Source organism: Methylobacterium sp. Gmos3, assembly GCF_056430985.1.
Genome location: NZ_JBWJYL010000001.1, coordinates 443,529 through 500,544, shown reverse-complemented (window position 1 = coordinate 500,544; position 57,016 = coordinate 443,529). Strand labels below are relative to the sequence as shown.

Below are 57,016 nucleotides of genomic sequence, written 5' to 3'. Positions count from 1 at the left end.
CGCAGCGCGGCAATTCACTTCAGGCCAAGCCATCAAGACTCTGGCGTGATTCGCCCCGATTCGGCGGTTGCGGCGCGAAGAGCCTCGCGGCGGTGCGAGACCTTTCTACGCACTTGACCCCGGCGCGAGGCTCGCGCGTTGTCAGGCCATGCTGCTCCAGTTCTTCACGGCCCTGCGCGACGCGAAGGTGCCCGTCACCCTCAAGGAGTATCTCGTCCTGCTGGGCGCGCTGGACCGCGACCTGCCGGACAAGAGCGTCGAGGAATTCTACTTCCTGTCGCGCACTGCGCTGGTGAAGGACGAGACGCATCTCGACCGGTTCGACCGGGTGTTCGGCACGGTGTTCAAGGGGCTCGCGACCGTCGGCGAGGCGGTGGAGGCGGTGCCGATCCCCGAGGAATGGCTGCGCAAGCTCGCGGAGAAGTACCTCACCGACGAGGAGAAGGCGCAGCTCCAGGCCCTCGGCTGGGACAAGCTGTTCGAGACGCTGAAGCAGCGCCTCGCCGAGCAGAAGGGCCGCCACCAGGGCGGCTCCAAATGGATCGGCACGGGCGGCACCTCCCCCTTCGGCGCCTACGGCTACAACCCGGAGGGAATCCGCATCGGGCAGGACGGGAACCGCAACTTCCGGGCGGTGAAGGTCTGGGACCGCCGCGATTTCCGCGACCTCGACGACGACGCCGAGATCGGCGCCCGCACCATGCGCCTCGCGCTAAGGCGCCTGCGCCGCTTCGCCCGCACCGGCGCGGCGGACGAACTCGACCTCGACGGCACGATCCGGGAGAGCGCCCGCCAGGGTTACATCGACGTGAAGATGCGGCCCGAGCGGCGCAACGCCGTGAAGGTGCTGCTCTTCCTCGATGTCGGCGGCTCGATGGACTGGCACGTGGAGCAGGCGCAGGCGCTGTTCTCCGCCGCGCGGTCGGAGTTCAAGCACCTCGTCCACTTCTACTTCCACAACTGCGTCTACGAGGGCGTGTGGACCGAGAACGCCCGGCGCCACGACGGGCGCACGCCCCTCGCCGACGTGATCCGTACCTATGGCAGCGATTATCGCCTCGTCTTCGTCGGCGACGCCTCCATGAGCCCCTACGAGATCGCCGTGCCGGGGGGCTCGGTGGAGCATTGGAACGAGGAGGCCGGCGCCGTGTGGCTCGGGCGGCTCCTCGATCATTTCCACAAGGCGGCGTGGCTCAACCCCGTGCCGGAGACCCATTGGGCCTACACGCAGTCGATCGGGATGGTGCAGCGCCTGATGGCGGGGCGGATGTTCCCGCTGACCCTCGAGGGGCTCGACGCCGCCGCCCGCGCCCTGGTGCGCTGAGGCGCGGCCTCAGCCCTGCTGGGCGGGGGTCGCGACCTTCAGGCCGTCGAGGTCCGGCGAGATCTTGATCTGGCAGGAGAGGCGGGAATTCTCGCGCACGTCGGTGGCGAAATCGAGCATGTCCTGCTCCATGTCCTGGGCCTTGCCCACGACGGCGATCCAGGCATCGTCGACATAGACGTGGCAGGTGGCGCAGGCGCAGGCGCCGCCGCATTCCGCGTCGATGCCGGGCACGTTGTTGCGCAGAGCCGTCTCCATCACGGTGGCGCCGACGCTGCCCTCGACGGTGCGTTCCGTCCCGGCGTGATCGACGTAGGTGATCTTGGGCATGCTCTCGCTCCTCGTGCGCGCCGGGCCGCGTGGCGGCTCGACGGACGGCGGTGACTGATTGGCGGCTCGCAGGGCGGAAAGCAAGCGGATCGAGGCCTTTGGACGCGACGCCGAGGGGCGACCTTTCGAAGCCTCAGGCTTCCTCGATCTCCGCCACGGCGTCCCGGATCGCCTCCTCCAGGGCCGCGACCGTCCCCTCGGCCCCCGCCGCGCCCGCCCGGAGCCCGGCCTCGGCCTCGCCGGCGAGGCGCTGGACCCGGACGGCGCCGAGCCCCGCCGCCGCGCCGCGCAGGGTGTGGGCGATGTCCGCCCGGCGTCCGGCCGGCAGAGACCGATCGGTGAGGGAGGGCAGCAGGCGGCGGCACTCGCCGGCGAACAGGGCGAGCACCTCGCGGGCGAGGTCGGCATCCCCGCCGGTCTGGGCATCGAGGGCGTCGCGGTCGATCTCTGCCATCGGACACCCCCGCAATCCACATGGTATCGCCCGCGCGGTCACGCCCCGCCTCGCGATTCCGCTCGGTCCCTGGCACGATAGCGGCGCCCACCGGGCCGGTCGCGGTAACCATTCGGTTAATGTTACCTGGGGGCGGTCTCCCGCGCGCCTATCGGAGCAGGGTGCCGAACTTTAGGCTCGGGTGGTAAACGGGAAGTTGCGTCTTCGGCATGCAAGTGCCGGACCCGTGCGTGTGAGGCGTTTCATGGCGACGGAAAAGAAGCTGAAGGATCCGGCCGAGGCCGCTCTGTCAGCCATCGAGCAGGCCCTGAGCCTGGACGCTCTGATGCGCGACGGCGGCGTGCGGTCGGAGCCCCGGCTCCCGGATGTCGGCGACACCGATCCCCTGCTCGAAGGCGGGCGCGACGCTTCCGGCCGCCTGCCCCCGCCCCGGCTCGACATCGAGCGCCCGCCGGGCGGCCCGACCCCGCTGATGCAGGATCCGCTCCTCGCCTCGGACCTGCCCTCCCCCGATTTCGACCGGCCCCGCCGCGAGGGCGGCCTGCTCCCGCCCGACCGCTCGCTGGTGGCCAACGACGACCGGCGCAACATCGGCATCCTGCAGCAGACCCTGCGGGTGCGGCCCTCGCGCAAGCCCTACATCGTCGCGTCCCTCGCCGGCCTCGCCTGGATCGCGGCGCTCGGCGGCGTCGCGTGGTCGCAATCGGGCGGCGACCTCGCGGGCTTCGTGCGCGGCTTGCCGCCGCTCCAGGCCATGGGCGCCGTCGCGGCGCTCTTCGGGCCGGCGATCCTGTTCATCGTCGCGGCGATGCTCGCCCTGCGCGCCCAGGAGATGCGCCTCGTCGCCCGCGCGGTCGGCGAGGTCGCGGTACGCCTCGCGGAGCCGGAGGGCTTCTCGACGGATGCCGTGCTGACCATGTCGCAGACGGTCCGCCGCGAGGTCGCGGCGGTGGGCGACGGCGTCGAGCGCGCCTTGGCCCGGGCGGGCGAACTGGAGACCCTGGTGCGCGGCGAGATCGCCACCCTGGAGCGCGCCTATTCCGACAACGAGATCCGCATCCGCTCGCTGGTCGATGAGCTGGTCGCGCAGCGCGAGGCCATCGTCACCAATGCCGAGCGGGTGCGCGGCGCCATCGCCGGCTCGCACACGAACCTCACCCAGGAACTCGACGGCGCGGCCCAGCGCATCGTCGCGGCCCTCGACGGCGCCGGCGAGCGCGTGACCGGCGCCCTCGACGCGCGCGGCCTCGCCATCACCGCCTCGCTGGGCGAGGTGGGCGAGCGCGTCACCGGCCTGATGAGCGAGCGCGGCGACACGCTGATCGAGCGCCTGTCGCAGACGGGTTCGGGCGTGCGCGAGAGCCTGGAAGGCGTCGGCGCGGAGCTCGTGCGCGGCTTCGAGGAGAAGGCGGTCGCCCTCACCGGCTCGTTCGAGGCGACGGGGCAGGCCCTCACCGGGCGGCTCGCGGAGAGCGCGGGCAAGGTCGGGGAAACCCTGGCCGAGACCGGCGCCGGCGTCGGCGCGGCCATCGAGCGCCAGGGGCAGGCGGTGCGGGAGAGCTTCGAGCGCTCCGCGTCGAACCTGGAAAGTGCCTTCCTGACCCGCGGCACCGAGCTGACCGACCGCTTCGCCGCCACGGGGGCCGAGATCACCGGCCGCTTCTCCGAGGTCGGCGCGGCCTTCGCGCAGGACCTGTCGGGCCGGGGCACGGCGCTGCGCGCCGAGATCGAGACGGCGGGCCGCGACATCGTCGGCGCCATCGCCAAGAGCGGCCAGGCGGCGCAGGACACCCTCGCCCAGGCGGCGGACGGCGCGGCGGCGACCCTCTTCGCCTGCGCCGACACGGCGCGCGACGACATCGTCGCCGCCGCCGAGCGGATCGGCGAGGCCGTCACCGGACGCGGCGGCGATCTGGCCGGGCGGATGGAGGGCATCGTCGGCCGCCTGCACGAGACCATCGCCGTCGAGGGGTCCGGCCTCGAGAGCCGCCTCGACGCGGCGGCCGAGCGGGCGAGCGGGCTCGTGTCGAGCCGGGCACGGGAAGCCGCCGAGACCCTGGAAGCCGCGTTCTCCACCCTGGGCCGGGGCTTCGAGAGCGGCGCGGGCGATGCCGTGCGCAGCCTGCGCACCAGCGTCGAGTACCTGTCCGGTGAGATCGACGGTCGCGCCACCGAGGCGGCCGAGGCCATCCGCGCGGCGGCCGCCGATGCGGGTGCCGTGGCGCAGACCCGCGTCGCCGAGGCCGCCACGCGCCTCACCGAGAGCCTGGGCACGCTGCGCACCGCGTCGGCCGAGGTCACGGGGGCCGTCGAGGCGGAATCCGCCATCCTGCTCACCCGCTTCCGCGAGGCCGCCGAGCGGGCGACCGAGGAACTGAGCACGCGTGGCGGGGCCGCCGTCAAGGAAGTCCGCAGCGCCCTGGAAGGGCTCGACCGGGAGCTCGCCGCCCGCACCAGCGCCACGACCGGCGCCCTGGAGCGCGCCGCCGCGCAGGTGGCGTCCGACCTGTCGACCCGCCTCGGCGAGATCGAGTCCTCCTTCGGCGCCCATGGGCGCGACGTGGCCGAGCTGCTCTCCACCCACGCGGAGGAGACCCACGCCCGCATCGCCGGCACCGGCCGCGACATCGTGCTGGCCGTGGCGAGCCAGGGCGCGCGTATCGCCGACAGCCTCGGCCGCAGCGGCGACACCTTCGCCGAAACCGCCGACGGGCGGGTCAAGGTCATCGAGGAGGTGCTGGGCAGCCGCCTCGCCGCCCTGCAGGAGACCATCGCCCGGGGCGACATCCTCGCCGACCGGATCGGCCGCGACACCGCCGCCCTCGGCGAGACCGTCGGCAACCAGCTGGACGAGGTCACGCGCCTGCTCTCCGACCGGGGCCAGGCCGTGGCCGAGACCATCGCGGGCCACGCCCGCGAGGCCGGCAGCCTGATCGAGACCCATCTCGGCTCCCTGGAGGAGCGGTCGGCCCGGCACACGGCCGAGGTCGCCAAGCGTACCGCCGAGTTGGCCGAGACCATGGCCACCCTCGTCGGCCAGCTCGACGGGCAGATCGGCCACCGCACCACCGCCCTCACCGAAACCCTGACGGCCCGCACGGCCGCGCTCACGGAGGCGCTCACCGCCCAGGCCGCCACGCTGGACGGCACCCTCGCGAAGCGCGCCGCCGCCCTGGACGAGGCCCTGTCCGCCCGCACGGGCGAGATGGCCCGGATCGTCGAGGACGGCGGTCGCGGCCTCGTGGAATCCGTCGATTCCCACCTCGCCGCCGCCGCCCGCGACTTCGAGGCCCGCTCCGCCGGTTTCGGCGCCGAGGTCGAGCGCCGCACCGGCGAGATCGCCCGCGCCCTGGATACCGGCGCCGAGCGGTTCGACGGCACCGTCCTGCGCCGCCTGGAGGAGATCGGCGCGACTCTGGAAGAGCGCGCCCGCCTCGTGGACGAGAGCTTCGGCTCGCAGGCCTTCGAGGCGATCCGCCTGATCGAGGCGCGCACCCGCGCCGTCGACGCGGAGCTGACCCAGCGCACCCGCGATCTCGTGGAGGCGATCGAGACCCGCACGGGCGGGCTCGACGCGGCCATGGCCGAGCGCATCGCCGCCCTGACCGGCGCCGTCGAGGAGCGCACCCGCGCCCTCGACACCTCGCTCGCGGCCCGCGCGGAGGAGATCGCGGCCCTCGTGGACGAGCGCGCCACCGCCGCCGACACCGCCCTGTCGGCCCGCACCGACGCGGTGCGCGCCGCCTTCGCCGAACGCTCCGACCTGCTCGGTCGCCTCATCGACGAGCGCACCGAGGCGATGTCGAAGGAGCTGGACGAGAAGGGCCGGACGGTGTTCGGCGTCATCGGCAACCGCATCACCGAACTCGCCCGCCTGTTCGACAGCGGCAGCAGCTCGCTCGCCGAACTCATCGACAACCGGGGCGAGGGCGTCCTCGCCAAGCTCCAGCAGACCATCGCTGACGCCGAGCGGATGCTCGAGGAGGGCGAGGGCCGCCTCGGCCACACCCTGGCGAGCCGCACGGGCGACATCAGCGGCCTGCTGGACGAGGGCGTGCGCACCGTCCACGGCCTGCTCGACGACCGCACCAACCAGATCCGCACCATGCTGGACGGGCACGCCCGCACCCTGGTCGAGACGCTCGACGGGCGCACGGGTCCCCTCAGCGAGGCCCTGGACGGCCGTGGCCGCGAACTCGTCACGGCCCTGGAAGGCGCCCTCACGGGAGCGGCCGGAGCGCTGGAGAGCCGGACCGAGGCCCTGGGCAACCTGTTCGACGCCCGCCTCGGGCGGTTGGAGGATCTGGTCGAGGGCCGGGGCACCCGCCTCGCCGAGACGCTGGATGCCCGCGCCGAGGGCCTTCGCGCCCTGTTCGAGGAGGCCCAGGCCACCCTCGACGCGGCCGTCGAGGGCGGCAGCGGACGCTTCGCCGCCTCCGTCGACGAGCGCCTTCAGACCCTGCGCAGCCTGCTGGAGGAAGCGCCCGCCGCTGTGGCGGCGCTGGTCGAGACCCGCGAGCGCCAGCTCGCCGCGACCCTCGACAGCCGCACCCAGCGCCTTCGCGCCCTGTTCGAGGAGGCCCAGGACGGTCTGCGCGACCTCGTGGAGACCCGCGGCGGCGACATCGCCCAGGCGATCGCCACCCAGACCGACGAGCTGCGCACGATGCTCAACGCGGCGCCCGGCGGCATGGCCGACCTGTTCGATGCCCGCCTCACGGCCCTGCAGACCACCTTCGACGAGGCCCGCGCGGCCATCGACGGGCTCCTCGACAGCCGCAGCCGCGGCCTGATCGAGGCCGCCGATGATCGGGTCGGCGCCCTCACCGAGGTGTTCGAGACCCGTCTGCGCGACCTCGACGGGGTCGTGGAGGGCCGCACGCAGGACCTCACCCGCGAGGTCGATGCCCGCGCGGATGCCTTCACCCAGCGGATCGACACCCGCATCCAGCGCTTCGCGCATCTCGTCGGCCAGCGCGCCGACGCCCTCGCCACGGCGTTCGACGAGCGCCACGACGCCTTCGCCGGCCTCATGGACGAGCGCACCGCCGGCCTGGGCGCCGCCCTGGACGAGCGGGCGCGGATCCACGCGGAGCAGGTCGAGGCCCACACGGCGGCTCTCGCCGCGACCCTGGCCGCTCGCGAGGCGTCGCTGGCCGCCCTCATCGACCAGCGTGCCGAGGCGATGGGCATGGGCTTCGAGCGCCGCGCCAACGCCCTCGGCTCCCTGGTGGACGCCCGTGGCGAGGCCCTGGCCCGCCGCCTCGCCGAGAGCGCCGAGACCCTGGTCCGGGCCATCGAGGAACGGGGCGGCGCCCTGCTCGACAGCCTCAACGCCAGCGGCCACGCTGTCGGCACCGACCTCGAAAGCTATGTCGCGCGGTTCAGCGCGGCGGTGGACGGCCCGATGCGCGACCTCGCCGATGCCCTGTCCGAACGGGCCGGGACCATCGAGCGGGTGCTGGAGGAGACCGGCCTGCCGCTGGCCGAGGCCCTGCGCACCAGCACGGAGCGCCTCGCCGTCCAGACCCGCGCCTCGGCCGACATCCTCCGCGCGGCGGTGGACGAGGGGGCGGCCCGGACGCTGGCCGACCTCGCCGAGACCAACGACCGGCTCACCCGCGAACTCGGCGGCGTGATCGTGCGCGTCGAGAGCGCCAACGCGGCCCTGTCCGGCCTCGTGGCGGGGGCCGACTCGAACCTCGGCTCCATCGAGCGCAACCTGTCTGGCCGTCTGACTCAGATCCGCGCCGAACTGGAGCGCGTCGCCGCCGAGACCGACCGGGCCGGGGCCGACGTCTCGACCCAGGTCGCGGCGCTGCGCGAGGCTTCGGAAGGCGCCCTGCGCGAGGCGAACGGCCTCGCCCGCAGCCTCGACGGTGCGGCGACCTCCCTCGACGCGGTCGAGACCCGTCTCGCCGCCGCGCTCACCGAGCGGGAGCGGGCGCTCGCCACCGCCATGGCCGAGTTCGAGGCCCGGGCCGAGACCCTGGAATCGCGCGGTTCGGCCTTCGCCGGCCAGATCGACAAGATCCTGCGCGAGGCCGAGACCCGGGCGCGGTCGCTCACCGACACCCTCGCCCGCTCCGCCGAGAGCGCGGGCGCGCAGGTGACGGGGGCCTTCGCCGGCCTCAAGGACGAGGCCGGGGCCGAGGCCGAGAAGGCCGCCGCCGGGGTGCGCGAAGCCCTCGACGCGGCCTCCCGCGAGATGCGGGAGGGCCTGGAGGAGGCGCAGACCAGGTTCGGGGAATCGGTGACGAGCCTGCGCGAGATGGCGTCGTCCATCCGCAGCGAGCTCGAATCCACCCGCGCCGACCTCGCGCGCGGCGTCCTCGAACTGCCGCGCGAGACGCAGGACGCGGCCGGCGAGATGCGCCGGGTCGTGTCGGACCAGATCAAGGCCCTCAACGAGCTGTCGGCCCTGGTCACCCGCACCGGCCGCGCGGTGGATGTCGCGCAGCCCATCGCCCAGTCGCAGCGGCGCGTGGCGGAGGGCGGAAGCCGCTCGCTCGCGGCGCCCGCCGCGTCTCCGGCAGCCCCCGCCGCGCCGGCTCCCACCGCCGCCGCGCCGAGCGCGGCTCCGGTTCAGGCTCCGGCTCCCGCCTCGACGCCCCGCCCGACCTCGGTGCGCAGCGAGACGCGCCCCGTCGCGCCGCGCCCGGTCAACCCGGCCCCCGCCTCGGGAGCGGGCAACAACAAGAAGGGCTGGCTCTCCGACCTCCTCACCCGCGCCTCGCTGGATGACGACGAGGAGAACCCGGCCGCGACCGCTCCGGCCACCCCGGCCCGCGCCGCGCCGGCTCCGACCCCGGCACCGGCCGCCTCCCCAGCCCCGCGCAACGGGAAGCCCGCCGCCGAGACCGGCCGGATCGCCCTCGACACGATCTCCACCGACATCGCGCGGATGATCGAGCACCGCACCGCCGTCGATCTGTGGGAGCGGTACCGCCGGGGCGAGCCGAACCTGTTCACGCCGCGCATCTACACGGCGCAGGGACAGACGACCTTCACCGAGATCCAGCGGCGCTACCGCTCGGATCAGGAGTTCCGGCGCAGCGTCGACCGCTACGTGAGCGAGTTCGAGCGCCTGCTCGGCGACGTGGTGAAGAACGACCCCGACGCGAAGCGGACCGACGCCTACCTCACCTCCGAGACGGGCAAGGTCTACACGATGCTGGCCCATGCCAGCGGGCGCTTCGAGGGGGCGTGAGCGAGACGGGACCGCGCGCCCCAAGGCGCGCGGTCCTCGTGCATCGATCCGGACGAAGGCGTCAGCCGTGTCTGGGAAAATTGATGCAAAAACAAGGGGCTAGGGGAGAGACGCAGGAACGGAGTGAGTGCGTCGCTGCCCTAGAGAAGGCCGAGGGCGGCCAGTTCCCGCCTGAGCTTTTCCGGCATCTCGCCGACGTCGCCGTCGAGCCCCGCGCCGAGATCGGCCGGGGCGTCGCCCGGCGCGAGGTAGCGCCAGCCCTGGAACGGGCGGCAGGGCCGGGGCACCACCGGCACCAGGGGCGGCGCGAGCACGATCCGGCAGCGGGGAATCCCGTCCTCGCCGGTCAACGGCTCGAGGGCGACGATGGCTTGGCGGCAGCACAGGCTTCCCCGGATCACCCAGAAGATCGAGCCCTTGCCCGCAATCTCCTTGTGCCGCTTGGGCAGGGTCCGCGTGACATGGACCGGGTTGGCGGGTTGGCTCGCCTGTCGCGCGGCGAGATCGGCGATGGAGGCCGGGCCGACACTGAGCTTGATGAGGTGCAGGGCCACTTGATCGAGGGGGCTGACGCGGCTGGGCGCCCCCTATACCGGCTCCGACCGGCTCAGGCGAAGAGGGCGAGGCGCTTCTCGGCGGGTTCGGCGTCGAGCCCGTCCAGGCTCATCGGCACCGGCTCGGTGAGGGCGAAGGTGAACAGGGCGTCGCCGGGCTCCTCCACCCAATGCACCTGAGCGGGATCGAGCTCCGGCTCCGGCTCCGGCTCCGGCGCAGCCTCCGCGACGGGCGGCGCCGGCTGCGGCGGGGTCGACACGGGGACGAACACGATGTCCTCGTGCAGGGCCGGGCTCCCCGGCTGCGCGACGATGGCCGCCGCCGTCATGGCCGGCACGGACATGGCGATGTAGCGGTCCACGTCGATCTGGCAGAGATCCTCGTCGATGGGCTTGGCGCCCTCGGCCGTCTCCGGCGGCGGGGGCACCCGCGCGATCTCGTCGCCCCAGATCGCGATCATCGAGGCGATCCGGTCCTCCAGGTAGCGGAGGGTGTAGATGATCCGCGCGGTGCGCTGCGCGGTGAGATCCTGGAACGAGCAGGCCGTGTAGATCGCGGTCGCGTGGCGGTCGAGGGCCTCGCAGGTCTCCGGCTCGACGTTGCGCTCGCGCAGGGTCCAGGCCGCCTCCTGCACCGCCTCGGCGGCGCCGAGGATGTCCGAGGTCGCCTGCTCGGTCGCCCGCACGATGGCGTCGAGCGCCTGCGAGGCGGAGGTGAGGCGGGTCTGGTCGCCGCCGGGGCCGCTGATCGCCGAGATTTCCGACTTGGTCCGGCTGATCGCCTCGGCCATCTCCATCAGGTCGCCGCGGAGGTTCCCTACCGCGTCGACGGCGCGCTCGGCCGTGACGCTGCGCTCCAGCCGCTCGATGGCGGTGAGAACCGTCGTCAACTCCTCGGCGCGGGCGCGGCGGGCGTGCTCGGCGAGGAAGTGCTGGCCGCGCTCGCTGGCGCCGATCGTCGCCTCGATCGCCGCGTATTCGGCGGCATCGATCGCGTGGGCGCTGGGCAGACCGGACATCGACGGCGCTTCCGACAGGGGCGCCCGGCGGGGCGACGACCCCGCGCTCGGCGCATCCCGAACCGCGCGACATTGACAGACGTGGTTTAACGGGCGCTTACGAGGGTCCCTTCCTACAACTTCTTGTCCCGTGCCCGCTTCCCCCGGCGCGCTGCGCCTGTCGCTGCTCTACGCCGTCGTCTTCACCGAGATCGGCATCGCCATGCCGTTCATGCCGGTCTGGCTCGCCGCGCTCGGTCTCGACGCGGGGGTGATCGGGCTGCTGCTGGCGCTGCCCATCGCCACGCGGATCGTCGCCACGGCGCCGTTGATGGGGCTGATCGACCGGGGGCTGGGCGCGCGGCGGCTGATCGTGGCCGGCAGCTTCGGCGTCGCGGCAACCTATGCCGCCATGGCGCCCGCTTCCGGGTTCGGCTGGCCCGCGCTCGCGGTGCTGACCGTGCTGAACGCGGTCGCCGCCGCGCCGCTCGTGCCCTCCATCGATTACCTGACACTGGCCGCCGCGCGGCGGGATTCCCGCCTCGCCTATTCGCGGATCCGCATGGCAGGCTCGGTCGCCTTCCTCCTCGCGAACCTCGCGGGCGGGGCGCTGCTCGCGGCGCTGGGCGGCAAGCTCGCCGTGCCGGTGCTGCTCACCGGCCTCGCCCTGATCGCCGGCTTCACCGCCCTCCGCGACCGCACGCCGTCCGAGGCGCCCCGCCGGGCGGCGGACGGGAAAGGCCCGCCCCTGCCCCGGCGGCTATGGCTGTGCATCGGCGCCGCCGCCGCGATCCAGGCGGGGCACGCGGCGGTCTACGGCTTCGGCAGCATCTTCTGGACCGCGCGCGGCCTCTCCGCGACGCAGGTCGGCGCCCTGTGGGCGACGGGCGTGCTGGCCGAGATCGTCCTGTTCGCGGCGGCCCCTCGCCTGCCCGCCTCCTGGCGCGGGCCGGTGCCGCTCCTCGTCCTCGGCGGGGCGGCGGGCATCCTGCGGGCGGTGGGGCTCTATCTGGTGGGCGACCGGATGGAGACGCTGGTGCCGTTGCAGGTCCTGCACGGGCTCACCTTCGGCGCGACGCAGCTCGGGGCGATGGAGGCGGTGTCGTCCCTGTCGCCGGAGGGGTCGCGGGGCCGGGCGCAGGGCACCCTCTCGGCGGTGAATGCGGGCATCGCCGTCACCGCGACGCTGGCGAGCGGGCTCGTCTACCGCGAGGCGGGACCGCTGGCCTTCCTCGCCATGGCGCCGCTCTCGGCCTGCGGCGTCGCCCTGGCGCTCGCGGCGGCACGGGAGAGAAAGCGTCAACCGTAATGTCGTCATAACCGTGGCGCAGCATGGCGTTTCACGACGGCGTGTCCTCCCGCACGGACGGGGCGGGGCAAGCCAGGCCTTACGGTGCGCTCCCGGCGCAGGAGCGGCATCGATCGTTGAGGGACGCGCCGGTGAAGGAGTTCCACGTTTGCTGACCGAAGGGCTCGCGCCCGGCACGGCATCGCTGACGGAGGCGGCTGACGGGCGGTTGCGGCTCGGCGGTCGCTGGACCGCCGATCAGGCGCCGGCCGTGGAGGCCGCGGCCGCCCGGATCGCGGCGGGCGCTTCCTCGCGCCTCGTGGTCGACCTCGGCGAGGTCGAGCGGCTCGACACCCTCGGCGCCTGGGTGCTGGAGCGGACCCGCGCGGAGATCGAAGCCTCGGGCGGCACCCTCGCCTATCTCGGCACGCGGCCCGAGCACCGGACGCTCCTCGGCGAGGTGGTGATCCGGGGCGAGCCGCCGGCCTCCGCCCCGCGCCTGCGCTTTCCCCTCTCGCTCCTCGACGGGCTCGGCCGGCAGGTCGTGCGCGGGGCCAAGGAATTCGGCACCGGCATCGCCTTCCTCGGAGAGGTCGTGGCGGCCTGCGCCCGCGTCGCCCTGCGCCCGGGCAGCTTCCGGGGCACCGCGCTCGTCAACCAAGTCCAGCAGATGGCGCTGAACGGCACGCCGATCATCGTGCTGATCTCGTTCCTCGTCGGCGGCATCGTGGCGCAGCAGGGCATCTTCCAGCTCCAGCGGTTCGGGGCGCAGACCTTCGTTGTGAACCTGATCGGCCTGCTGATCCTGCGCGAACTCGGGGTGCTCCTCACCGCGATCATGGTGGCGGGCCGCTCCGGCTCGGCCATCACCGCCGAGATCGGCTCGATGCGGATGCGCGAGGAGGTCGATGCCCTGCGGGTCATGGGTCTCGACACCACCGAGATCCTGATCGTGCCCCGCGTCCTGGCGCTGATGATCAGCCTGCCGATGCTGACCCTGCTCGGCGACCTCGCGGCGCTGGCCGGCGGCGGCCTGACCGCGATGCTCTACGGCGGGTTGACCCTCGACCAGTTCCTCGCGCGGCTGCAGGCGGCGGTGGGCGTGCACCACGTCGTGGTCGGCCTCGTCAAGGCGCCGTTCATGGCGCTCACCATCGGGCTCATCGCCACCATCGAGGGATTCGCCGTCGAGGGCTCGGCCGAGTCCCTCGGACGCCGCGTCACCGCCTCGGTGGTGAAATCCATCTTCATGGTCATCGTCCTCGATGGCCTGTTCGCGGTGTTCTTCGCCGCCGTCGACTTCTGAGACCCATGCGGCTGATCTCATCCACCCCGTCATCGCGAGCGCAGCGAACCGCCCCACGGCGGCGGGCCGTCTCAGGGCGTGGCGCTGCCCTGGGTCGCTTCGCTGCGCTCGCAAGGACGGGGGCCGGGCGATGACCGACAGCCAGGACACCATCATCCGCGTGCGCGACCTCGTGGTCGGGTTCCGCGACAAGACGATCCTGAAGGGGCTCAACCTCGACATCCGCCGGGGGGAGATCCTGGGCTTCGTCGGGCCGTCCGGGCAGGGCAAGTCGGTGCTCACGCGCACGATCCTCGGCCTCGTGCCGAAGCGCTCGGGCACGATCGAGGTGTTCGGCCAGGACGTGGACGGCCTCACTTATGCCGAGCGGCGGCGGATGGAGACCCGCTGGGGCGTGCTGTTCCAGCAGGGCGCCCTGTTCTCCGCCCTCACGGTGAAGCAGAACATCCAGGTGCCGATGCGCGAGCACCTGAAGCTCTCCGACCGGCTCCTCGACGAGTTCGCCCGGCTCAAGATCGAGATGGTCGGCCTGAAGCCCGACGCCGCCGACAAGCTCCCCTCCGAACTCTCGGGCGGCATGATCAAGCGGGCGGCGCTGGCGCGCTCCCTGGCGCTCGACCCGGAGATCCTGTTCCTCGACGAGCCGACCTCGGGCCTCGATCCGATCGGCGCGGGCGAGTTCGACGACCTCGTCTCCACCCTCAAGGAGACGCTGGGCCTGACCGTGTTCATGGTCACGCACGACCTCGACAGCCTCTACACCGCCTGCGACCGCATCGCGGCGCTGGGCGACGGCCAGATCATCGCCGCCGGGACGGTGGAGGAGATGCTGGAAAACCCCCATCCCTGGTTGCGCTCGTATTTCCACGGCAAGCGCGCCCGCGCCGTCGCGGGCGGGCCCTCGGCCGCGCGCGCGCCGCACCAGGATTCCCTCGCCGCAGCGACCGGAGGCTGACCTCATGGAAACCCGCGCGAACTACGCCCTGATCGGGGCCTTCACCCTCGCCGTCATCCTGGCGGGCTTCGGCTTCACCCTGTGGATCGCGGGCGGCTCGTCCCGGCAGGTGAGCGAGCAGGTGCGCATCGTCTTCTCCGGCTCGGTCGGCGGCCTGTCGCGCGGATCGAGCGTGACCTTCAACGGCATCAAGGTCGGCGAGGTCACGGACATCCACCTCGCCCCGCAGGACCCGCGCCGGGTGCTCGCCATGGTCAAGGTCGAGCCCTCGACGCCGCTCAAGTCCGACACCCGCGCCCGACTCGATTCGGCGATGCTGACCGGCGTCTCGGTCATCGCGCTGACCGGCGGCGACGCCGACGCGCCGCCCCTGAAGCCCGGCGCCAACGGCGAGCCGGCGACGATCTTCGCCCAGACCTCCGACATGCAGGACATGATGGCGCTCGCCCGGCAGGTGGCGCAGCGGGCGGACGACATGCTCTCGCACCTCGACCGGCTGGTCGCGGGCAACGAGGGGGCGATCTCCCGGACGCTGGCCAACGTCGAGACCTTCTCGAAGACCCTGGCCGACGCGGCGCCGGCCATGTCGTCGCTGGTGAAGGCGGTGGACGGCAACCGCGTCGTCCGGGTGATCGACAACGCCGACAAGTTCTCCGCGGCGCTGGCGAATTCCGCCCCCGACATCCAGGCCGGCCTCCACGACGCCCGCTCGCTCGCGGCCAAGCTCGACGCCTCGGCCGACCGGATCGACGCGGTGCTGAAGGGTGCCGAGGGCTTCCTCGGCTCGGCCTCCGGCAAGGAGGGGACGAGCACCTTCGTGGAGATTCGCGAGGCGGCGATCTCCGTCCGCGACGCGGGACGCGCCTTCCGCACCATGTCGGAGAATCTCGACAAGCGCACCGCCAGCATGTCCACGAGTTTCGGCCGGCTCTCCGGCACCGGACGGCGCGAGGTCGAGGCCCTCTCCGGCGACGGGCAGCGGACGCTGGGCGCCCTCAATCGCACCGTGCGCAGCCTGGAAAAGGACCCCTCGCAGGTCATTTTCGGCGGCAAGCCGTCGTTGCCTGAATACAACGGTGGTCGTTGACTTAGGCCCCAAGGCCACGTTTGTGCTGAGTCGCACTGCAGCCTTTGGATGACGGCGTAGTTTTGGCTGCAAAGCTTTGGTGACCTGCCGGCTCGCGTCGGCAGGCTCGATTAGGTTGTATGCATGATCCGTTCGGTCCTTCCGGCCGCGAGCCTGCTGGCGACCGCCCTGCTGGGCGGCTGCGCCGGCGGCGCAGCGCCCCTGACCTTCGACCTCGCCGCCCTGCCGGCGGGCGGTCGGCCCGTGGCGTCGGGGCGGGCGATCGTGGTGTCGGAACCCGTGGGGATCCAGCCCTTCGAGGCGGACCGGATCATCGTGCGCGAGGGCGGCGGCTCCTTGTCCTTCCTCGGTGGCGGCCAATGGGCCGACCGTCTGCCGCGCCTGATCCAGACGCGGATCATCCAGAGCCTGGAGAATGCCGGGCGGCTGCGCTCGGTGAGCCGTCCGGGCGACAAGGTGACGGCCGATTACCAGTTGATCAGCGAGATCCGCGCCTTCGACATCCAGACCGCCACGGGCGAGGCGGTGGTGGACCTGTCGCTCAAGCTGGTGGCGGACGGCACGGGCCGCGTCGCGGCGGCGCGGATCTTCACGGCGCGCGTGCCCGTGGCCTCGGTCGATGCCGGCTCCGGCGCCCGCGCCCTCGACCAAGCCCTCGTCTCCGTGCTGGCCGACATCGTGCGCTGGGTGAACACCGGGCGGTAAGTCACCGGCACCACACGTCTTTGCGAGCGTAGCGAAGCAACCCAGGGAAGCGCCTTGTCCGGAAGCGGCCCGCCGCCCCTGGATTGCTTCGCTGCGCTCGCAATGACGGGGCGGGTGGGAGGAGGGTTATCCCTCACTCCATCACGGCGGCCTTCATGATCACGACCATGGTGGCCCGCCCCGGGCCCTCGGCGCAGCGCACGAGATGCGGCCGGTCGCAGCGGTAGCGCAGGGTCTCGCCGGGCCGCGCCCGCTGGAGCGCGCCGCCGACCTCGACCTCGAACACGCCCTCCGTCACCGACAGCGATTCCACCGAGCCGCGCTGATGCGGGTCGGAATCGAGCACGCCGCCGGGATCGGCGCTGACCTCGTACCATTGCAGCCATTCGACGGTTTTGATCCAGCCGACGATGGCGAGCCGCACCTTGCCGTCCTCGGAGAGGAGGATCGGCGTGTCGGCGCGGGAGGTCTTCTCGATGAAGGGCTCCTCGTCGCCCGCCGCCAGGACCCGCTCGATGGACACATCCAGGGCCTGGGAGAGGCGCCAGATGGTGGCGAGCGTCGGGTTGGTCTCGTTGCGCTCGATCTGGCTGATGATCGACTTGGCGACGCCGGATTGTTCCGCGAGATCCGAAAGGGACAGGTTGTAGGCCTTGCGCAGGCGCTGGATCGTCTTGCCGAGCTGCCCCGACAGGACCTGCGCCCCCGTCAGCAGGTCGCGCGTCCTGCCGACCTTCTCAACTCGGTCCCCTTGTCGGTCCGCCTGCCGTTCCGCCTGATCCCGCATGGCCCTTCGATCCGCCCGGCCGTTCCGTTCATCGAACGATCGTACGCTTCTTCAAACGCAAACGGATGACGGGCGCAAGGTTTCGGCGGCGGCGATGCACATCAGCCGCGCTCGCCCCACCAGGCGTGGAAGTGGTGGACCGGCCCGTGGCCGCCGCCGATCGCCAGCTGGTCGGCGGCCTGGATCGCGGCGGTGAGATAGTCCTTCGCCGCCGCGACGGCCTCGGGCAGGGGCAGGCCCCGTGCCAGCAAGGCGGCGATGGCCGCCGAGAGGGTGCAGCCGGTGCCATGGGTGTTGCGGGTCTCGACGCGCGGCGCGGCGAAGCGGCGCTCGAAGCCATCGGCGGCGGCGAGGAAATCCACGCTCTCCGGGCCGGTCCCGTGACCGCCCTTCACCAGCACCGCCCTCGCCCCGAGCGCGACCAAGCGCTGCGCCAGGACGGCGCCGTCCATCTCGCTGTCGTCGCCGAGGAGCACGGCGGCTTCGGGGAGGTTGGGCGTCACGAGGTCGACCTGCGGCAGCAGGCGCTCGCGCAGGACGGCCACCGCCTCGTCGGCGATCAGCCGGTCGCCGCTGGTGGCGACCATCACCGGATCGAGCACCACCGGAATGCCGCCCGCGTGCCGGGCGAGCCCCTCGGCCACGGCGGCGATCACCTCCGGCCGGGACAGCATCCCGATCTTCACCGCGCCGACCGTCAGGTCGGAGAACACGCTGTCGATCTGCCGCGTGACGAACGCCGCCGGCACCTCGTGGATGGCCTGGACGCCGCGCGTGTTCTGCGCGGTGAGGGCGGTGACGACGCTGGCGCCGTAGACGCCGAGCGCGGAGAAGGTCTTGAGATCGGCCTGGATGCCGGCGCCGCCGCCGGAATCCGAGCCCGCCACCGTGACCGCGATGGCCGTCATCGGGGGGCTCCGCGCTCCGCGAGGGCGTCGTCGATCAGCCCGCGCAGGTGGCGGGCGTTCTGGCGCACAGGCTCGGCGCCAAACAGGGACGAGATGACGGCGACCCCGTCCGCCCCCGCCGCGATCACCTGCGCCGCGTTCCCGGCGTCGATGCCGGCGATGGCCCCGACCGGCAGGCCCGGCCCCCGCGCCAGCCGCGCCCGGAACAGGATCCGTGACAGGCCGTCGAGGCCGACCGGCGGGTCCGGGTTGTCCTTGCTCGTCGTGGCGAAGACCCCGCCGATGCAGGCGTAATCCACCGGGAGCCGGTAGAGTTCGTCCGCATGGGCGGCCGTCTTCACGGTGATGCCGATGATCGCCTGCGGCCCCAGCAGCCGCCGCGCATCGGCCGGGTGCAGGTCCGATTGGCCGAGATGCACCCCGTCCGCCCCCGCCGCCAGGGCGAGGTCGACGCGGTCGTTCACGAGGAGCGGAACCCGCCCGCCGAGCGCCGCGCGGATCGCCCGCAGGCGCTCGACGGTGGCGCGGGCGTCGGCGATGTCCTTCTCGCGGTATTGGAGCAGGGTGCAGCCGCCCGCCACCGCCTCGGCGCCGAGGCGGCCCAATGCCGCGCCGTCGCTGCCGCTCACGCCGGTATCCAGGAGCCCGTAGAGCCGCAGGTCCACATTCCGCGCTCCGGCCTGTGCCCTGCCCGTCATCCCGCCCGGCTCCATCCCCGCCTCCACCCGCGAAGGCGCCCGCCCCGCGCGGACGCCCTGCGACTTGATGGTGTTTGGGTGCCGGAAGCTGGCTTGGCAAGGTGCCTCGGCAAGCTGCCGTTGCAGCCCGCCTTATCAAGGTCGATTGCGCGCGACCGAATGCGCCCTATCATAGGTTGCGCGCTGCCAATCCGGCGGCCGCCCCGCACGCCATGCGGGCCACGACAGGAGGAAGCATGGACACGCATGCGACCGGGGATCCGGGAGGCGGCGGCGCCTTCGGTCCCCACAACACGGTGACGGTGGTCGATCCGTCGCCGGTGAACTGGCTCTCCATCACCTGGAACACGATGGAGGAGGCCAACCGGGTCGATCACGACGGGATCGGCCAGCCGAGCCTCGCCGAATCCTGGCGCTGGCTCGACGGGGAGACCCTCGAACTCACGATGCGCGAGGCCGTCTACCAGGATGGCGAGCGCTTCGATGCCGGCATGTTCAAGCTCGGCTTCGACAAGGTGCAGGAATGGACCAACCCGCATCCGCCGGGGGCCTTCCTGAACTTCGCCCGCGACGTGACCTGCGAGGCGGTGGACGACCGCACGATCCGCATGCGCTTCCCCGGCGGCGATTCCGCCGCTTTGATGAAGCTGCGGGGCATGCACCTGCCCTCGACGCGGTTCTGGAACGAGTGGGGCTTCATCGACCCGAAGACGGGATCGGCCGAAGGCCATTGGTGAGTGATCGACGCGCCCGGTCCGTGGGGGACTGGCCCGTTCGTGCTCACCGAGGGTGTCTCGCTGATCGATTCCCGCTCCGACCGTGTCGTGATGGAGCCCAACCCGACCTACTGGAACCCGGCCCGCAGGCCGAGCGTCCGCATCGTCTACGACAACGTCATCGGCAAGGCGGAGGGTATCAAGTCGGTGGCGGCCGGTGACGGCCGGGTCGACGTGGTGTTCGACCTGACACCGGACGAGGCGAAGGCCTTCCCGGCGAGCGACAAGGGGAAGATCCAGACCAAGAAGGCCAAGACGATCCTGACGGGCGTCTTCAACGAGAACCGGCCGGATTCGCCCTGGCGCGACCCGGCGGTACGCCGGGCGCTCAACCTCGCCATCGACCGGCAGGCGGTGCTCGACCAGGGGGCGCACGGCTACGGCACGGTGATCCCGGCCTTCATCCAGCCCGGCCGCTACGGCGCGGATCCCGGCCTGAAACCGTTCCCGCACGATCCCCAGGCCGCGAAGGCGGTGCTGGAGAAGGCGGGGCTCGGGGGCCGGGCGCTCGTGTTCGTCGCGTCCCCCGCCTGGACGGGCGTGGTCGAGGCGATCGGCCGGAACCTCGCGGAGATCGGCCTCTCGGCCCGGTTCGTCAGCGATCGGGGCGACCTGCCGGAGGATTTCGACATCAAGCTCGAATGGTATTTCGACTGGACGCCGCAATATCCGGTCGCCTGCGTCCACCGGGAGTTCTTCGGCAAGGACGCGACCCTGCGCCAGGGCCCGGAGGATCCCGCCTTCGACGCCCTCTACGACAAGCTCCTGCACACCGCAGAGCCGGAGGCGCAGGAGGGCGTGGTGCGGGAGGTGGAGCGCTATCTGCAGGACGAGGCCAAGGCCCTGTTCCTGTACTCGCCCTTCACCCTCTTCGCGGTGTCGGACAGGGTGGCGTTCACGCCCTACGACACCTGCATGTCGGAACTGGCCGAGACCCGGATCAAGGGCTGACACGAGGCGGCGCGGAGTGGATCCGCGCCGCCCCTCCCATCCACGACGCGAAGTCTAAAAAAGAATGATCGTCGCGACGGCGGGGCATATCGACCACGGCAAAACGGCGCTGGTGAAGGCGCTGACCGGAATCGATGCCGACCGGCTGCCGGAGGAGAAGGCCCGGGGCATCACCCTCGATCTCGGCTTCGCCTATGCCCGGCGGGGCGCCCTCTCCCTCGGCTTCGTGGACGTGCCCGGCCACGAGCGGCTGGTGCGCACCATGGTGGCGGGGGCGACGGGGGTCGATTGCGCCCTCCTCGTGGTGGCCGCCGACGACGGCGTGATGCCCCAGACCCGCGAGCACGCCGCCATCCTCGACCTGCTGGGCCTCTCGCGCGGGATCGTCGCCCTCACCAAGGCCGACCGGGCCGGGCCGGAGCGGATCGCCGCCGTCACCGAGGACGTGCGCGCCCTCCTCGCCGGCACCGGCCTCGCCGGGGCGCCGATCCTGCCCTGCTCCGCCCTCACCGGCGCCGGCATCCCGGAGGTGCTGGCCCGGCTCGAGGAGACCGGCGACGGGGCGGCCCCGCGCCGGGCCGAATCCGAGCGGGGCTTCCGCCTCGCCATCGACCGCTGCTTCACCCTGCCGGGCGCAGGCCTCGTGGTGACGGGGGCCGTCCATGCCGGCACGGTGCGAGTCGGCGACCGGGTGCTGGTGTCGGCAAAGGGCATCGAGGCGCGGGTCCGCGGCATCCATGCCCAGGGCGAGGTCGCGGCGGAGAGCCGGGCCGGCGAGCGCTGCGCCCTCAACCTCACCGGCCCGCGCCTGTCGCGCGACGACATCCACCGGGGCGAATGGGTGCTCGCCCCCGCCCTCTCCGGCACGGCGACGCGCCTCGACGTGCGGATCCGCCTGCTGCCGGGGGAGGCCCGGCCCCTGCGCCACCGGGCGGCGGTGCAGGTCCATTGCGGCGCGGCCGGCGTGACTGGCCGGGTGCTCCTCGCCCCCGAGGCGCCCGCGATCCCGCCGGGGGGCGAGGCCTTCGCGCGGATCGCCCTCGACGCGCCCTTGCATGCCCTCAACGGCGACCGCCTCGTCCTGCGCGACGCCGCCGCCTCACGAACGATCGGCGGCGGCCGGGTGATCGACGCCGACGGGCCGCGCCGGGGGGCGTGGCTTCCCGCCCGCCGGGCCGTCCTCGCCGCCCTGGCCGAGCCCGAGGACGGAGCCGCCCTCGCCGCGCTGCTCGACGCGGAGCCGGCGGGGCTCGATGTCGGGCGCTTCGCCCGCCTGCGCAACCTCCCGCCGCCGGCCCTCGACCGGCTGCTCTCGGAGCACGCCGCGCAAGTCGTGGAGACGGAGGCGGGGCGCCTCGCCTTCCCCGCCGCGCGGGTGGCGGACCTGGAGGCGCGGCTCGTCGCCCTGTTCGAGGCGCGCCACGCCGCCGAGCCGGACAATCCCGGCCTCTCGGCGGACGAGGTCGCAACCGACCTGTCCCCCGCCGACCGGCCCCTCGCCCGCCTCGTCCTCGACGGGCTCACCCGCGCCGGGGCGCTCGCCCGGCGGGGCGCCCTGCACCACCGGCCCGGCCACGAGGCGCGCCTCGCCCCCGCCGACGCGGCGCTCTACGCCGAGATCCGCGCGGTGGTGGAGGCGGCCGGGCGCGACCAGCCGCGCCTGCATCTGCTGGCCGAACGCCTTGGACGGGAGCCGGAGGCCGTGCGCCCCCTCCTCGACAAGGTGGGGCGCATCGGCTGGCTGCGGCGGGTCTCGAAGGCCTATTACCTCCCGCCGCCGCTGCTCGCCGACCTCGCCCGGATCGCCGAGGCGGTGGCGGGTGAGCATCCCGAGGGGTTGCTCACCGTGGGGCGGTTTCGCGAGGCGGCCGGAATCGGCCGCAACATGACGATGCCGGTGCTCGAACATTTCGACGCCATCGGCTTCACCGCGCGGATCGCGGACGGGCGGCGCCTACGGACGGGCTGGCGCGACCTGTTCGGCGCGGATGCGCCCTGACGCGCACTGGATACCGCCGGCCGGCAGGCGTATCTCACGGGGTATCCTTGTGAACGGAAAGGTTTGGGACTCATGTCCGGCACCACCCGTACGAGCGCCGACCTCGACCCCCGCCGCCGCCGCACCCTGTTCCGGGCGTGGCACCGGGGCATCCGCGAGATGGACCTGATCATGGGCCGCTTCGCCGACGCGGAGATCGGCGACCTGTCCGAGAGCGAACTCGACCAGTTCGAGGCGCTGATCGAGGTGCCCGACCGCGACCTGTTCAAGTGGCTGACCGGCGAGGCCGAGACGCCCTCGAACTACGACACGGCGGTATGGCGGCGCCTGCGCGACTTCCACCGCCACGACGCGCCGATCCACTCGTAAGGGAACCCGCGATGAGCGACGAGACCACCGTGCCGCAGGCCCCCTACGACCACCCGGCCCGCTCCATCGCCACCGAGCTGGTGGTGGGCGTGATGCTGGAGATGCTGGAGCGCACCGACCCGAACCTCCGCGCCGAGATCCTGCGCCAAGCCGGCTCCCGCGCCGCCGCGATGACGGAGGGCATGCCCAACGCGGAGTTCTTCCGCGGCCGGGTGGAGACGGCGTTGCGGGAGATCGTCGGGCGGAAGGAGGCCTAAGCGGCCCGCCGGCGCATCCGGAACCCTGGATCGGCGCGGCGCGATGGGCTAACGCCCGCCTGACCCGTGGACGCCGCCCCGGCGGACGAACATCCCGCGAACGAGCCCCGATGGCCAAGCCTCAACCGAAGCCGCAGCCGGCTGCCCCCAAAATTCAGGCCGCGCGCTTCGCCCTGCCGAAATCCTCCGCCCTGGCCAAGGCCATGGACGCGCTCAAGCGCGGCGACAGCCCGACACTGGCGGGCGTGCCGGAGGGGTTCGATGCCGTCGTCGCCGCCGACCTCGCCCGCGCCCTCGCGCCGGAGGCCAAGGGGCCGGCGGTGCTGGTCCACGTGGCGCGTGATTCGGGGCGCTCGGCCGCGTTCCAGGCGGCGCTCGGCTTCGCCGCCCCCGAACTCGACATCATGTCCCTGCCGGCCTGGGACTGCCAGCCCTACGACCGGACCTCGCCGACGACAGGCGTCGCCGCTCAAAGGGTGACGGCGCTGGCGCGGCTCGCGCGGACGCGCTCCTCCGAGGAGCGCCCGCGCATCCTCTGCACCACGATCAACGCCCTGGTGCAGCGGGTGCCGCCCCAGGCCCACATCGCCCGCGAGACCTTCTCGGCGGCCATCGGCAACGTCGTGAAGATGGACGACATCGTCGCCTGGGTGGAGGCGAACGGCTTCCTGCGCACCGGCACCGTGCGCGATACCGGCGAATACGCGGTGCGCGGCGGCATCCTCGACCTGTCGCCGCCGGGCCTGCCCGCCCCGATCCGCCTCGACTTCTTCGGCGACACCCTCGAATCGATCCGCGCCTTCGATCCCGAGACCCAGCGCACCACCGGGCAGCTCCGCTCCCTCGACCTCGTGCCGATGAGCGAGGTGCAGCTCACCACCGAGACGATCCGGCGCTTCCGGCAGAACTACATCCAGAGCTTCGGCGCGGCGACCCGCGACGACCGGCTCTACGAGACCGTGAGCGAGGGCCGCCGCTATGCCGGCCTCGAACACTGGATGCCGCTGTTCTATTCCGGCCTCGACACCCTGTTCGACTACCTCGCCGGGGTGCCGCTCCTCCTCGATCCGCAGGTGGAGGAGGCGGCGGCCGAGCGCATCGCCCTGGTGCAGGATTACTTCCAGGCCCGCGAGACCGCGCTCAAGAACCCGCAGGCGGGCGTGGCGCCCTACAAGCCGCTGCCGCCGCGCGCCCTCTACCTGATGCAGAACGAGCTGAAGGAGCGTCTCGCCACCGCCACGGTCGCGCGGATGACGCCCTTCGACCAGCCGGATTCTCCCGAGCGCGCCGTCATCGATTGCGGCGCCAAAGTCGGACGAAACTTCGCCCCCGAGCGGGCGGACGAGCATGCCGCCGTCTTCGATGCGGCGGTCGCCCATATCCGCGATCTCCAGGGATCCGGTCATCACGTGATCCTGGGATCCTGGTCCGACGGCTCCCGCGACCGGCTCTGCGGCGTGCTCGCCGACCACGGCCTGAAGAAGCCCGTGGCGATCACCCGGCTCGCGGACGTCTACGCCCTCAAGCGCGGCACCGACACGGCGGTGGCGGTGTGGGGGCTGGAAGCCGGCTTCACCGTCGGCGAACTCGCCGTGGTGTCCGAGGGCGACATCCTCGGCGACCGGCTGGTGCGCCAGAAGCGCAAGGCCAAGCGGCCGCAGGACGTGATCCTGGAAGTCCAGGCCCTGCAACCCGGGGACCTCGTGGTCCATGCCGATCACGGCATCGGCCGGTTCATCGGCCTCAAGACGATCCACGCGGCGGGCGCCCCGCACGATTGCCTCGAACTGCAATATACCGGCGGCCAGCTGTTGCTGCCGGTGGAGAACATCGAGCTCCTGACCCGCTACGGCTCAGAGGACTCGGAAGTCGCCCTGGACCGGCTGGGCGGCGGCGCGTGGCAGGCGCGCAAGGCCAAGATGAAGCGCCGCATCCTCGAGATGGCGGGCGAACTCATCAAGGTCGCAGCGCAGCGCTTCGTGAAGAAGGCTCCGACTCTCAAGGCGCCGGAGGGCCTCTACGAGGAATTCGCCGCCCGGTTCCCCTTCGAGGAGACCGAGGATCAGGCCAACGCCATCGACGCGGTGCTCGACGACCTCAACGCCGGCCGCCCGATGGACCGGCTGGTCTGCGGCGATGTCGGTTTCGGCAAGACCGAGGTGGCCCTGCGCGGCGCCTTCGCGGCTGCCATCGCCGGCAAGCAGGTGGCGGTGATCGTGCCGACGACGCTGCTGGCCCGCCAGCATTACCGGACCTTCGCCGAGCGGTTCAAAGGCCTGCCGGTGCAGGTGGCGCAGCTCTCGCGCTTCGTCTCGGCCGCCGACATGAAGCAGACCCGCGCCGGGCTCGCGGCGGGCACGGTCGACATCGTGGTGGGCACGCACGCGCTGCTCGCGAAGAACATCGCCTTCAAGGATCTCGGCCTGCTGATCGTGGACGAGGAGCAGCATTTCGGCGTCTCCCACAAGGAGCGGCTGAAGGCCCTCCAGGCCGATGTCCACGTGCTGACCCTCTCGGCGACGCCGATCCCGCGCACCCTGCAACTCGCCATGACCGGCGTGCGGGAACTGTCGATCATCGCGACCCCGCCGGTGGACCGGCTGGTGGTGCGCACCTTCATCACGCCGTTCGATCCGCTCTCGATCCGCGAGGCGCTGCTGCGCGAGCGCTATCGCGGCGGGCAATCGTTCTACGTCGTCCCCCGGATCGAGGATCTGGCGGAAGTGAAAAAGTTCCTCGACGCGGAGATGCCGGAGATCAAGGTCGCGGTGGCCCACGGCCAGATGGCGGCGGGGCAGCTCGAAGACGTCATGACCGCCTTCTACGAGGGCAAGTTCGACGTGCTGCTCTCGACGACGATCGTGGAATCGGGCCTCGACATCCCCACCGCCAACACGCTCATCGTCCACCGCGCGGACATGTTCGGCCTTGCCCAGCTTTACCAGCTGCGCGGGCGCGTCGGGCGCTCGAAGGCGCGGGCCTACGCCCTGTTCACGACGCCCGCCGGGCGGCAATTGACCCCGCAGGCCGAGCAGCGGCTGAAGGTGCTCTCCAGCCTCGACACCCTGGGCGCGGGCTTCCAACTGGCGAGCCACGATCTCGACATCCGCGGCGCCGGCAACCTGCTCGGCGACGCGCAGTCCGGCCACATCAAGGAAGTCGGCTACGAGCTCTATCAGCAGATGCTGGAGGACGCGGTCACGGCCCTCAAGGCCGGCATCGAGGACGTGCCGGAGGAGGCGTGGTCCCCGACCATCGCGCTCGGCGCCCCGGTCACGATCCCGGAGGATTACGTCGAGGACCTGTCGGTGCGCCTCGGCCTCTACCGCCGGCTCGCCACCATGCAGGACGATGCCGAGATGGAGGCCTTCGGCGCCGAGATGATCGACCGGTTCGGGCCGCTGCCGCCGGAGGTGGAGCAGCTGCTCAAGATCGGCACGATCAAGATCCTGTGCCTCAAGGCCAACGTGGAGAAGGTCGAGGCGGGGCCGAAGGGCGTGGTCGTCCACTTCCGCGACCGGTCCTACGCGAACCCGACCGGTCTCGTGGCCTTCGTCGCGGAACAGGCCTCCTTCGCGAAGGTGCGGCCGGACATGAGCGTGGTGTTCGTCCGCGAGTTGCCGTCGATCCCGTCGCGGCTGAAGATCGCCACCGACGTGCTGCGCAACCTCGTGAAGATCGCCGAGCGGGGGAAGAAGGCGGCGTAGGGGGCTTCGCGCCGACCTGCCTGCTCATCCCCTCTCCCCGCAGGCGGGGAGAGGGCCGCGACGACCCCGGACCTCGGGCCTGCCCGAGATCCGACTTGTGTTGCCCAAGTCGGGCAGGCCCGACTTGGGATGTCGGCGCGGCGAGGCGGCAGCCGGGGGTGAGGGGGCGAGCCGAACGAGACTCCTCCGGCAACCCCCCTCACCGCCGCTGCGGCTTCGCCTCCGCTCCCCGTTTGCACGACGAGGTGCAAACGGGCCTCTCCCCGCACGACGGGGAGAGGGGGAGGACCCGCCCCCTTCTTTTCTCCCCCGGCGCACCGAACCTTCCCCGATCCGCGAGGTTCAACCCTTGAGACCGGCGGATACTCCCCCTGAGTACCGTCCGGGTCCGCTGCGCATTCGCAGGGAGGAACCTCCATGTTCTACTTCGACAAGCGCCTTCAGTATCCCGTGAAGGTCGAGAACCCCGATCCGATCTACGCGCGCATGCTCCAGCAGGCGATCGGCGGCATCGAGGGTGAGATCCGGGTCTGCATGCAGTACTTCTTCCAGGGCTGGGGTGCCCGGGGGCCGTCGACCAAGTACCGCGACATGCTCCTCAACACCGCCACCGAGGAGATGGGCCATATCGAGATGCTGGCGACCGCCGTCGCCCTGAACCTCGAGAACGCCCCGACCGCCCTGCAGGAAGAGGGCGCGGCGGACGGCGTCGTCGGCGCCGTCATGGGCGGGGGCAACGCCCGCCACACCATCGAAGGCATGCTGCACCGGCACGTCCTCTCGACGGGCATGGCCGCCTTCCCCGCCAATTGCGAGGGCGTGCCCTTCGACATGAGCCACATCTACGCCAGCGGAAACCTCGCGGCGGACATGTACTGCAACGTCGCCGCTGAGAGCACCGGCCGCGTCCTGGCGGTGCGGCTCTACAACGCCGCCCACGATGCCGGCATGAAGGACATGCTGCATTACATGATCGCCCGGGACACCATGCACCAGCAGCAATGGCTCGCGGTGATCGAGGAACTCGGCGGCCATCAGGGCGCCCTGCCGATCCCGAACTCCTTCCCGCAGGAGAAGGAGGACAGCGAGAACGCCTACAATTTCTACGTCAGTTCCGTCGACGGCACGACGCCGGAGGGGCGCTGGACGCAGGGCCCGTCGCTGGACGGCAAGGGCACCTACACCGTGTTCAAGAACAAGCCCCTGGGCGAGGAGCCCGTCCTCGGCCCGGCCCGGCCCGACAGCGGCGCCCAGACCGAGCAGATGTAAGCCCCACCCCGCCGCCCGGTGCGTGCCGGGCGGCGGCTCCGCGTCTTGTTCCAACCTATGATACGGAGGTTCGAACTTTCCGAACGGGGCGGGGATGTCGCGCGAGACCGTAGACGAGACTGTAAACGAGACCGGGGACGACATCCGGGGCGATGTGGTCGGCGACCGGATCCTGCTGAAGCGAGGCGAGGCGGCCAAGCGTCCCCTCATCCAGCGGTTGAACCGGGTCGAGGGCCAGGTCCGGGGCCTGCGCAAGATGATCGAGGAGGACCGCTATTGCCTCGATGAAGTGCAGCAGATCAACGCCATGACGGCGGCGCTGCGCGAGGTCGCCATGGCGATCATCGCCCAGCATGTCACGGCGGGCGTGCGAATCGCGGCCGGCGCCGAGACGGACGAGGACGTGGCGCTCGCCGACGTCACCCGCGTCCTGCGGGCGGCGATGCGGCTCGACACCTGAGCGTCACCGTTGCAACCGGCCGCCGAGTCTGGCTCTGTCCGCCCGGCGGAGACCGATGCGATGGCGGATACGATGCGGGCCGGGACGGCGCCGGCGGACAAGCCGGGCCTGTTCGCGCCGCTCTTCACCGATATCCGCGTGGCGGCGGTGCTCGGCCTCGGCTTCGCGCAGGGGATGCCGTTCCTCCTCGTCTACGCGACGCAATCGGCGTGGCTCAGCGAGGCGAAGGTGCCCCTGGCGACCATCGGCCTGATGAGCGAACTGACCATCGCCTACAAGTTCAAGTTCCTCTGGGCCCCCTTCCTCGACCGCTACGACCCGCCCCTCCTCGGGCGCCTCCTCGGACGGCGGCGGGGCTGGATCGTCGCCGCGCAGATCGCCGTGGCGGCGGCGCTCGCGGGCGTCGCCTTCGGGGACCCTGCGCACTGGCTCGCCTGGACGGTGGCCTTCTCCCTGGCGCTGGGCGTCGCGGGGGCGACGCAGGACATCGTGGTCGATGGCTGGCGCATCGCCGTGGCGCCTTTGGAGCGGCAGGCGCTGATGTCGTCCTGGGCCGAGATCGGCTTCCGCTGCGGCAACCTCGCGGCGGGCGCCGGGGCGCTCTACCTCGCCGATGCCTATGGCTGGCGCGCCGCCTATCTCTGCATGGCCGCGCTGATGGCGCCCGGCACCATCGCCGCGCTCCTCGCGCCCGAACCGTCCACGGAGGGACAGCCCACCCGCGCCGGCCTCGTGGAGACGATCTGGGCGCCGATCCGTGATCTCCTGGCCCGGCTCGGGCCGCTCGCCGTGCCGGTCCTGCTGCTGGTGGCCGGGTTCCGGATGCCCGGCTACGTCTCGAACGCCATGGCGATCCCGCTGTTCAAGCAGCTCGGCTACTCGAACACCGACATCGCCACCGTGACGAAGCTGTTCGGCTTCTGGATCGCGCTGGCCGGCACCTTCCTCGCCAGCGCGATCATCCAGCGGGTCGGCATGATGGCGAGCCTGCTGATCGGGACGGTCGCGGCCTCGGCCTCGCATCTCGCGCTGGCCTATCTCGCGTGGCACGGCGGCCATGGCGGCGCGGCTTTCTGGACCTTCGCGATGAGCGTCGGCATCGACGGGTTCGCCTACGCCTTCGCCTCCATCGTGCTCATCACCTACATGTCGCGCCTGTCGGATTCGCAGCACGCGGCGAGCCAATACGCCCTGCTCACCTCGCTCTGCGCCCTGCCCGGCAGCGTGCTCGCCGGCTTCTCGGGCTTCGTCATCGAGGAGACCGGCTTCCCGCTGTTCTTCGCGGGCACCTCGCTCATCGGCCTGCCTGTCGCCGCGCTCTGCGTGTACGTGGCACGCCAACACGGGCCGATGGAGGCCTGAGCGGATTTCGATCCGGCCTTAGCCGGAGATTAACCCTGATCCCCGCTTAATCGCCACGGTTGAGTTTTCCCGAAGGGTGTTCCGGCCAGCCCGGCCGACGCGCGCGGATTCGTTCCGCGGCGACGGACGGCGGCTGCCCGACGGGGCGAGCAGGGCCCAGTCACGTCATGTCCAGCATCGCGTATGCCCGCCGCCCGCGTCATCGGCGCTCGAAGCTGCCGGCGCTCGCCTGCCTCGCCGCCGTCGCGGCGGCGGGCTGGACGGTCCTGAACCGCTCGGAGGGCGAGACCCGCATCACCGTTCCGGCGCAGGAGGAAGCCCAGGCCCAGGCGCCCACGCCCGCCCCGGCGCTGAGGCTCCGGTCGGACCTCGCCTGGGTCTTCGCCCCGGCGCCGATCCTCGGGGCAGAGGCCGCCGCCGGCTTCGTCCGCGACCTGCCGGTCCTGGCCCTGAACACGAGTGCCCCGGCGAGCCTGCGCCCGTCCCTCGTCGCCGAGGCCGCGCCCGCCCGCGTCCCGACTCCTGCCGCCGTAACGCCGATCCGCCGGGTCGCCTCGGCCGATCCGACCCTGGTGCCCCTGCCCGTCCGCCGACCCGCCGACCTGCCCGGCCCGGTGCAGGCTCAAGCGCAGGTTGCTGTTCCCACCGCCGCCCAGGCCCCGGTGCGGATCGCCGCGCGGCGCGCCCTGCCCCGCACCCGCGACGTGTTCCGGGCGGCCATCGCCGAGGAGCCCTCGTTCCTCGAACGCCTGTTTGGCGGGAATTCCGGCTCCTCCGGCCAGGGCGCGACCCAGGCGCTCGCCTACGCCAACCCCGATGCGGTCGCCACGCCGCGCGGGCGCCTCGTCCCCAGCCCCTCGGTCGGCACCTCGGAGGGCACGGCGGTCTACGACATCAGCGCCAGCACAGTGACGCTGCCGAGCGGCGAGGTGCTGGAAGCCCATTCCGGCTACGGCAACCTGATGGACGACCCGCGCTACGTGCATGTGCGGATGCGCGGCGCCACCCCGCCCGGCACCTACGAGATGCGGGAGCGCGAGACCCCGTTCCACGGCGTCCGGGCGATCCGCCTGACCCCCTTGGGCGGCAGCGGCGCGATCCACGGCCGCGACGGCATCCTCGCCCACACCTACATGCTGCGCGCGCAGCCCGGCGCCTCCAACGGCTGCGTCGTGTTCCGCGATTACGACCGCTTCCTGCGCGCCTACCTGCGCGGCGAGGTCCGCCGCCTCATCGTCGTGGCCGGCAATCGCTCGCCGCGAATCGATCTCGCCGATCGCGGGCGTTAAGCATCGCGGCCACCGGATGCTTAATTTTCCTGGACGATGATTTATAAAAATTCATTATGTGCTGTGGATCCGGTTGATTTCTGTGTTCGTGCCGCGGCGTGAGTGGAAAAGGTCTGGCCAATTCTGCCGACACGTTGCAGGAATGTTTCCGACGAATGCCGGAACTGGCCGTGAAGAAGATCCTCCTCGCCACCGCCCTCATCTCCATCTCCATCGCCGCCGCCGGGGCCTTTGCCGAGGCGCGGATCGACGAGGGTGGCCGCCCCCGGACGAGCACGGCCATCCGCCCGCAGGCGGCCCTGTTCCAGCCGTCGCCGATTCCGGCAAAATGGGTCGTGGCCGGCAATCCGGTGGCCGAGGCGGCGGAGGTCTCGCGCACCGAGGATAACGGCGCGCAGGTCTTCCTGTGGCGCGTCAGCGCCGGCACCTTCAACTGGACGCACATGTCCGACGAGATCGTCACGATCCTCCAGGGCGAGGTCTTCGTGACCGACGCGGACGGGACCCGCCACCACCTGACCGTGGGCGACGTGGCGCATTTCCCGCAGGGCGCGGTGCAGACCTGGGAGGTGCCGAAGGAATTGCTGAAATCGGCGATCCTCAAGCATCGCAGCCCCTCGACGGTCGAGGCGCCCATGCGCTGGCTGCGGCAGGTCCGCGCGCTGATCCCCGGCTGAGGCCGCCGCCCTCTCCTGCGACGTGACCATTCGTAACGGCCGCGAGCCTCCGCGAGGAGATTCGTGGCCGTTTCCGCGCATGCGGGGGCTCTTGCCGTTGCTTTCGGGAGGTCGCTGGCTATAGTCCGCGCGCTTTTCGCCGGGCCTCTCCCCTGCTCAGACGACCCCAGACGCGGGGGCGGGCCGGCCTTCCAGTACGCAGGAGATGCACGTTGATCACCCCCGCCTTCGCGCAAGGGGCCGGCGCGACCGCCGCCGGTGGAGCGGAGATCGCCTTCCAGGTGATCCCCTTCGTCTTGATCTTCGTGATCATGTACTTCCTGATCCTCCGGCCGCAGCAGAAGCGGGTCAAGGATCATCAGGCGCTGATCCGCGCCGTCCGCCGGGACGACACCGTCGTCACCAATGGCGGCCTCGTCGGGCGCGTGGTGAAGGCGCAGGACGACCAGCCCGAGATCGAGGTCGAGATCGCCCCGAACGTCCGCGTGCGGGTCGTGCGCTCAATGATCTCCGAGGTCCGCGCCAAGGGCGGCCCCGCCAAGGCTGCGTGAGGATGACTGCGTGAGGATGGCTGCCTGACGCAGCCGATCCGTTCGGGCATCACATGAGGAGGCCGGCGCAAGACGCCGGCCATTCAAGAGAAACGATCCGCCGATGTTGCGCTTCTCCCGTGCGAAGATCGCCGCGACCCTCGCGATCATCCTGCTGGGGCTGGCGCTCGCCATACCGAGCTTCTTCTCGCCGGAGCAGCGGAAGGGCTTCCTTGCGAGCTTGCCGCCGTGGTTCCCGCACTGGATCGTCCCGACCCGGGCCATCGTGCTCGGCCTCGACCTTCAGGGCGGCTCGCAGCTGCTGCTGGAGGTCGACCAGAACGACCTGATCGCGGCGCAGGCCAAGTCCCTGCGCGACGACGTGCGCCGCATCCTGCAACAGGAGAGCGTCCGCGCCGACGGCGGCATCCAGCTCCTCCAGCGCGGCGTGCAGGTGAAGGTCGCCGACGACGCGGCGCGGGCCAAGGTGCTGCCGAAACTGCGCGAATTGTCCGCGCCCATCGCCACTTCCATCGGCCAGACCGGGGCCCGCACCCTCGACGTGACCGAGCAGCCGGGCGGCCTCGTGCGCCTGACGATGACCGATGCCGGCATCGTCGACCGCACCCGCCGGGCGGTGAGCCAGGGGATCGAGGTCATCCGCCGCCGCCTCGACTCGACGGGCACCCTCGAACCCTCGATCCAGCAGCAGGGCGCCGACCGCATCCTGATCCAGGTGCCGGGCGAGCAGAATCCCGAGCGGCTGGAGAAGCTCCTCGGCTCCACCGCCAAGCTCGAATTCCGCATGCTCGCCGACAGCCCTTCGGGCGACGTCGACATGCTGCCCTCCAAGGACGGCAAGGGCGCCAAGGTGCCGGTGGAGCGCCGGGTGATGGCCGACGGCAGCGAGCTGACCGACGCGCAGCCCGCCTTCGACCAGCAGAGCCACGAGCCGATGGTGAGCTTCAAGTTCAACCTGCGCGGCGCCCAGCGCTTCGGGCAGGCGACGAGCGAGAACATCGGCCGCCCGATGGCCATCGTCCTCGACAACGAGGTGGTCTCGGCCCCCGTCATCCGCTCCGCGATCACCGGCGGCTCGGGCCAGATCACCGGCAATTTCACCGTGCAGCAGGCCAACGACCTCGCCGTCCTGCTCCGGGCCGGCGCGCTGCCCGCCAAGTTCACCGTGGTGGAGCGCCGCGTCGTCGGGCCGGGGCTGGGCCGCGACTCGATCGAGGCGGGCAAGCTCGCGACGCTGGTCGCCGCCGGCCTCGTCGTCTGCTTCATGTTCGCGACCTACGGGACCTTCGGCTTCATCGCCAACATCGCCCTGATGGTCCACGTCGGGCTGATCCTCGGCCTGATGTCGGTGCTGGAGGCCACGATGACCCTGCCGGGCATCGCGGGCATCGTGCTCACCATCGGCACGGCGGTCGATTCGAACGTGCTGATCTACGAGCGCATGCGCGAGGAATCCCGCGCCGGCCGCTCGCTGATCTCGGCGCTCCAGGCCGGCTTCGACCGCGCCTTCGCGACGATCATCGATTCGAACTCGACCATGGCCATCGCGGCTCTGATCCTGTTCTTCATGGGCTCCGGGCCGGTGAAGGGCTTCGCCGTGGTGTTCATCCTCGGCATCCTCACCACCGTCATCACCGCCGTGACCCTCACGCGGATGATGATCGCCGTGTGGTACAAGTCCTTCAGGCCGAAGGCCCTGCCGTTCTGATCAAAAGAGACCCTGTCGAAGAGGTACGCGACCCACCTTCCGTTCGAACCCGGATCGAAGCGCAGACCCCGTCATCCCGGGGCTGCGCAGCAGAACCCGGGATCCAGACACGCCGACGGTGCCGGATCCGGCATGGTCGAGGGTCTGGCTTCCGGGCTCGCCCTCCGGGCGCCCCGGAATGACGGCGATCGGTCGAAAGGCCCGTCGCGCACCCAGGAACCGAGACTGACCATGCGCCTGCTTCGCCTCTGGCCCGACCAATCGCATTTCGACTTCATGCGATTCCGGCGCTTCACCTTCCCGCTCTCGGCGCTGCTCTCGCTGGCGACCGTGGTGCTGTTCCTGACCGTCGGGCTGAACTTCGGCATCGACTTCAAGGGCGGCACCCTGGTCGAGCTGCAGGCGAAATCGGGCAAGGCGGATGTCGCCGGCATCCGCCACACCGCCTCGGCCTTCGGCTACGGCGAGCCCGAGGTGCAGGAACTGGGCAACCAGGGCACCGTGCTGGTGCGCCTGCCGCTGCAGAGCGGCGAGCAGGGCCAGACGGCGGTGATGAACAAGGCGCACGCCGCCTTCGACCAGGATTACGATTTCCGCCGCACCGAGACCGTCGGCCCCCGCGTCTCGGGCGAGCTCGTCCAGTCGGGCACCATCGGCGTCGTGCTCTCGGTCATCGCGGTGCTGCTCTACCTGTGGTTCCGGTTCGAGCGGGAACTGGCGCTGGGCGCCATCGTCGGCACCCTGCACGACATCGTGCTGACGGTCGGCGTGTTCATCATCACCCGGATCGAGTTCAACATGACCTCGATCGCCGCGATCCTCACCATCGTCGGCTACTCCCTGAACGAGACCGTGGTGGTGTTCGACCGGACCCGCGAGCTGATGCGGCGCTACAAGACCATCCCCACCGTCGAACTGCTCAACCTGTCGATCAACTCGACCATGTCGCGCACGGTGATGACCTCGATCTCCTCGGCCCTGTCGCTGCTGGCGCTGGTGCTGTTCGGCGGCGAGGCGATCAACGGCTTCGCCGTGGTGATGCTCTGCGGCGTTCTGATCTGCACCTACTCGGCGATCTTCGTCTCGACTCCGGTGTTGATCTATCTCGGGCTGATGCTCTCGGGCGCGCGTGCGGCCGCCGAGCGGTCCGGCCTCCCGCAACCGGCGGAGTAGTCTTTTCCTCATATGGCCGAGCAGGAGATCCCGAAGAACTTCGACTCCGGCTTCGTGCCGGGGCGGCACATCATCGACACCTACGGCAATGGCGGTTTCCGCTTCGCCGGGATGTCGCATCGCGGCTCGATCCTGCTCCTGCCCTCCGGCGTGCGGGCCTGGCCCGTCGAGGCGCCCCGCGCAATCGACCGGACTTCGCTCCGTCCGGTCCAGGCCGAGGCGGGAGACATCGAGTTGCTGCTCATCGGCACGGGGCTCGACATCGCGGCCATCGACCCCGCCCTGCGCGGCTGGCTGAAGGACGCGGGCGTCGGCCTCGACGTGATGCAGACGGGGGCCGCGGCGCGGACCTACAACATCCTGGTGGCCGAGAACCGCAAGGTCGCCGCCGCGCTGATCGCGGTCGCCTGATGGCGGAGGCGGCGCGGGATCAGGCAGCGGCGGCCGAGACCGGACTTCCCTTCGCGCAGAGCCATTGCGAGGCGCTGGTGCGCGAGGGCGACCCCGACCGCTACCTCGCCACACTCTTCGCGCCCGCCGCCGCCCGGCCGCATCTCTTCGCCCTCTACGCCTTCAGCCTCACCGTCGCGCGGGTGCGCGAGGCCGCCTCGAACCCGATGGCGGGGGAGATCCGCCTGCAATGGTGGCGCGACGCCCTGCAGGGCGAGGCGCGCGGCGACGTGAAGGCCAACCCCGTCGCGGCGGCATTGGAGGAGGCGATCAAGGCCAACCGCCTGAGCCGCCAGCCCTTCGTCGACCTGATCGACGCCCGCGTCTTCGACCTCTACGAGGATCCGATGCCCCGGGTGAACGATCTGGAGGGCTATTGCGGCGAGACCGCTTCGGCCCTGTTCCGCATCGCGAGCCTGATCATCGGCGGCGGCGCCGAGCCCGGCGGCGCGGCGGCGGCCGGGCATGCCGGCGTCGCCTACGGCATCACCGGCCTGCTACGCGCCCTGCCCTGGCATTCCCGCGCCGGGCAGGTCTACCTCCCCGCCGACATCCTCGGCCGCCACGGCGTGACCCGCGAGGACATCGTGACCGGACGCGGCGGCCCCGGCCTGCGCGGCGCCTGCGCCGATCTGCGCGACCTCGCCCGCCGCCACCTCGCCGCCTACGAGGCCGGCCGCCCGACCATCGCCCCCGCCGCCCGCACGGCGTTCCTGCCGGTGGCGCTGGTGGAGCCCTACCTCGCGGTGATGGACCGGACCTCCTACGACCCGCTCAACACGGCCGTGGACCTCCCGCGCTGGCGCCGGGTGTGGCGCCTGTGGCGGGCCTCGCGGGCGATTCGGTAAGGGGCAGCAGGGCGTTGCCCTGCACCCGCCAAAGGGCGCGGCCCTTTGCGAACCCTGGACTTTCAGAGCACCCGCGCCAGCCCCGGCACCAGGGCGGCGAGGCGGATCGGCGGGCCGGTCTCTCGCGTGCCGTCCGCCGCGACGGAGGCGAGGCGGCAGAGACCGTCCACGGTCAGGCCGGTCACGAGGCGTCCGCCCGGTTCCAGGGCCGCGAGCCAGTGCTCCGGCACCGCCTCGACGCAGCCGTTCACGAGGATGCGGTCGAACCCGCCATCCGGCAGGGCGGGCGCCAGGGCGTCGGCCTGGACGACATGGACCTCGGGCAGGCCGGCGAGGCGCGCGGCGGCGTCCTCCGCGAGGGTGCGGTAGCGCTCCAGGCTCAGCACCGCGCCCGCGCCCAGGCGGTCGAGGAGGGCCGTGACGTAGCCGGAGCCCGCGCCGATCTCCATCACCCGCTGGCCCGGTTCGAGCTTGAGCCGCGTCAGCATCGCCGCCACCGACGAGGGGGCCGTCATGGTGGCGCCGCAGGGCAGCGGCAGGGCGATGTCCCACCGCGCCTGCTCCCGGTGCGCCGCCGGGGCGAAGGTCCCGCGCGGCACCCGCTCCATCGCCCGCAGCACGGCGATGTCCCGGAGGCCCTTCTCGCGCAGCGCGAGGACGAAGGCGGCGTCGCCGATGGAGCCCGCCTCGTCCCGCGCGGTGGTCATTCCGCGAAGGCCTGGGCGAAGCGGGTGAGCGTCGGCTCGTCGGTGAGGTCGAGGCGCAGCGGCGTCACCGAGATGCGCTTCTCCGCGATGGCCTTCAGGTCCGAGCCGTGGCCCGGCTCGAACCGCGCTTTGGCGAAGGCGAGCCAGAAATACGGGTTGCCGCGCCCGTCGACGCGGGCGTCGATGGAGAGCAGCGCCTGATTGCGGAAGCCCTGCGCGGCCACGGCGATGCCCTGCACCTCGTCCGGCTCGCAATCGGGGAAGTTCACGTTGACGAGGATGCCGGGCTCGATCCCCGTATCGAGGATCTTGCGCACCACCTTCGCCCCGTGGCTCCTGGCGCAATCCCATTTCAGGGCCTGCCGCCCGCCCGCGCCGTAGGCCTGGCTTAGGGCGATGGAGCGCACGCCGAGGATGGTGCCCTCCATCGCCGCCGCGATGGTGCCGGAATAGGTCACGTCCTCGGCGACGTTCTGGCCGCGGTTCACGCCCGAGAGCACGAGGTCCGGCCCCTTCTCCGCCAGGATGTGGCGGATGCCGAGGATCACGCAATCGGAGGGCGTGCCCTTCACCGCGAAGCGCTTCTCCCCCGCCTGCCGCAGGCGGAGCGGGTCGTTCAGCGAGAGCGAGTGCGAGACGCCGGATTGGTCGCTCTCCGGCGCCACCACCCAGACGTCGTCCGAAAGCTCGCGGGCGATCTCCTCCAGGGTGGCGAGCCCCGGGGCGTGGATGCCGTCGTCGTTGGTGACGAGGATGCGCATCAGCGGGGTCCTTCGATCCGGTGGAGGCCGCCCATATAGGGCGCGAGCACGGACGGGACCGTGACGCTCCCGTCGGGGTTCTGGTAGTTTTCGAGGACGGCGATGAGCGCGCGGCCGACCGCCACGCCCGAGCCGTTGAGGGTGTGCACGAAGGCGGGCTTGCCGTCCTTGCCCCGGTAGCGGGCGTTCATCCGCCGCGCCTGGAAATCGCCGCAGACCGAGCAGGACGAGATCTCCCGGTAGGTCCGCTGTCCCGGCACCCACACCTCGATGTCGTAGGTCTTCTGCGACGCGAAGCCCATGTCGCCGGTGCAGAGGGTCATCACCCGGTACGGCAGGTCGAGCTTCTTCAGCACCGCCTCGGCGGAGGTGAGCATCCGCTCGTGCTCGTCGGCGGAGTTTTCGGGGGTCGTGATCGAGACCAGCTCGACCTTGTTGAACTGGTGCTGGCGCAGCATCCCGCGCGTGTCCCGCCCCGCCGCCCCGGCCTCGGCCCGGAAACACGGGGTGAGCGCGGTGAAGCGGAGCGGCAACTCCTCCTCGCGCAGGATCGACTCGCGGACGAGGTTCGTCAGCGGCACTTCCGCCGTGGGGACGAGCCAGCGGCGGGGCTGCTCGCCCGAAGCGGCCCCGCGCAGGGCCTCGCCATCGAGCACCGCGAACTGGTCGTCCTCGAACTTCGGCAGTTGCGCCGTGCCGAACATCGCCTCGTCGCGGACCATGATCGGCGGGGCGACCTCGGTGTAGCCGTGCTCCTGCGTGTGCAGGTCGAGCATGAACTGGCCGAGCGCCCGCTCCAGCCGGGCGAGCTGGCCCTTGAGCACCACGAAGCGCGAGCCGGAGAGCTTGGCGGCGGTCTCGAAATCCATGAGGCCCATGGCCTCGCCGAGTTCGAAATGCTCCTTGCCCTCACCGAGCCGTTCCCGGATTGAGGCGTGGCTGCGGTAGAGGACGTTGCCGTGCTCGTCGGCGCCCTCCGGCACGTCCGCCTTGGGGCGGTTGGGAATCGCGGCGAGGCGCGCGTCCAGCGCCTTGGCGGTCTCGCCCTGCGCGGCCTCCAGGCCCGGCCCGGCCTCCTTGAGGGCGGCGACCTCTTCCATGAGGGCGGCGGCGCGGGCTTCGTCCTTGGCCTTCTTGGCGGCGCCGATCTCCTTGGCCAGCGCGTTGCGCCGTTCCTGGTTCGCCTGGGCGGCCGAGACGGCGCCCTTGCGCGCCTCGTCGAGGGCGATCAGCTCGGCCGAGAGCGGGGCGAGGCCCCGGCGGGCGAGGTCGCGGTCGAAGGCGTCCGGGTTCTCCCGGATGGCGCGGATGTCGTGCATCGGATCGGCTCGGGTCGGGCCACGGGGTCGTGGCGCGGGCTGGCCCCGCTTTGCCGCATCGCGCCGGGCGGGACAAGCGGGCGTGCCTTTCGCGGCTCGCCGCCTTATGGAGGCGGGACCTCCGCACGATCCCGACCGACACCATGACAAGCCTCATCCCCCTCGACGCCCTGATGCCCCTGTTGGAGCGCATCGCCACCGCCCTGGAGCGCGCGGCGCCCCCCGCCCCGCCCCCGTTCGACCCGCATGCGGCCGATGCCTTTCTCTGGGGGCCGGAGCGGCGGCTGGTGCCGGTGCCGCAGGTGGCGCATGTCGACATGGCGCTGCTCACCGGCATCGACCGGGCGCGGGAGATCCTGGTCGAGAACACCGAGCGCTTCGCCCGCGGCCTGCCGGCCAACAACGCCCTGCTCTGGGGCGCGCGCGGCATGGGCAAGTCCTCCCTGGTGAAGGCGGCGCACGCCGACATCAACGCCCGCCGCCCGGCCGGCGCGCGGCCGATGAAGCTCGTGGAGATCCACCGCGAGGACATCGAGGCCCTTCCGGACCTGATGGCCCTGCTCCGGCCGGACCCGCACCGCTGGCTGGTCTATTGCGACGACCTGTCGTTCGATGCCGACGACACGTCCTACAAGTCCCTGAAGACGGCGCTCGACGGCGGCATCGAGGGCCGCCCCGCCAACGTGCTGTTCTACGCCACTTCGAACCGCCGCCATCTGCTGGCGCGGGACATGATGGAGAACGAGCGCTCCACGGCGATCAACCCCGGCGAGGCGGTGGAGGAGAAGGTCTCCCTCTCCGACCGGTTCGGCCTCTGGCTCGGCTTCCACAAGTGCAGCCAGGACGAGTACCTCGCGATGATCGACGCCTATGTCGCCCGCTACGGCCTGGAGGTCGCCCCCGAGCGCCTGCGCGCCGAGGCGCTGGAATGGGCCACCACCCGGGGCCACCGCTCCGGCCGGACGGCGTTCCAGTACATCCAGGATCTGGCGGGGCGCCTCGGCCGGACGCTGGACTGACGGGGCCTCGACCTCTCAATAATCCAGCGACGCCGAGAGCCAGAGCGTGCGCGGCGCACCGAGGATCAGGGCGCCGTTCGGGTTGGCGATCCAGTGGCGGCTGGCGGTGGCGTTCGTCACCGTCGCCCGGAGCGTGACCGGCTTGTCCTGCACCCGCGTCGTGTAGCGCAGTCCGAGATCCACACTCGTCCAGTCGGGGATCTTCGAGAAGGCCAGCTTCGTGAAGGACGTGCCGGCATAGGACGAGCCCGTGTACACAACCGTGGCGAGGGCGGTGAGGCCGGGCAGGAACGGCGTGTCCCACTCGAAGCCGGCCGTGGCCTGGACGCGCGGCGCCCCGGTGGCCGGGTTACCGTCGTAGAGGCCGCCCCGCGTCCGCTCCCAGCGGGCGTCGAGGAGCGTCGCCCCCGCGATGACCCGCAGTTCCGGCGCCAGCTCGCCGAAGATTGTCGCCTCGAAGCCCCGGTTCCGCTGGACGCCGCCCACGCCGTAGACGTTGCCTATCGGATCGACGTTGCCCGCCGGGTTCGAGATCTGGAAGGCTGCCAGCGTCACACCGAAGGTCTTGAAGTCGAGCTTCGTGCCGACCTCGTATTGCCGTGATCGGGCCGGAGCGAAGGTCTGCCCGGCATTCGCCGCCGAGCCCGGCGCCCGCAGGGCGGTGAGGCCCTGGACGGTGTTGGCGTAGAGCGAGAGGGCTTCCGTCGGCCGCAGGACGAGGCCGAGGGCGGGGGTCGTCGCGGACCGGTCGTAGGCGCTGTTCACGAGGCCGGTGACTGGCGTGTAGTTTCCCGTATCGATCTCCTGCCGCCGCAGCCCGACCAGCACTTCCACCAGCCCATCGGCGAAGGTCATCGTGTCGGAGACGCCGTAGCTCGTCATCCGGTTGTAGCTGGACCGTCCGCGCGGGTAGGTGCCCGCGCGCAGGGGCAGCCCCGGCGAGGCGAGGCGGACCGGCGCGTAGAGGTTCGAGAGGTAGTTCGCATAGGTGGTTTGGCCGAGGGTCAGGTCCTGGTCGAGGCGCGTGGCCGTGAAGGCCATCTCGTGCCGGATCCCGCCCGTGGCGAAGCGCCCCCGCACCCCTGCCTCGCCCGAGAGCGTCGCGGTCGCGCCGGTCTGGAACACGGAGTTCACCCGCGTGGTGCCGCGCGTATCGAGGAGGGTGAAGGCGGGGTTCTCCTGCTTGTCGTAGGCGAAGCGGTTGGCGCCCAGCGCGCCGAACACGGTGATGTCCGGGGTGAGGTCGTACTCGGCGCGGGCGAGGCCCGTGAGGCTGTCGGCGCGGGAGAAATCGAAGGCCTGGGACATGTTCCGGCGCGGATCGGGCGCGCGGGGGATGCGCAGGCCCGGCACCGGGTTCCCGCCCCGGGTCTGGATGTCGTAGGCGTCGTGCTGGTAAATCACGTCGGCGAAGAGGCGCAGCCGGTCGCCGTCGTAATCGAGGCCGAGGGACCCGACGCCGTTGCGCTGGCCGGTCCGGTCGATGGGCGTGTCGCCGCCGAACCCGCCGCCGTTGATGCGCACGCCCACCTGGTTCCCGTCGCCGTAGCGCCGGGCCACGTCGACCTGCGCTCCGCCGGCGCCGGGCGAGGCGTAATCGACCGTCACCCGGTTCAAGGGCGTCTCCCCCGCCCGCTTGGTGACGACGTTCACCGTGCCCGCGACGCTGCCGTAGATCGACGCGCCGAACAGGAAGGCCGCCGGGCCCTTCAGCACCTCGATCCGCTCGAGGGGCGCCGGGTTGATCCGGTAATCCGGCACGAGGCCGTAGAGGCCGTTCAGCGCGAACTCACGGTTGTCCACCCGGAAGCCGCGAATCGTCAGCGCGTCGTAGCGGTTGCCGCTGCCGATGGCGGTCCGCACCGAGGGGTCCGTCCGTGTCAGGAACTCGCCGACGCTCACCGCCTGCGTGTCGCGGATCGCCTTGTCGGTGTAGCTCGTGGCGCTGAACGGCGTCTCCATCGTGTCCCGGTTGCCGAGGAGGCCGAGCCGGCTGCCCCGCGCGACCTGCCCGCCCGCGAAGGCCGGCGGAAGGCCCCCCGCCTCCCCCTTCCCGGCGCCCCGCGCCTCCACCGACAGCGCGTCGAGGGTGATGGCGCTCTCGCCCGGCTCCCGCTGCGGCGCGGCCTGGGCGGGGACGACAGTGACGAGCGGCGCCGTCATGAGCAAAGCAACGACAGATTTTCGGTTTATTGTTTGCGCAAGTTGACGATGATTGATCCCAATGTGATGTATTGATTTTTGGTAATTCGAATATTTTTCGGTATTCATCAGCTCAACCTGCGACGTAATGTCCCTATCGAGTCGCCGGGTAGCATGAGAGAAACGATTCAGAAACCACAATGTTTCAGAATTGATATACGAATATTTCTAAACACGGGATTGGTCGCGGTAAATCATCCGGCATCTAGCGCGTTTTCGGGACAACCCGGATCATGCTGCGTCTCCCGTCTTTGCGAGCGAAGCGAAGCAATCCAGGGATCCGCCACATCCGTTCAGGTCCCGCTGCCCTAGATTGCTTCGCTGTCGCTCGCAAAGACGGTGAAGCAGGTGATCCAGATCAAACCGAAACCGCTTTAGGCGATTCGTCTGGTTCGATTCTTCCGCCGTCATCGCGCGTGAAGCGTGGCCTGGAGATCGCCCCCGAGCGCCTGCGCGCCGAGTCGCCGGAGTGGGCTACCGCCCATAGCCACCGCTCCTGCCGAACGGCTTCCAGTGAATCCAGGTTCTGGCAGGACGCTTCGGCCGGAAGCAGAACGGTGCCCGTACCTGCTAATTTTCCTAGATTTATTTACCTCGTGTTGCCCGATGCGCGGAGACAACTGTAAATTTTGCGATGTGTCATCTAAACCTTTGATTGTGATGACAATGCGCGGCCCGTGCGCCTGTCAACGCAATCCACTGTGAGCACATCAAAAGTGACGTATCGAGCCTTGACTGGGATGGAATGCCTGCCATACGCTGGCGTTCAGTCCGGTTATAGGAACTCGTTCTATATCCCGGACGCGCGGATAGGTGTCCACGCTTTGGGGGATGGGATGTCGAGGTTGGGTTATTCGTCGGTGGTTCCCGGTGGCTCGCCGAGAGGCCATCTCGATGACGGTTCCGAGCTCGATTGGCCGAGCTCCTGGCCCTTCCCAATGGCAGCAGGGGATGCGCGGCCCGCCGATGTCTCGTTCGGCTCTTACGGGGGCACGCAGATATTGTCTGCGAGCCTCTTTGGCCCGAGCTGGCGGCGGCCCACGGCGCCAAACAATCCGAACGAGCAATGGAACATCACCAAGCTGTTCGGCGCCGCCGCGACCGCCAAGGCGATGCTCGCCAAGTATAACGGTGCTGGCGTTCATGTCGGCGTCTACGACGACGGGATCGACAAGTCGGTCTCGGCTCTGATGACCCATTACGACGCCTCGCGCGAATTGGTCATCAATTACAGAAAGGCGGATCCGGGTATTCTCACCGGCGCCGGCCAGGGTGTTCACGGCACGGCGACGAGCGGCATTATCGCGGCCGACCCCATGAAGACCGGCGGTCAGGTCACCGGCATCGCCTATGGCGCCTCCCTGACGGACGTCAACATCTTCTCCGGCATTGCGGGCGCCAACCTGTCGGAGGCAATCCGGCAGATGTCAAAGTTCGACGTCACGAGCAATTCGTGGGGCTGGACCGACAAATGGTTCGACTTGGGCTACCAAGCGTTCATCGACAACTTCGACTATGCTGCTTCGGTTGGCAGGGGCAAGCTCGGAACGGTGATCGTCAAGGCGGCGGGCAACGATTGGTATACCGATCACCGTGACGCGGCGACTCAGGAACTCAACGTCGATCGGCATATCGTCACCGTGGGTGCGATCGATAGCAACAACACCGTATCTTTTTATTCACAGCGTGGTGCATCGCTCCTCACCGCAGCGCCCAGCAACGGCGCGGATCTGGGCATCACCACCACCGACAAGTCCGGTGCGGCCGGCTATGCCCCCGGAAACGTCACGAATACGTTCGGCGGCACCTCGGCCGCCACGCCCGAGGTCGCCGCGGTGGTCGCGGACATGCTGGGCGCGAATGGCCGGCTCGGCGCGCGGGACGTGCAGATCATCCTCGCCCTCGCCTCGCACGACAACGAGTCGAGCCAGTTCACCACCGCGGCCACCGGTAACATGGCCTATGGCTGGACTGTGAACCACGCCGCCGGCGGGTTCAACGGCGGCGGCTACCACTTCTCGAACGACGAGGGGTTCGGAGAGCTGAACGCCCACGATGCCATCCGCGAGGCGGCGGTATGGAGCTACATGAACCCGACCGCGCAGACCTTCAACAACGAGGTTCACCTCTCCGCGACGGTTCGCGGCGCGGCCGTTCCGGCGACGTATGCCGGTACGAGCTTCGCGTTCAAGATCAGCGGCTCCGAGACGGTGGAGAATGCCGATCTGACGCTCAACATCAAGTCGGCCAACCTCGATGATCTGGCCGTGCTGCTCACCTCGCCCAATGGAACGACGTCGATCATCCTCGATGCTTCGGCGACGAGCTCAAGCGAAACCGGCAACAACGTATCGGATGGCGCCACCCTTACCCTCGGATCCCACGCCTTCCTCGGTGAGGCCGCTCAGGGGACCTGGACGGCGCGGGTGATCGATCCCATCAGCGGCGATGCCGTCGTGGTGAAGTCCGCCACGCTGGACCTCTACGGCTCGACGCCGAGCCGATCTCACCAGTTCCACTACACGGACGAGGCGTCCAAGATGGACGCCTTCGATTCCAGCCGCATCACCCTGCACGATCCCTCCGGCGTCGGTTCCTGGATCGACACCGCCATGATGACCGGTACCGAGGCGATCGACCTGCGAACCGGCAAGACTTCGACCGAGAACGGCGTCGCGTTCCTGACGATCGGGAGGGACGCGGCAATCAACAAGCTCACCCTCGGCGACGGCTCTTGCTCCGTCGTCTGCAACGACAACGGCGACACAGTGGTGGGCGGCAACGGCACGTCAACGGTGTTGGGCGGTCGTGGCAGCGACACCTTCATCGCCGGGTCCGGCAGCGAGACGGTGGCCAGCGGTAGCGGGGCGGACATGTTCGTCTTCGATCACGTGGGGTTCGGATCGATGATGATCACGGACTTCACCCGGGGCGTCGATCACCTCGTTCTGCGGGGCATGGGCGCGGACTTCAACCATCTCCAGATCGCGGATAGCGGCTCGACGATCACGATCTCCAACATTGATGCGATGGGTGACACGATTCAGCTGACCAATACCCAGCATCAGCACCTGAGCGCGTCCGACTTCCTGTTCGCGTAAGCGCGCCGGCCGTCAACGCCCGCTCGATCCGAACCCGCCCGCGCCCCGGCCGGAGCCCGGCCCTGCCTGCCCATCCAGGATGGTCAGCGCCGGCCGGGCGATGCGGGTGAAGACCAGTTGCGCGATGCGCTCGCCGGGCTCGATCCGCACCGGTACGCTCGCGCGATTCCAGGCCGAGATCATCAGCGGGCCCTCGTAATCGGCGTCGATCACGCCGGTGCCGTTGCCGAGGATCAGCCCGTCGCGGTGGCCCCGGCCGGAGCGGGGAAAGACGAGCCCGCACCAGGACGGATCGCGGATCAGCACGGCGAAGCCCGCCGGGATCAGGGCGGCGGGGGCGCCGGAATCGAGGGTGAGCGGCGTCTCAAGGCAGGCGTGCAGGTCAAGGCCGGCGGCGCTCGCCGAACCCCAGCGGGGAAAGCCCCAGCCGGGCAGCCTGTCGTCGAGGAGGCGAATGCCGACGGAGGGCAGGTCGCCCGGTAGATCGCCCATCGGTTCAGGCGCCGAGCCGTTCGATGGCCTCGGCCATGGCGATGAGCCGCCGCGCCGCCTCGACATGCAGCCGCTCCACCATCCGCCCGTCGACGGCGACGACGCCGAGACCGTGGTTCTCGGGAGCATCGAACACGGTAGCGATGCGCCGGGCCTGGGCCAGCTCCTCCGGATAGGGCGCGAAGGCGGCGTTGGCCGGGCCGAGCTGGCTGGGGTGAATCAGCATCTTGCCGTCGAAGCCCAGCTCCCGGCCCTGGCGGCACTCGGCCGCGAAGCCGGCCTCGTCCTTGAAGTTCGAGAAAACGCCGTCGATCGCCTCGATCTCGTAGGCGCGGGCGGCGGCGAGCACCTGCATCAGCCACGGCACCAGGGCGGCGCGGCCGGGCGGCGGAATGCGGCCGGCCTTGAGGAGATCGTTCGGCCCGATGACCAAAGCCGAGAGCCGCGCATCGACATCGCGGGCGGCGCTGGCGATCTCGGCGGCGTTCACCACCGCCATCGGCGTTTCGATCATCGCCCAGACGCGGGTCGAAGCCGGCGCCCCGAGCCGGCGCAGGCGCGAGCCCACCGCGATCAGCGCGTCGGAGGTCTTCACCTTGGGCACCAGCACCGCGTCGGGCGCGGCCTCCGCCAGTGCGGCGAGGTCGGCTTCGCCGTCCTCGGTCTCGGGCGGGTTGATCCGCACCACGACCTCGCGGGCGCCGAAACCCCGCGCGGCGACAGCCGCCGCCACCGCCATGCGCGCGTCAGCCTTGGCCTCCGGGGCGGTGCCGTCCTCCAGATCGATCAGCACCACGTCGGCGGGCAGCGAGCGGGCCTTCTCCAGCGCCCGCGCGTTGGCGCCGGGCATGGCGAGGACGCTGCGACGCGGACGGATCTCGCTCATCATGGATCTCCCCCGACGGACGGTCCCGCCCAACCGGGCGCATAGCGGGCGCGTCCGCTTCGAGCAAGGCGGGGGCTGATGCCTGTTTGCACCAGTCGCCGATCAAAGGGCATTCGCGCGTGAAGATGTTTGGGATTTCATGAGGGCCGCTGCATGCGAAAGCCAAGCTCATCTATGGTGCGTCTGCCTGATTCTCCTGAACTTCACCGATACGATTCAATATGACAAAGTTGATTGGAATTCCGGCGGATATTCATGAGAACTTTGATTCGATTATGCAATTGATAGAAAGGCGAAAGGCCTACAACGGCGGCGTCTTGCATCAATCGACCGGTGGAATCATCCAGCATGGCGTGTTGAAGGGCTACGCTCTCCATGCTGCCGCGACGTGGCTGAGCAACGATATCGGCAGCCAGCTGCTGGGTCTGTACGAGCAGGAGGTCTGCGCGCTGCTCTGGCATCTCCGCGAAAAGCGGGATCTGCTGATCGACTTGGGTGCGGCGGACGGATTCTACGGGCTCGGCCTGATCGCCGTGGGTGCCTACGCCCGATCGCTCTGCTTCGAGATCGACCCGGAGAGCCGCGCTGCGCTGGGCCGCCGCCGGGACCGCCTCGGGCTCGCCGAAAGGGTCGAGATCCTCGGTGATGCCGTTGGCGATCTGCCGGCCGTGATTCGCAGCAACGCCGTCGATCTGAGCCGGGCCGTGATTCTCTGCGACATCGAGGGCGCCGAGTTCGATCTCTTCACCGACGAATTGCTGGAACACCTCGCCCCGGCCTGCCTCATCATCGAGAACCACGATTTCAACCGCGCCGATGGATTCCCTCTCGCGACGGACCTCGTCCGCCGCGCGGGCCGGCACTTCCACGTGACCGAGATTCATCCCGGGCCGCGCACCCTTCACCGCATCCCCCTGGTCGAGACGTGGAACGACAACGATAGAGCCCTTCTCCTCTCGGAAGGGCGGCTCGCCCTCGCCTCCTGGCTCGTCCTGTCTCCCCTCTCCGCCGAACCCCTCACGCGCGAGGCCCTGTCGCGGATCCAAGCGGATTACGTGCGCGCTCACTGGGACTGACGGAGCCCATGGCATCGGCGAAAGCCATCGACCCGGCATCCCTTTCAGGGCGACGTGCGCTAGATCGGCACGCATGAGCCTGCCCATCCGCCACATCGCCCGCGCCATCGTCCTCGATCCCGCCGACAGGGTGCTGCTGATCGAATACGTCTCCGTTCACGCCAAGGGTCCGGACGGGGAGCCCCTGCATTTCTGGTTCATGCCCGGCGGCGGGCTGGAGCCGGGGGAAGACCACGTGACCGCCTGCGCCCGCGAACTCGGCGAGGAGATCGGCCGGGACGACGTGACGATCGGGCCGCAGGTCGCCTCCTGCGACGGGCCGTTCCACCTGTTCAAGCAGGCCCGCGATGCGCGGGAGCGCTACTTCGTCGTCCGCCTGCCCGACGACCGGGTCGATACCAGCCGGCTGGCCGAGACCGAGGACAACCCCCTGGTCGGCACCCGCTGGTGGACACTCGCCGAGCTTGAGGCGACAGACCAGCGGATCGAACCGGCGGGCCTCGCGGGTGTCGTCGCACACCTCATTGCTGGGACTACGCCGATGGTTTCGCGCGTTCTGAACTGGCACAACCGCTAATTTCGCAGTCGCAGCAAATCGACCCATCAAGAAAGGAGAGCCGATGTTCCCCTCAGCCCTCACCGACGGTTACCGCTCCTTCCTGTCGGGCCGCTTCCCGGAGGAGCGCCGCCGCTTCAAGGAACTCGCCACCAGCCAGGCCCCCGAGGTGCTGGTGATCAGCTGCTGCGACAGCCGTGTCGCGCCGGAGGCGATCTTCGATGCCGGGCCGGGCGAATTGTTCGTCATCCGCAACGTGGCCAACATCGTGCCCGTCTACGAGACCGGCGGCGATTACCACGGCACCTCGGCGGCCATAGAGTTCGCGGTGATGGGGCTGAAGGTGAAGCACATCGTCGTGCTGGGCCACGCCACCTGCGGTGGCATCAAGGCCTACGCCACGAAGGCGGAGCCGCTGTCGAAGGGCAACTTCATCGGCAAGTGGACCTCCCTCGTCGCCCCGGCGGAAGCCAAGGCCGGCGATTCCAGCGCGCCCGATTACCTCACCCGTCTGGAGCACGCGATGGTGAGCCAGAGCATCGAGAACCTGCTCACCTTCCCCTTCGTGAAGGAGGCGGTGGAGACCGGCGACCTGACACTCCACGGGGCGCATTTCGGCATCGCCAACGGCATGCTGCTGGTGCGCGATCCCGAGACCGGCGATTTCGGCCCGGCGACCGACGGGATGGGCCGGACGCTGCGCCCCTCCGACACCATCGCCTGCAACTGAGGAGTTGGGCAGTTTCATCTGCCCCTTCCTTCAGGCGTGAGGCCAAAGAAAAGGGCGGTGGGTCTTTCGACCCACCGCCCTTTCTCATTCAGCCCTGGGGCTGGATTACATGGCGCCCGGCATCCGCTGCAGCATGCTGTAATGCTCCTGCAGCGAGGGCAGCACCTGCTGGGCGTAGGTGCGGAGCGCCGGGTTCGGGCCGCTCTGCGCGTAGGCCTGGGTCATGCCGATCGCCATCTGGTGCGACTGGACCTGCTGGCTGACGTAGAGGCGGTCGAAGCGCGGGCCGGCCGGGGTGGCCGAGAGTTCCGCGAGCATCGCCTGCTGCTGCTGGTTCGGGGGGACCATCGTGCCCGCGCCGGTGTTCTCCATCATCGCACCGCCGCCGAGGCGGCTGCCCGCCGCAGCGCCCTGCGCCGCGCCATTGCCCACGCCCTGGAGGCCGCCGACCGGGCCGCCCGACAGGGTACCGCCCACGGCGCCCGTCGCGGCGCCGAGGCCCGCGCCGACCGCACCGCCGGCCACGGCGAGCGGAGCGCCGATCAGGCCACCGATCGGGCCGCCATCGGCCATCGCACCCATGGAGCCGGTCGCGCCGCCGGACAGCGCCACGTTGGCGGCGCGGTGGTCACGGAGGGCATCCTTGGCGTAGGTACGGATCCGCGCGTTGCGGGTCTTCTGCAGGGCGATCTGCGCCGACTGCACCTCGAAGGCATTCGACTGCATCGACTCCATGCGGAAGTCGTTCATCTGGGCGAAGGCGGGGGTGGCCAGGGCCAGGACCATCGCGGAGGCGACAACGGTATTCTTCAGCATCTAGGAACCTCGTAGCAAGAGAACACTGACGCACGGCGACGCCACCCGCACCGGACCCTCACGGATCCAACGGTACTTGGCGGCCCATCGTGCGCCGATTCAGTGGGTCAACCGAGACTTTCGGAGATTGTTCCTGATGTCGTTGCCTGGAATCGGGGCAGTGAACAGGCGCCGCGCGGGCTTTCCGTGGGAAAGACTGCTCTGATGCTGGTCTTTGTCCAAGTCCTGAGGGCTGTCGCGGCGACGATGGTGGTCTGGCATCATGCGCGGCACGAGGCCGGGCTGATGGCGGCGCGCGGTGCCGGGGCTATCCTCGCGCCGGGAACGCTCTTGCCGTGGTGGGCCGGCGTCGACCTGTTCTTCGTGATCTCGGGGCTCGTCATCGTCCAGGCGAGCTGCGGCCTCGCCGGGGCGCCCGGCGGGCGGGGGCGCTTCCTCGCCCACCGGATCGCGCGGGTGGTGCCGCTCTACTGGCTCACCACCGCGCTCTACCTCGCCCTGGCGCTGGCCGCGCCGGGCCTGCTCGGGGAGGCCGGCGCGCTGGCCCGCGATCCGGCCTTCGTCGCCGGCTCCTTCCTGTTCTGGCCGATGGCCCGTCCGGACGGGAGCCTCCAGCCCCTCTACGGGCTCGGATGGACCCTCAATTACGAGATGGCCTTCTACGCCCTCTTCGCCCTCGGGCTCGGCTTCGGCCTGCGGGGGGCGGTGGCGTGGCTCGGCGCGGTGCTCGTCGCCCTGGTGGCCCTCGGCGCCCTCCTCGCGCCGCCCCCGCCGCTGGCCTTCTGGGCGGACCCGATCGTCCTCGAATTCGCCCTCGGCGCGGGGCTCGGCCTCGCCCGCGTCGCCGGCCTGCGCCTGCCCTCCGCGATGCGGATCGCCCTCGCGATCCTCGGGCTCGCGGGAATGCTCGGCGCAGCGTGGCATCTCGGCGGCGCGGGCGAGGTGCCGGGCTTCGCGCGGCCCCTCCTCGTCGGGCTGCCGGCGGGGCTCCTCGTGGCGGGCGCCGCCCTCGGTCCCAGCCTCGGCCGGGGCGGGATCGTCGCCCTGCCGGCGCCCCTGCGCGCCCTCTCCTTCCTCGGGGATGCCTCCTACGCGCTCTACCTCACCCATCCCTTCGCCCTGCGCGCCGGGCGGGAGGCGCTGCTGCGGCTCGGCCTCGCGCCGGCCCTGTATCCCTGGGGCGCCCTGCTCGCGATGACCGGCCTCGCCCTCGTCGCGGCGGCGGCGGTGCATCTCCTCGTGGAGCGGCCCCTCACCCGCAGCTTGCGCGTGTTCCTCGAAAACCGTGTGGGGGCGTCGCGCCGCCCGGTTTTCATAGGCCGTGAGGATCGCTAGCCTCCGCCCGATCCGAGACGTCAGCCCCGAGGACGGCACGATGAAGACCCTGCTCGTACCTGTGGCGATGCACGACGCCCTGCCCTCCGTGTTCGAGACGACGCGGCTGGCCGCCTCGCGCTTCGGCAGCCTGATCGAGGGCGTGTCCCTGCGCCCGGCGCTGGCCGAATACGTTCCCGTCGACATGGTCGGCGGCATGACATGGCTGCGCGACGAGGAGGCCGACATCGCGGAGGCGGAGGAGGCAGGCTCGCGCTTCGTCGCCGCGATGGACGCGGCCGGCATCCCCCGCCACCCGCGCGACGGCCAGTGCAACCCCGCCAAGGTGATGGAGGCCGGGCCGCGCTACCGATGGCGCCAGGACGTGCCGACCGGCGACGCCTTCCTCGGCCAATATGCCCGCCTGTTCTCGGCCACCGTGGTCGGACGGCCGGGGACCGGCGACAACGCCCCGCGCATGACCACCTTCGAGACCGCCCTGTTCGAGAGCGGCCGCCCGATCCTGCTGGCGCCCCCCGCCCCGCCCGCGAGCCTCGGCGAGGCGGTGCTGATCGCCTGGAACGGCTCCACCGAGACCGCCCGCGCGGTGGCCTTCGCCATGCCGTTCCTGCGCCGGGCGGCGCGGGTTCTGGTGCTGAGCGTCGAGGGCGGCATGGTGCCGGGGCCGAGCGCGCAGGATCTCGCCCAGGCGCTGGCCTGCGAGGGCGTCGAGGCCACCCACCGCGCCCTACCGACCGGCCGGCGCGCGCCCGGCGAGACCTTTTTGGCCGAGGCCAAGGAGTTCGGCTGCGACCTCCTCATCAAGGGTGCCTACACCCAGAGCCGCCTGCGCCAGATGATCTTCGGAGGTGTGACGAGTCACGTCCTCGCCCAGGCCGACATGCCAGTGCTGATGGCCCATTGACGGGAACCCCCTGCCCCACGGCCACGTTCGGGCAGGTCCTGTTTCGCCCCGGCCGGAGGTATGCCTTGGTCCGCACCCTGCCCGTCCTTGCCGTGCTGCTCGCCGCCGCGCCCGCCTTCGCGCAGCCGGGCAAGCCCGACCCGTCGACCCACAGCTTCCGCGGCACGGTGGAAGCCCGTCATGGCGACGACCTGACGATCGTGCGGCCGGGGGGCAGCACCGTGACGGTGCGGATGGACGCGAAGACCCAGGTCTACACCGCGACCGATGCCCGCCTGCGGGACATCAAGCCGGAAAGCTACATCAGCGTGCTCGCCGCGCCCGATTCGGCCAAGGCTATGGGGGTCACGATCTATTCCCCCTCCGAGCGCGGCTTCGCCGCCGGAAGCCGGCCCTGGGATTCGCAGCCCGGCGCCACCCTCACCGGCGGCTGGATCGCCGACGTGAGCGGCACGGATACGCGGCAGGTCACCCTCACCCACGGCGACACGCGCAGCGACTTCACGATCCCCCCCGACACGCGTGTGACTCAGGTCGCGCCGGGGGAGAAGGCCCTGCTCGTGCCGGGCGCCGCCGTCACCGTGCTCACCAATGCCGGGCCGGATGGCGCGCACGATGCGGGCACGGTCATCGTCGGGCGGGCCGGCGCCGTGCCGACCCTGTGAACCGGCGACGGCGCGGGGACGCACGCGCCTGTTCGGCCCCGGCCGCCGCGCTATAGAGACGGGATGACCGCGCCCGATTTCGCCCTCGACCCGCGCCTTGCGGCCGACACCGTCCATCTCGGCGACCTCGCCCTCTCGCGGGTGCTGCTGATGGACGATGCCCGCTTTCCCTGGTTGATCCTCGTGCCGAGGCGGGAGGGGGTGAGCGAGATCACCGATCTCGACGAGGCCGATTCGCAGGCGCTCTGGCAGGAGATCCGCCTCGCCGCCGGGGTGATGCGCGACCTCGCCCAGCCGGACAAGATCAACGTCGCGGCGCTCGGCAACATGGTCGCCCAGCTTCACGTGCACGTGGTCGGGCGGTTCCGCTCCGATCCGGCCTGGCCCGGCCCCGTCTGGGGCTTCGGCGCCCGCACCCCCTACCCGCTCCATGCCCGCGCCCAGCTCGCCGAGCGGGCCGGCGCCCTGTTCGCGGCGGCCTGAACCCGATGACCGATCCGATCACGACCCTGGGCTTCGCCCGCAGCCGCCTGGACCGGCACTCCGCCGAGCAGCCGGAGGAGGCGGTGCCGCCCCTTGACGCGCCGGGCACCGGCCTGCTCATCCTCGGCGGCGACCGTTTCCTGCTGCGCGAGGGCACGGCGATCCACGAGGCCGCCGTGTCCCTGCTGCACGCGGTGGAGCGCACCGAGACGGTGTTCCTCGGCCGCTGGGACGGACGCCCGATCTTCGCCGCCTCGATCCCGACCGACGAGTTGCCGACGCTCGAAGGAAACGCGATCCGCAGCCTCGACCTGCGCAGCATCGCCACGGATGGCAGCGTCGAGCCGGAGGAGCTTGGCCTGCTGGCGGTGGCGAAGTCGATGCTCGACTGGCATGGCCGCCACCGGTTCTGCGCCAATTGCGGCGCGCCGACCTTCACGACGGCGGGGGGCTTCCGGCGGGAGTGCCGGGCCTGCAACGCCCACCATTTCCCCCGGGTCGATCCGGTGGTGATCATGCTGGTGCGCCGGGGCGAGACCTGCCTCCTCGGCCGGGGGCCGCATTTCCGGCCGCACATGTTCTCCTGCCTCGCGGGCTTCCTCGAACCCGGCGAGACCCTCGAGGATGCCGTGCGCCGGGAGGTCTACGAGGAGACGAAGATCCGCGTCGGGGCGGTCTCCTACCGTGCCTCGCAGCCCTGGCCGTTCCCCTCCTCGCTGATGCTCGGCTGCGTGGCCGAGGCGCTCGACGGGGAGATCGTCACCGATCCGACCGAGATCGAGGATGCCCGCTGGTTCGACCGGGAGGCGGTGTCCGCCATGCTCGCGGGCACCCATCCCGACGGCATCGTGTCACCGCCGCCCATGGCCATCGCCCACTTCCTGATGCGGGAATTCGTGGACGGGTGAGCCGCCCCACGGCCGTGGCGAAGCCGGGGGGCGCCGTCTCGTCCTACAGCCCGGCGAGGGGGAAGACCGCCAGGGCGCCGAGGAAGACGAATCCCGAGAGCAGCGTCGTCCAGATCGCCTTCTCCCGCAGGCGCGGCGAGGCGGGTGCGCCGAGATCCTGGCCCGGCACGATGTGCTCCGGCCGCGATTCCGCGTGGTTGCGGAGGGGCAGGATGGCGAAGAGCAGGGTCCACCAGATGACGAAGTAGAGGGCGACCCCGCCCCCCACCGTCAGCTTGAACAGCCCGACCCCCGCCGCGACGAAGCACGCGACGAGGAAGGCGATGGCCGCGAGGGTCGCGGGCGTGGACCGCCCGAACACCCGCATCAGCCCGCTCATACCTGCTCCAGCTCCACGAGGGTGCCGAGGAAGTCCTTGGGGTGCAGGAACAGGACCGGCTTGCCGTGGGCGCCGATCTTCGGCTCCCCGGTGCCCAACACCCGCGCGCCCTGCGCCTTCAGCTTGTCGCGGGCGGCGATGATGTCATCGACCTCGTAGCAGACGTGGTGGACGCCGCCGTTCGGGTTGCGCTCCACGAAGGCCTCGATCGGCGAGCCCTCGCCTAGCGGCGCCATGAGCTCGACCTTGCTGTTCGGCAACTCCACGAACACGACGGTGACGCCGTGATCCGGCTGCGGCAGCGCTGCGGACACCGTGGCGCCCAGCGTGTCCCGGTAGGTCGCCGTGGCGGCGTCGAGGTCACGCACCGCGATGGCCACATGGTTGAGCCGGCCGATCATTCTTCTTGTCCTCCCTGGCGCGTGATCGCGTTCGTTCGCGCTCCGTCATCGCGAGCGCAGCGAAGCGACCCAGGGCTGCGGGACATCTCAGAATGGCGCGCTGCCCTGGATTGCTTCGCTCCGCTCGCAAAGACGACGGAGCGTTCAACCGCCTATATCACACCTCCACCACCTGCACGTGGCAGGCCGGCTTCTTGCCCCACACCTCGTTGACCGCCTGCCGCACGGCGCGGTCGACGCTCTTCTCGACGCCCTCGGAATCCTTGAGCTTGCCCCGCGACAGGCTGCCGAGCGTCTGCGAGACGGCATCGACCACCGTGTCGATCAGCGCCTCGCCGCCCCGGCCCCGGTTCGGCAGGCCGATGATGTCCACCGCCGGCTCGCCCAGCACCACGCCGTCGTCGTCGATGGCGATGGCCACCGAGACGAGGCCCGCCTGCATCAGCTTGCGCCGCTCGGGGATCGCCCGGTCCTTGTCGTCGATCAGGACGTGGCCGTCCTTGTACAGGCGCCCGGCCTTGACGTGCTCCACCACCTCCGGCTTGCCGGGGGCGAGGCGGACCATCGCGCCGTTGCGGGCCTTCACCACGTGGCCGACGCCCTGGGCGCGGGCGAAGCGGGCATGCTCGTCGAGGTGGAGCGCCTCGCCGTGGACGGGGATCGCCGTCTGCGGCCGGGTCCACTTGTACATCTCGACCATCTCGTCCCGGCGCGGGTGGCCGGAGACGTGGACCAGGGCGGTGCGGTCGGTGACGACCTCCACGCCCTGCTCGATCAGGTCGTTGATGATGGCGCCGACATCGCGCTCGTTGCCGGGGATGGCGCGCGAGGAGAAGATCACCCGATCACCCTCGGCCAGGCTGATATCCGGGTGGTCGCGGCGGGAGACGCGGGACATGGCCGCGCGGGGCTCGCCCTGCGAGCCGGTGAGCAGCGCCACGACCTTGTCGCGGGGGATGCTCTTCCACGAATCCGCCCGGCGGAACTCCGGCAGGCCGTCGAGGTAGCCGCATTCGCGGGCGACATCGATCACCCGGTCCATGGCCCGGCCGACCGCGATGACCTCGCGCCCGCAGGCCTGGGCCGCCTCGGCCACCGCGCGGATGCGGGCGACGTTCGAGGCGAAGGTCGTCACCGCCACCCGGTGGGGGGCGTCGGCGATGATGGTCTTCAGGGTCGCGGCGACTTCGGTCTCGCTCGGCGAGAAGCCCTCGCGGACCACGTTGGTCGAATCGCAGATCAGGGCGATGATGCCCTCGTCGCCGAGCGCCGTGAACTGCTCCGGCGAGGTGACGTTGCCCGCGACCGGGGTCGGATCGAGCTTCCAGTCGCCGGTATGCAGCACCAGGCCCGCCGCCGTGCGGATGGCCACCGCGTTCGATTCGGGGATCGAGTGCGCCACCGGCACGAATTCGAGATCGAACGGGCCGACGTTCAGCCGCTTGCCCGGCTTCACCTCACGCAGTTCGACCTTCGGCGCGCCCGGCTCCGAGAGGCGGCGCGTCTCGAGCAGGTTCTTGGCGAAGCGCGTCGCGTAGACCGGCACGCGCAGCTTCGTCCACAATTCCGAGATCGCGCCGATATGGTCCTCGTGCGCGTGCGTGATGAAGATGCCGAGCAAGTCCTTCCGGCGTTCCTCGATATAGGTGAGGTCCGGGAACATGAGGTCGATGCCGGGCATCGCCTCCTCGCCCGCGAAACCCATTCCGCAATCGACCATGATCCATTTGCGGCTCTTCGGCGGCCCGTAGCCGTAGAGAGCCGCATTCATCCCGATCTCGCCCACGCCGCCGAGCGGCAGGAAGACGAGCTCCTCCTGTCCCATT

Annotated in this window: 48 protein-coding genes and 1 pseudogene (1 of these 49 running past the window's edge); 32 read left to right on the top strand and 17 right to left on the bottom strand. The window is 70.9% G+C overall.

Annotation, left to right across the window (positions count from 1 at the left end):
• Positions 1 to 148: 148 nt before the first annotated feature.
• Positions 149 to 1,324, top strand: a complete 1,176-nt coding sequence (locus tag ACS5Q7_RS02395) for a vWA domain-containing protein (protein ID WP_478337814.1) — start codon at positions 149 to 151, stop codon at positions 1,322 to 1,324.
• A 9-nt stretch (positions 1,325 to 1,333) separates the two neighbouring features.
• Here the strand turns inward: ACS5Q7_RS02395 and ACS5Q7_RS02390 are convergent, their stop codons facing one another.
• Positions 1,334 to 1,654 (bottom strand): 2Fe-2S iron-sulfur cluster-binding protein, encoded by a 321-nt coding sequence (locus ACS5Q7_RS02390; protein ID WP_478337813.1) that lies wholly within the window; start codon positions 1,652 to 1,654, stop codon positions 1,334 to 1,336.
• Between the two features lie 133 nt (positions 1,655 to 1,787).
• The gene (locus ACS5Q7_RS02385; protein ID WP_478337812.1) at positions 1,788 to 2,108 is read right to left on the bottom strand and encodes an Hpt domain-containing protein; all 321 of its coding nucleotides are present in this window, start codon (positions 2,106 to 2,108) and stop codon (positions 1,788 to 1,790) included.
• Between the two features lie 244 nt (positions 2,109 to 2,352).
• Between ACS5Q7_RS02385 and ACS5Q7_RS02380 the strand changes: the two genes are divergently transcribed.
• Positions 2,353 to 9,318: an apolipoprotein A-IV repeat region-like domain-containing protein gene (locus tag ACS5Q7_RS02380; protein WP_478337811.1), complete on the top strand. Its 6,966-nt coding sequence runs from the start codon at positions 2,353 to 2,355 to the stop codon at positions 9,316 to 9,318.
• A 140-nt stretch (positions 9,319 to 9,458) separates the two neighbouring features.
• Here the strand turns inward: ACS5Q7_RS02380 and ACS5Q7_RS02375 are convergent, their stop codons facing one another.
• Positions 9,459 to 9,872 (bottom strand): DUF1489 family protein, encoded by a 414-nt coding sequence (locus ACS5Q7_RS02375; RefSeq protein WP_478337810.1) that lies wholly within the window; start codon positions 9,870 to 9,872, stop codon positions 9,459 to 9,461.
• Between the two features lie 53 nt (positions 9,873 to 9,925).
• A complete protein-coding gene (locus ACS5Q7_RS02370; protein WP_478337809.1) occupies positions 9,926 to 10,891 on the bottom strand; it encodes a hypothetical protein in 966 nt (321 codons plus the stop codon).
• A 130-nt stretch (positions 10,892 to 11,021) separates the two neighbouring features.
• Here ACS5Q7_RS02370 and ACS5Q7_RS02365 point away from each other — a divergent pair, with 130 nt between their 5' ends.
• From ACS5Q7_RS02365 to ACS5Q7_RS02345, 5 genes are all read left to right on the top strand, one after another.
• On the top strand, positions 11,022 to 12,179 hold the full coding sequence (locus ACS5Q7_RS02365; RefSeq protein WP_478337808.1) for an MFS transporter: 1,158 nt from the start codon (positions 11,022 to 11,024) through the stop codon (positions 12,177 to 12,179).
• A 148-nt stretch (positions 12,180 to 12,327) separates the two neighbouring features.
• A complete protein-coding gene (locus ACS5Q7_RS02360; protein WP_478337807.1) occupies positions 12,328 to 13,464 on the top strand; it encodes an ABC transporter permease in 1,137 nt (378 codons plus the stop codon).
• A 130-nt stretch (positions 13,465 to 13,594) separates the two neighbouring features.
• Positions 13,595 to 14,419 carry an ABC transporter ATP-binding protein gene (locus tag ACS5Q7_RS02355; protein WP_478337806.1) on the top strand — a complete coding sequence of 275 codons (825 nt, stop codon included), beginning with the start codon at positions 13,595 to 13,597 and terminating at the stop codon, positions 14,417 to 14,419.
• A gap of 4 nt (positions 14,420 to 14,423) precedes the next feature.
• Complete coding sequence (locus tag ACS5Q7_RS02350) at positions 14,424 to 15,506, top strand: MlaD family protein (RefSeq protein WP_478337805.1); 1,083 nt, start codon at positions 14,424 to 14,426, stop codon at positions 15,504 to 15,506.
• 123 nt (positions 15,507 to 15,629) lie between these two features.
• Positions 15,630 to 16,211 (top strand): ABC-type transport auxiliary lipoprotein family protein, encoded by a 582-nt coding sequence (locus ACS5Q7_RS02345; RefSeq protein WP_478337804.1) that lies wholly within the window; start codon positions 15,630 to 15,632, stop codon positions 16,209 to 16,211.
• 133 nt (positions 16,212 to 16,344) lie between these two features.
• Here the strand turns inward: ACS5Q7_RS02345 and ACS5Q7_RS02340 are convergent, their stop codons facing one another.
• From ACS5Q7_RS02340 to thiE, 3 genes are all read right to left on the bottom strand, one after another.
• Entirely contained in the window at positions 16,345 to 16,998 is a 654-nt protein-coding gene (locus tag ACS5Q7_RS02340; protein ID WP_478337803.1) for a helix-turn-helix domain-containing protein, read from the bottom strand.
• A gap of 101 nt (positions 16,999 to 17,099) precedes the next feature.
• Positions 17,100 to 17,906 carry a bifunctional hydroxymethylpyrimidine kinase/phosphomethylpyrimidine kinase gene (thiD, locus tag ACS5Q7_RS02335; RefSeq protein WP_478337802.1) on the bottom strand — a complete coding sequence of 269 codons (807 nt, stop codon included), beginning with the start codon at positions 17,904 to 17,906 and terminating at the stop codon, positions 17,100 to 17,102.
• Positions 17,903 to 18,604, bottom strand: a complete 702-nt coding sequence (thiE, locus tag ACS5Q7_RS02330) for a thiamine phosphate synthase (RefSeq protein WP_478337801.1) — start codon at positions 18,602 to 18,604, stop codon at positions 17,903 to 17,905. Before thiE ends, thiD begins: the two co-directional genes overlap by 4 nt.
• Before the next feature lie 212 nt (positions 18,605 to 18,816).
• Between thiE and ACS5Q7_RS02325 the strand changes: the two are divergent.
• The 15 genes and pseudogenes from ACS5Q7_RS02325 (at position 18,817) to ACS5Q7_RS02255 (ending at position 36,450) form a co-directional block, all read left to right on the top strand.
• A pseudogene (locus ACS5Q7_RS02325) lies at positions 18,817 to 20,331 on the top strand (ABC transporter substrate-binding protein).
• A 64-nt stretch (positions 20,332 to 20,395) separates the two neighbouring features.
• Positions 20,396 to 22,330, top strand: coding sequence for a selenocysteine-specific translation elongation factor (gene selB, locus ACS5Q7_RS02320; protein ID WP_478337800.1), 1,935 nt, complete (start codon positions 20,396 to 20,398; stop codon positions 22,328 to 22,330).
• A gap of 72 nt (positions 22,331 to 22,402) precedes the next feature.
• Positions 22,403 to 22,699: an FAD assembly factor SdhE gene (locus ACS5Q7_RS02315; RefSeq protein WP_478337799.1), complete on the top strand. Its 297-nt coding sequence runs from the start codon at positions 22,403 to 22,405 to the stop codon at positions 22,697 to 22,699.
• An 11-nt stretch (positions 22,700 to 22,710) separates the two neighbouring features.
• On the top strand, positions 22,711 to 22,956 hold the full coding sequence (locus ACS5Q7_RS02310) for a hypothetical protein (protein ID WP_478337798.1): 246 nt from the start codon (positions 22,711 to 22,713) through the stop codon (positions 22,954 to 22,956).
• Between the two features lie 110 nt (positions 22,957 to 23,066).
• Positions 23,067 to 26,663: a transcription-repair coupling factor gene (mfd, locus tag ACS5Q7_RS02305; protein WP_478337797.1), complete on the top strand. Its 3,597-nt coding sequence runs from the start codon at positions 23,067 to 23,069 to the stop codon at positions 26,661 to 26,663.
• 417 nt (positions 26,664 to 27,080) lie between these two features.
• The gene (locus tag ACS5Q7_RS02300) at positions 27,081 to 27,932 is read left to right on the top strand and encodes a manganese catalase family protein (protein ID WP_478337796.1); all 852 of its coding nucleotides are present in this window, start codon (positions 27,081 to 27,083) and stop codon (positions 27,930 to 27,932) included.
• A 94-nt stretch (positions 27,933 to 28,026) separates the two neighbouring features.
• Positions 28,027 to 28,392: a metal-sensitive transcriptional regulator gene (locus ACS5Q7_RS02295; RefSeq protein ID WP_478337795.1), complete on the top strand. Its 366-nt coding sequence runs from the start codon at positions 28,027 to 28,029 to the stop codon at positions 28,390 to 28,392.
• A 60-nt stretch (positions 28,393 to 28,452) separates the two neighbouring features.
• A complete protein-coding gene (locus ACS5Q7_RS02290; RefSeq protein WP_478337794.1) occupies positions 28,453 to 29,754 on the top strand; it encodes an AmpG family muropeptide MFS transporter in 1,302 nt (433 codons plus the stop codon).
• Positions 29,755 to 29,921: 167 nt separating this feature from the next.
• The gene (locus tag ACS5Q7_RS02285; protein WP_478337793.1) at positions 29,922 to 31,043 is read left to right on the top strand and encodes a DUF2778 domain-containing protein; all 1,122 of its coding nucleotides are present in this window, start codon (positions 29,922 to 29,924) and stop codon (positions 31,041 to 31,043) included.
• Positions 31,044 to 31,213: 170 nt separating this feature from the next.
• Positions 31,214 to 31,720 carry a cupin domain-containing protein gene (locus ACS5Q7_RS02280; RefSeq protein ID WP_478337792.1) on the top strand — a complete coding sequence of 169 codons (507 nt, stop codon included), beginning with the start codon at positions 31,214 to 31,216 and terminating at the stop codon, positions 31,718 to 31,720.
• Positions 31,721 to 31,932: 212 nt separating this feature from the next.
• Complete coding sequence (yajC, locus tag ACS5Q7_RS02275) at positions 31,933 to 32,271, top strand: preprotein translocase subunit YajC (protein WP_478337791.1); 339 nt, start codon at positions 31,933 to 31,935, stop codon at positions 32,269 to 32,271.
• Between the two features lie 103 nt (positions 32,272 to 32,374).
• Entirely contained in the window at positions 32,375 to 33,979 is a 1,605-nt protein-coding gene (gene secD / locus ACS5Q7_RS02270) for a protein translocase subunit SecD (RefSeq protein ID WP_478337790.1), read from the top strand.
• 231 nt (positions 33,980 to 34,210) lie between these two features.
• The gene (gene secF, locus ACS5Q7_RS02265; protein ID WP_478337789.1) at positions 34,211 to 35,152 is read left to right on the top strand and encodes a protein translocase subunit SecF; all 942 of its coding nucleotides are present in this window, start codon (positions 34,211 to 34,213) and stop codon (positions 35,150 to 35,152) included.
• A 12-nt stretch (positions 35,153 to 35,164) separates the two neighbouring features.
• On the top strand, positions 35,165 to 35,563 hold the full coding sequence (locus tag ACS5Q7_RS02260) for an Mth938-like domain-containing protein (RefSeq protein ID WP_478337788.1): 399 nt from the start codon (positions 35,165 to 35,167) through the stop codon (positions 35,561 to 35,563).
• Complete coding sequence (locus ACS5Q7_RS02255; RefSeq protein ID WP_478337787.1) at positions 35,563 to 36,450, top strand: phytoene/squalene synthase family protein; 888 nt, start codon at positions 35,563 to 35,565, stop codon at positions 36,448 to 36,450. Before ACS5Q7_RS02260 ends, ACS5Q7_RS02255 begins: the two co-directional genes overlap by 1 nt.
• A 62-nt stretch (positions 36,451 to 36,512) precedes the next feature.
• Here ACS5Q7_RS02255 and ACS5Q7_RS02250 read toward each other — a convergent pair whose 3' ends face one another.
• From ACS5Q7_RS02250 to serS, 3 genes are read right to left on the bottom strand one after another with little or no spacing between them, the layout of a single operon-like run.
• Positions 36,513 to 37,157: a protein-L-isoaspartate O-methyltransferase family protein gene (locus tag ACS5Q7_RS02250; protein ID WP_478337786.1), complete on the bottom strand. Its 645-nt coding sequence runs from the start codon at positions 37,155 to 37,157 to the stop codon at positions 36,513 to 36,515.
• Entirely contained in the window at positions 37,154 to 37,918 is a 765-nt protein-coding gene (gene surE / locus ACS5Q7_RS02245; RefSeq protein WP_478337785.1) for a 5'/3'-nucleotidase SurE, read from the bottom strand. The genes ACS5Q7_RS02250 and surE overlap by 4 nt, the downstream gene beginning before the upstream one ends.
• Entirely contained in the window at positions 37,918 to 39,237 is a 1,320-nt protein-coding gene (gene serS, locus ACS5Q7_RS02240; protein ID WP_478337784.1) for a serine--tRNA ligase, read from the bottom strand. Before serS ends, surE begins: the two co-directional genes overlap by 1 nt.
• Positions 39,238 to 39,380: 143 nt before the next feature.
• On the opposite strand from serS, the gene ACS5Q7_RS02235 reads away from it, so the two are divergent.
• Positions 39,381 to 40,256 (top strand): ATP-binding protein, encoded by an 876-nt coding sequence (locus tag ACS5Q7_RS02235; protein ID WP_478337783.1) that lies wholly within the window; start codon positions 39,381 to 39,383, stop codon positions 40,254 to 40,256.
• A gap of 15 nt (positions 40,257 to 40,271) precedes the next feature.
• Here ACS5Q7_RS02235 and ACS5Q7_RS02230 read toward each other — a convergent pair whose 3' ends face one another.
• Positions 40,272 to 42,419, bottom strand: coding sequence for a TonB-dependent receptor (locus ACS5Q7_RS02230; RefSeq protein ID WP_478337782.1), 2,148 nt, complete (start codon positions 42,417 to 42,419; stop codon positions 40,272 to 40,274).
• Positions 42,420 to 43,303: 884 nt separating this feature from the next.
• Here ACS5Q7_RS02230 and ACS5Q7_RS02225 point away from each other — a divergent pair.
• A complete protein-coding gene (locus ACS5Q7_RS02225; protein WP_478337781.1) occupies positions 43,304 to 45,559 on the top strand; it encodes a S8 family serine peptidase in 2,256 nt (751 codons plus the stop codon).
• Positions 45,560 to 45,571: 12 nt separating this feature from the next.
• On the opposite strand, the gene dut is transcribed toward ACS5Q7_RS02225, so the two are convergent.
• On the bottom strand, positions 45,572 to 46,051 hold the full coding sequence (gene dut, locus ACS5Q7_RS02220) for a dUTP diphosphatase (RefSeq protein ID WP_478337780.1): 480 nt from the start codon (positions 46,049 to 46,051) through the stop codon (positions 45,572 to 45,574).
• Between the two features lie 4 nt (positions 46,052 to 46,055).
• On the bottom strand, positions 46,056 to 46,937 hold the full coding sequence (locus ACS5Q7_RS02215; RefSeq protein WP_478337779.1) for an HpcH/HpaI aldolase/citrate lyase family protein: 882 nt from the start codon (positions 46,935 to 46,937) through the stop codon (positions 46,056 to 46,058).
• Positions 46,938 to 47,254: 317 nt separating this feature from the next.
• On the opposite strand from ACS5Q7_RS02215, the gene ACS5Q7_RS02210 reads away from it, so the two are divergent.
• The 3 genes from ACS5Q7_RS02210 (at position 47,255) to ACS5Q7_RS02200 (ending at position 49,299) form a co-directional block, all read left to right on the top strand.
• Positions 47,255 to 48,013, top strand: coding sequence for a hypothetical protein (locus ACS5Q7_RS02210; protein WP_478337778.1), 759 nt, complete (start codon positions 47,255 to 47,257; stop codon positions 48,011 to 48,013).
• 73 nt (positions 48,014 to 48,086) lie between these two features.
• On the top strand, positions 48,087 to 48,590 hold the full coding sequence (locus ACS5Q7_RS02205) for an NUDIX hydrolase (RefSeq protein WP_478337777.1): 504 nt from the start codon (positions 48,087 to 48,089) through the stop codon (positions 48,588 to 48,590).
• Positions 48,591 to 48,633: 43 nt separating this feature from the next.
• Positions 48,634 to 49,299, top strand: a complete 666-nt coding sequence (locus ACS5Q7_RS02200; protein WP_478337776.1) for a carbonic anhydrase — start codon at positions 48,634 to 48,636, stop codon at positions 49,297 to 49,299.
• A gap of 105 nt (positions 49,300 to 49,404) precedes the next feature.
• On the opposite strand, the gene ACS5Q7_RS02195 is transcribed toward ACS5Q7_RS02200, so the two are convergent.
• The gene (locus ACS5Q7_RS02195) at positions 49,405 to 50,115 is read right to left on the bottom strand and encodes a DUF4142 domain-containing protein (RefSeq protein WP_478337775.1); all 711 of its coding nucleotides are present in this window, start codon (positions 50,113 to 50,115) and stop codon (positions 49,405 to 49,407) included.
• Positions 50,116 to 50,319: 204 nt separating this feature from the next.
• Between ACS5Q7_RS02195 and ACS5Q7_RS02190 the strand changes: the two genes are divergently transcribed.
• The 5 genes from ACS5Q7_RS02190 to nudC all read left to right on the top strand — a co-directional run bounded on the left by ACS5Q7_RS02190 (position 50,320) and on the right by nudC (position 54,410).
• Positions 50,320 to 51,450 carry an acyltransferase family protein gene (locus ACS5Q7_RS02190; protein WP_478337774.1) on the top strand — a complete coding sequence of 377 codons (1,131 nt, stop codon included), beginning with the start codon at positions 50,320 to 50,322 and terminating at the stop codon, positions 51,448 to 51,450.
• A 40-nt stretch (positions 51,451 to 51,490) separates the two neighbouring features.
• Positions 51,491 to 52,354, top strand: a complete 864-nt coding sequence (locus ACS5Q7_RS02185; protein ID WP_478337773.1) for a universal stress protein — start codon at positions 51,491 to 51,493, stop codon at positions 52,352 to 52,354.
• A gap of 65 nt (positions 52,355 to 52,419) precedes the next feature.
• A complete protein-coding gene (locus tag ACS5Q7_RS02180) occupies positions 52,420 to 53,019 on the top strand; it encodes a hypothetical protein (protein WP_478337772.1) in 600 nt (199 codons plus the stop codon).
• A gap of 63 nt (positions 53,020 to 53,082) precedes the next feature.
• Positions 53,083 to 53,502 (top strand): HIT domain-containing protein, encoded by a 420-nt coding sequence (locus tag ACS5Q7_RS02175; RefSeq protein WP_478337771.1) that lies wholly within the window; start codon positions 53,083 to 53,085, stop codon positions 53,500 to 53,502.
• A gap of 5 nt (positions 53,503 to 53,507) precedes the next feature.
• Complete coding sequence (nudC, locus tag ACS5Q7_RS02170) at positions 53,508 to 54,410, top strand: NAD(+) diphosphatase (RefSeq protein WP_478337770.1); 903 nt, start codon at positions 53,508 to 53,510, stop codon at positions 54,408 to 54,410.
• A 43-nt stretch (positions 54,411 to 54,453) separates the two neighbouring features.
• Here nudC and ACS5Q7_RS02165 read toward each other — a convergent pair whose 3' ends face one another.
• The 3 genes from ACS5Q7_RS02165 to ACS5Q7_RS02155 all read right to left on the bottom strand — a co-directional run.
• Complete coding sequence (locus ACS5Q7_RS02165) at positions 54,454 to 54,789, bottom strand: DUF1467 family protein (protein WP_478337769.1); 336 nt, start codon at positions 54,787 to 54,789, stop codon at positions 54,454 to 54,456.
• Positions 54,786 to 55,190: a methylmalonyl-CoA epimerase gene (mce, locus tag ACS5Q7_RS02160; protein WP_478337768.1), complete on the bottom strand. Its 405-nt coding sequence runs from the start codon at positions 55,188 to 55,190 to the stop codon at positions 54,786 to 54,788. The genes ACS5Q7_RS02165 and mce overlap by 4 nt, the downstream gene beginning before the upstream one ends.
• Positions 55,191 to 55,347: 157 nt before the next feature.
• Positions 55,348 to 57,016, bottom strand: partial view of a ribonuclease J gene (locus tag ACS5Q7_RS02155; RefSeq protein ID WP_478337767.1) — the 3' portion only. 5 nt of this gene lie beyond the right edge of the window; 1,669 of the gene's 1,674 nt are visible here — the last part of the coding sequence; the start codon falls outside the window, past its right edge; its stop codon occupies positions 55,348 to 55,350.

Bases quoted from the DNA above. Each gene is read 5' to 3' on its own strand.
- ACS5Q7_RS02200 (WP_478337776.1), top strand. From the start codon at position 48,634: ATGTTCCCCTCAGCCCTCACCGACGGTTACCGCTCCTTCCTGTCGGGC.
- selB (WP_478337800.1), top strand. From the start codon at position 20,396: ATGATCGTCGCGACGGCGGGGCATATCGACCACGGCAAAACGGCGCTG.
- surE (WP_478337785.1), bottom strand. From the start codon at position 37,918: ATGCGCATCCTCGTCACCAACGACGACGGCATCCACGCCCCGGGGCTC.
- ACS5Q7_RS02350 (WP_478337805.1), top strand. From the start codon at position 14,424: ATGGAAACCCGCGCGAACTACGCCCTGATCGGGGCCTTCACCCTCGCC.
- secD (WP_478337790.1), top strand. From the start codon at position 32,375: ATGTTGCGCTTCTCCCGTGCGAAGATCGCCGCGACCCTCGCGATCATC.
- ACS5Q7_RS02390 (WP_478337813.1), bottom strand. From the start codon at position 1,654: ATGCCCAAGATCACCTACGTCGATCACGCCGGGACGGAACGCACCGTC.
- ACS5Q7_RS02340 (WP_478337803.1), bottom strand. From the start codon at position 16,998: ATGCGGGATCAGGCGGAACGGCAGGCGGACCGACAAGGGGACCGAGTT.
- ACS5Q7_RS02175 (WP_478337771.1), top strand. From the start codon at position 53,083: ATGACCGCGCCCGATTTCGCCCTCGACCCGCGCCTTGCGGCCGACACC.
- ACS5Q7_RS02250 (WP_478337786.1), bottom strand. From the start codon at position 37,157: ATGACCACCGCGCGGGACGAGGCGGGCTCCATCGGCGACGCCGCCTTC.
- dut (WP_478337780.1), bottom strand. From the start codon at position 46,051: ATGGGCGATCTACCGGGCGACCTGCCCTCCGTCGGCATTCGCCTCCTC.
- ACS5Q7_RS02230 (WP_478337782.1), bottom strand. From the start codon at position 42,419: ATGACGGCGCCGCTCGTCACTGTCGTCCCCGCCCAGGCCGCGCCGCAG.
- ACS5Q7_RS02285 (WP_478337793.1), top strand. From the start codon at position 29,922: ATGTCCAGCATCGCGTATGCCCGCCGCCCGCGTCATCGGCGCTCGAAG.
- ACS5Q7_RS02215 (WP_478337779.1), bottom strand. From the start codon at position 46,937: ATGAGCGAGATCCGTCCGCGTCGCAGCGTCCTCGCCATGCCCGGCGCC.
- ACS5Q7_RS02235 (WP_478337783.1), top strand. From the start codon at position 39,381: ATGACAAGCCTCATCCCCCTCGACGCCCTGATGCCCCTGTTGGAGCGC.
- ACS5Q7_RS02295 (WP_478337795.1), top strand. From the start codon at position 28,027: ATGTCGCGCGAGACCGTAGACGAGACTGTAAACGAGACCGGGGACGAC.
- ACS5Q7_RS02260 (WP_478337788.1), top strand. From the start codon at position 35,165: ATGGCCGAGCAGGAGATCCCGAAGAACTTCGACTCCGGCTTCGTGCCG.
- ACS5Q7_RS02255 (WP_478337787.1), top strand. From the start codon at position 35,563: ATGGCGGAGGCGGCGCGGGATCAGGCAGCGGCGGCCGAGACCGGACTT.
- ACS5Q7_RS02345 (WP_478337804.1), top strand. From the start codon at position 15,630: ATGATCCGTTCGGTCCTTCCGGCCGCGAGCCTGCTGGCGACCGCCCTG.
- ACS5Q7_RS02385 (WP_478337812.1), bottom strand. From the start codon at position 2,108: ATGGCAGAGATCGACCGCGACGCCCTCGATGCCCAGACCGGCGGGGAT.
- ACS5Q7_RS02310 (WP_478337798.1), top strand. From the start codon at position 22,711: ATGAGCGACGAGACCACCGTGCCGCAGGCCCCCTACGACCACCCGGCC.
- mce (WP_478337768.1), bottom strand. From the start codon at position 55,190: ATGATCGGCCGGCTCAACCATGTGGCCATCGCGGTGCGTGACCTCGAC.
- ACS5Q7_RS02190 (WP_478337774.1), top strand. From the start codon at position 50,320: ATGCTGGTCTTTGTCCAAGTCCTGAGGGCTGTCGCGGCGACGATGGTG.
- ACS5Q7_RS02370 (WP_478337809.1), bottom strand. From the start codon at position 10,891: ATGTCCGGTCTGCCCAGCGCCCACGCGATCGATGCCGCCGAATACGCG.
- ACS5Q7_RS02380 (WP_478337811.1), top strand. From the start codon at position 2,353: ATGGCGACGGAAAAGAAGCTGAAGGATCCGGCCGAGGCCGCTCTGTCA.
- ACS5Q7_RS02165 (WP_478337769.1), bottom strand. From the start codon at position 54,789: ATGAGCGGGCTGATGCGGGTGTTCGGGCGGTCCACGCCCGCGACCCTC.
- ACS5Q7_RS02195 (WP_478337775.1), bottom strand. From the start codon at position 50,115: ATGCTGAAGAATACCGTTGTCGCCTCCGCGATGGTCCTGGCCCTGGCC.
- ACS5Q7_RS02395 (WP_478337814.1), top strand. From the start codon at position 149: ATGCTGCTCCAGTTCTTCACGGCCCTGCGCGACGCGAAGGTGCCCGTC.
- secF (WP_478337789.1), top strand. From the start codon at position 34,211: ATGCGCCTGCTTCGCCTCTGGCCCGACCAATCGCATTTCGACTTCATG.
- ACS5Q7_RS02205 (WP_478337777.1), top strand. From the start codon at position 48,087: ATGAGCCTGCCCATCCGCCACATCGCCCGCGCCATCGTCCTCGATCCC.
- mfd (WP_478337797.1), top strand. From the start codon at position 23,067: ATGGCCAAGCCTCAACCGAAGCCGCAGCCGGCTGCCCCCAAAATTCAG.
- thiD (WP_478337802.1), bottom strand. From the start codon at position 17,906: ATGACGGCCATCGCGGTCACGGTGGCGGGCTCGGATTCCGGCGGCGGC.
- ACS5Q7_RS02290 (WP_478337794.1), top strand. From the start codon at position 28,453: ATGGCGGATACGATGCGGGCCGGGACGGCGCCGGCGGACAAGCCGGGC.
- ACS5Q7_RS02185 (WP_478337773.1), top strand. From the start codon at position 51,491: ATGAAGACCCTGCTCGTACCTGTGGCGATGCACGACGCCCTGCCCTCC.
- nudC (WP_478337770.1), top strand. From the start codon at position 53,508: ATGACCGATCCGATCACGACCCTGGGCTTCGCCCGCAGCCGCCTGGAC.
- ACS5Q7_RS02300 (WP_478337796.1), top strand. From the start codon at position 27,081: ATGTTCTACTTCGACAAGCGCCTTCAGTATCCCGTGAAGGTCGAGAAC.
- ACS5Q7_RS02355 (WP_478337806.1), top strand. From the start codon at position 13,595: ATGACCGACAGCCAGGACACCATCATCCGCGTGCGCGACCTCGTGGTC.
- ACS5Q7_RS02315 (WP_478337799.1), top strand. From the start codon at position 22,403: ATGTCCGGCACCACCCGTACGAGCGCCGACCTCGACCCCCGCCGCCGC.
- serS (WP_478337784.1), bottom strand. From the start codon at position 39,237: ATGCACGACATCCGCGCCATCCGGGAGAACCCGGACGCCTTCGACCGC.
- thiE (WP_478337801.1), bottom strand. From the start codon at position 18,604: ATGACGGGCAGGGCACAGGCCGGAGCGCGGAATGTGGACCTGCGGCTC.